The 54,409-nt window shown below is 67.4% G+C and carries 62 protein-coding genes, 3 pseudogenes and 2 riboswitches (2 of these 67 only partly in view); of the genes and pseudogenes, 39 read left to right on the top strand and 26 right to left on the bottom strand.

The genetic code is table 11. The features are described from left to right. Positions 1–264 carry the 5' portion of a glycine cleavage system protein GcvH gene (gene gcvH / locus WDU99_RS03135; RefSeq protein WP_337330976.1) on the bottom strand. 114 nt of this gene lie to the left of the window's left edge, so only the first 264 of its 378 coding nucleotides appear in the window; it begins with the start codon at positions 262–264; its stop codon lies off the left edge, out of view. Further along, complete coding sequence (gene gcvT / locus WDU99_RS03130) at positions 261–1,373, bottom strand: glycine cleavage system aminomethyltransferase GcvT (RefSeq protein WP_337330975.1); 1,113 nt, start codon at positions 1,371–1,373, stop codon at positions 261–263. The genes gcvH and gcvT overlap by 4 nt, the downstream gene beginning before the upstream one ends. Positions 1,374–1,426: 53 nt before the next feature. After that, positions 1,427–1,541, bottom strand: a riboswitch (glycine riboswitch). Position 1,542: 1 nt separating this feature from the next. After that, positions 1,543–1,636, bottom strand: a riboswitch (glycine riboswitch). Between the two features lie 75 nt (positions 1,637–1,711). On the opposite strand from gcvT, the gene WDU99_RS03125 reads away from it, so the two are divergent. The 7 genes from WDU99_RS03125 (at position 1,712) to WDU99_RS03095 (ending at position 9,050) form a co-directional block, all read left to right on the top strand. Further along, the gene (locus WDU99_RS03125; RefSeq protein WP_337330974.1) at positions 1,712–2,377 is read left to right on the top strand and encodes an NUDIX hydrolase; all 666 of its coding nucleotides are present in this window, start codon (positions 1,712–1,714) and stop codon (positions 2,375–2,377) included. Positions 2,378–2,487: 110 nt separating this feature from the next. Then, complete coding sequence (nadA, locus tag WDU99_RS03120; protein WP_337330973.1) at positions 2,488–3,792, top strand: quinolinate synthase NadA; 1,305 nt, start codon at positions 2,488–2,490, stop codon at positions 3,790–3,792. Then, positions 3,789–5,282 carry an L-aspartate oxidase gene (gene nadB / locus WDU99_RS03115; RefSeq protein ID WP_337330972.1) on the top strand — a complete coding sequence of 498 codons (1,494 nt, stop codon included), beginning with the start codon at positions 3,789–3,791 and terminating at the stop codon, positions 5,280–5,282. The genes nadA and nadB overlap by 4 nt, the downstream gene beginning before the upstream one ends. Further along, complete coding sequence (gene nadC / locus WDU99_RS03110; RefSeq protein WP_337330971.1) at positions 5,279–6,130, top strand: carboxylating nicotinate-nucleotide diphosphorylase; 852 nt, start codon at positions 5,279–5,281, stop codon at positions 6,128–6,130. Before nadB ends, nadC begins: the two co-directional genes overlap by 4 nt. 1 nt (position 6,131) lies before the next feature. After that, the gene (locus WDU99_RS03105; protein ID WP_337331112.1) at positions 6,132–7,271 is read left to right on the top strand and encodes a cysteine desulfurase family protein; all 1,140 of its coding nucleotides are present in this window, start codon (positions 6,132–6,134) and stop codon (positions 7,269–7,271) included. A 39-nt stretch (positions 7,272–7,310) separates the two neighbouring features. After that, positions 7,311–8,252: a glycosyltransferase family 2 protein gene (locus tag WDU99_RS03100; protein WP_337330970.1), complete on the top strand. Its 942-nt coding sequence runs from the start codon at positions 7,311–7,313 to the stop codon at positions 8,250–8,252. 30 nt (positions 8,253–8,282) lie between these two features. Then, on the top strand, positions 8,283–9,050 hold the full coding sequence (locus WDU99_RS03095) for an SDR family NAD(P)-dependent oxidoreductase (RefSeq protein ID WP_337330969.1): 768 nt from the start codon (positions 8,283–8,285) through the stop codon (positions 9,048–9,050). A gap of 110 nt (positions 9,051–9,160) precedes the next feature. Here the strand turns inward: WDU99_RS03095 and WDU99_RS03090 are convergent, their stop codons facing one another. Further along, a complete protein-coding gene (locus WDU99_RS03090; protein WP_337331111.1) occupies positions 9,161–11,038 on the bottom strand; it encodes an ABC transporter ATP-binding protein in 1,878 nt (625 codons plus the stop codon). A 146-nt stretch (positions 11,039–11,184) separates the two neighbouring features. On the opposite strand from WDU99_RS03090, the gene WDU99_RS03085 reads away from it, so the two are divergent. Beyond that, positions 11,185–12,657, top strand: a complete 1,473-nt coding sequence (locus tag WDU99_RS03085; protein WP_337330968.1) for a DHA2 family efflux MFS transporter permease subunit — start codon at positions 11,185–11,187, stop codon at positions 12,655–12,657. A gap of 54 nt (positions 12,658–12,711) precedes the next feature. Here the strand turns inward: WDU99_RS03085 and WDU99_RS03080 are convergent, their stop codons facing one another. Further along, the gene (locus WDU99_RS03080; RefSeq protein WP_337330967.1) at positions 12,712–12,870 is read right to left on the bottom strand and encodes a hypothetical protein; all 159 of its coding nucleotides are present in this window, start codon (positions 12,868–12,870) and stop codon (positions 12,712–12,714) included. 78 nt (positions 12,871–12,948) lie between these two features. On the opposite strand from WDU99_RS03080, the gene WDU99_RS03075 reads away from it, so the two are divergent. From WDU99_RS03075 to WDU99_RS03065, 3 genes are all read left to right on the top strand, one after another. Then, complete coding sequence (locus WDU99_RS03075; RefSeq protein ID WP_337330966.1) at positions 12,949–13,434, top strand: DUF6328 family protein; 486 nt, start codon at positions 12,949–12,951, stop codon at positions 13,432–13,434. A gap of 145 nt (positions 13,435–13,579) precedes the next feature. After that, positions 13,580–13,870 (top strand): Fe-S cluster assembly protein HesB, encoded by a 291-nt coding sequence (locus WDU99_RS03070; protein WP_337330965.1) that lies wholly within the window; start codon positions 13,580–13,582, stop codon positions 13,868–13,870. Between the two features lie 111 nt (positions 13,871–13,981). Beyond that, complete coding sequence (locus WDU99_RS03065) at positions 13,982–14,560, top strand: 1-acyl-sn-glycerol-3-phosphate acyltransferase (RefSeq protein ID WP_337330964.1); 579 nt, start codon at positions 13,982–13,984, stop codon at positions 14,558–14,560. An 8-nt stretch (positions 14,561–14,568) separates the two neighbouring features. Here the strand turns inward: WDU99_RS03065 and WDU99_RS03060 are convergent, their stop codons facing one another. The 3 genes from WDU99_RS03060 to WDU99_RS03050 all read right to left on the bottom strand — a co-directional run bounded on the left by WDU99_RS03060 (position 14,569) and on the right by WDU99_RS03050 (position 16,759). Further along, on the bottom strand, positions 14,569–15,633 hold the full coding sequence (locus WDU99_RS03060) for a tellurite resistance/C4-dicarboxylate transporter family protein (RefSeq protein ID WP_337330963.1): 1,065 nt from the start codon (positions 15,631–15,633) through the stop codon (positions 14,569–14,571). A gap of 36 nt (positions 15,634–15,669) precedes the next feature. Then, positions 15,670–16,239 carry an alpha/beta fold hydrolase gene (locus WDU99_RS03055; protein ID WP_337330962.1) on the bottom strand — a complete coding sequence of 190 codons (570 nt, stop codon included), beginning with the start codon at positions 16,237–16,239 and terminating at the stop codon, positions 15,670–15,672. A gap of 151 nt (positions 16,240–16,390) precedes the next feature. Next, positions 16,391–16,759, bottom strand: a complete 369-nt coding sequence (locus WDU99_RS03050) for a hypothetical protein (protein WP_337330961.1) — start codon at positions 16,757–16,759, stop codon at positions 16,391–16,393. Positions 16,760–16,936: 177 nt separating this feature from the next. On the opposite strand from WDU99_RS03050, the gene WDU99_RS03045 reads away from it, so the two are divergent. From WDU99_RS03045 to WDU99_RS03005, 9 genes and pseudogenes are all read left to right on the top strand, one after another. After that, on the top strand, positions 16,937–17,278 hold the full coding sequence (locus WDU99_RS03045; protein ID WP_337330960.1) for a YciI family protein: 342 nt from the start codon (positions 16,937–16,939) through the stop codon (positions 17,276–17,278). A gap of 68 nt (positions 17,279–17,346) precedes the next feature. Beyond that, the gene (locus WDU99_RS03040; RefSeq protein WP_337330959.1) at positions 17,347–17,838 is read left to right on the top strand and encodes a tetratricopeptide repeat protein; all 492 of its coding nucleotides are present in this window, start codon (positions 17,347–17,349) and stop codon (positions 17,836–17,838) included. Positions 17,839–17,882: 44 nt separating this feature from the next. Next, positions 17,883–18,326, top strand: a complete 444-nt coding sequence (arfB, locus tag WDU99_RS03035) for an alternative ribosome rescue aminoacyl-tRNA hydrolase ArfB (RefSeq protein ID WP_337330958.1) — start codon at positions 17,883–17,885, stop codon at positions 18,324–18,326. Between the two features lie 188 nt (positions 18,327–18,514). Further along, the gene (locus tag WDU99_RS03030; protein WP_337330957.1) at positions 18,515–20,038 is read left to right on the top strand and encodes a SulP family inorganic anion transporter; all 1,524 of its coding nucleotides are present in this window, start codon (positions 18,515–18,517) and stop codon (positions 20,036–20,038) included. Positions 20,039–20,120: 82 nt separating this feature from the next. Further along, positions 20,121–20,483 (top strand): hypothetical protein, encoded by a 363-nt coding sequence (locus WDU99_RS03025; protein WP_337330956.1) that lies wholly within the window; start codon positions 20,121–20,123, stop codon positions 20,481–20,483. 137 nt (positions 20,484–20,620) lie between these two features. Next, entirely contained in the window at positions 20,621–21,040 is a 420-nt protein-coding gene (locus tag WDU99_RS03020) for a hypothetical protein (RefSeq protein WP_337330955.1), read from the top strand. Then, positions 21,037–21,390, top strand: a complete 354-nt coding sequence (locus tag WDU99_RS03015) for a DMT family transporter (RefSeq protein ID WP_337330954.1) — start codon at positions 21,037–21,039, stop codon at positions 21,388–21,390. Before WDU99_RS03020 ends, WDU99_RS03015 begins: the two co-directional genes overlap by 4 nt. Continuing rightward, positions 21,387–21,449, top strand: a pseudogene (locus WDU99_RS03010) (QacE family quaternary ammonium compound efflux SMR transporter); the annotation flags it as partial. The gene WDU99_RS03015 and the pseudogene WDU99_RS03010, both read left to right, overlap by 4 nt. A gap of 82 nt (positions 21,450–21,531) precedes the next feature. Next, positions 21,532–21,699, top strand: a complete 168-nt coding sequence (locus WDU99_RS03005) for a DMT family transporter (protein WP_337330953.1) — start codon at positions 21,532–21,534, stop codon at positions 21,697–21,699. 100 nt (positions 21,700–21,799) lie between these two features. Here the strand turns inward: WDU99_RS03005 and WDU99_RS03000 are convergent, their stop codons facing one another. Then, the gene (locus tag WDU99_RS03000) at positions 21,800–22,240 is read right to left on the bottom strand and encodes a DUF4143 domain-containing protein (RefSeq protein ID WP_337330952.1); all 441 of its coding nucleotides are present in this window, start codon (positions 22,238–22,240) and stop codon (positions 21,800–21,802) included. Here WDU99_RS03000 and WDU99_RS02995 point away from each other — a divergent pair. Continuing rightward, positions 22,239–22,592, top strand: coding sequence for a VOC family protein (locus WDU99_RS02995; protein ID WP_337330951.1), 354 nt, complete (start codon positions 22,239–22,241; stop codon positions 22,590–22,592). The two genes, WDU99_RS03000 and WDU99_RS02995, sit on opposite strands and share 2 nt — an antisense overlap. Positions 22,593–22,761: 169 nt before the next feature. On the opposite strand, the gene WDU99_RS02990 is transcribed toward WDU99_RS02995, so the two are convergent. From WDU99_RS02990 to WDU99_RS02945, 10 genes and pseudogenes are all read right to left on the bottom strand, one after another. Then, positions 22,762–23,097: a HepT-like ribonuclease domain-containing protein gene (locus WDU99_RS02990; RefSeq protein ID WP_337330950.1), complete on the bottom strand. Its 336-nt coding sequence runs from the start codon at positions 23,095–23,097 to the stop codon at positions 22,762–22,764. Further along, positions 23,094–23,423 carry a nucleotidyltransferase family protein gene (locus tag WDU99_RS02985; protein ID WP_337330949.1) on the bottom strand — a complete coding sequence of 110 codons (330 nt, stop codon included), beginning with the start codon at positions 23,421–23,423 and terminating at the stop codon, positions 23,094–23,096. Before WDU99_RS02985 ends, WDU99_RS02990 begins: the two co-directional genes overlap by 4 nt. 259 nt (positions 23,424–23,682) lie before the next feature. After that, positions 23,683–24,237, bottom strand: coding sequence for a GNAT family N-acetyltransferase (locus WDU99_RS02980; RefSeq protein ID WP_337330948.1), 555 nt, complete (start codon positions 24,235–24,237; stop codon positions 23,683–23,685). Between the two features lie 3 nt (positions 24,238–24,240). Further along, positions 24,241–24,543 carry a HigA family addiction module antitoxin gene (locus WDU99_RS02975; RefSeq protein ID WP_337330947.1) on the bottom strand — a complete coding sequence of 101 codons (303 nt, stop codon included), beginning with the start codon at positions 24,541–24,543 and terminating at the stop codon, positions 24,241–24,243. Beyond that, entirely contained in the window at positions 24,530–24,811 is a 282-nt protein-coding gene (locus WDU99_RS02970; RefSeq protein ID WP_337330946.1) for a type II toxin-antitoxin system RelE/ParE family toxin, read from the bottom strand. Before WDU99_RS02970 ends, WDU99_RS02975 begins: the two co-directional genes overlap by 14 nt. A gap of 312 nt (positions 24,812–25,123) precedes the next feature. Further along, positions 25,124–25,425, bottom strand: a pseudogene (locus tag WDU99_RS02965) (HigA family addiction module antitoxin). Next, positions 25,412–25,692 (bottom strand): annotated as a pseudogene (locus tag WDU99_RS02960) (type II toxin-antitoxin system RelE/ParE family toxin). Before WDU99_RS02960 ends, WDU99_RS02965 begins: the two co-directional pseudogenes overlap by 14 nt. Before the next feature lie 149 nt (positions 25,693–25,841). After that, positions 25,842–26,306: a P-loop nucleotide/nucleoside kinase family protein gene (locus WDU99_RS02955; protein ID WP_337330945.1), complete on the bottom strand. Its 465-nt coding sequence runs from the start codon at positions 26,304–26,306 to the stop codon at positions 25,842–25,844. Between the two features lie 233 nt (positions 26,307–26,539). After that, positions 26,540–27,613: a redox-regulated ATPase YchF gene (ychF, locus tag WDU99_RS02950; RefSeq protein WP_337330944.1), complete on the bottom strand. Its 1,074-nt coding sequence runs from the start codon at positions 27,611–27,613 to the stop codon at positions 26,540–26,542. 60 nt (positions 27,614–27,673) lie between these two features. Continuing rightward, the gene (locus WDU99_RS02945; protein WP_337330943.1) at positions 27,674–28,414 is read right to left on the bottom strand and encodes a class I SAM-dependent methyltransferase; all 741 of its coding nucleotides are present in this window, start codon (positions 28,412–28,414) and stop codon (positions 27,674–27,676) included. Positions 28,415–28,472: 58 nt separating this feature from the next. Here WDU99_RS02945 and WDU99_RS02940 point away from each other — a divergent pair, with 58 nt between their 5' ends. After that, positions 28,473–29,069: a 3'-5' exonuclease gene (locus tag WDU99_RS02940; RefSeq protein ID WP_337330942.1), complete on the top strand. Its 597-nt coding sequence runs from the start codon at positions 28,473–28,475 to the stop codon at positions 29,067–29,069. 27 nt (positions 29,070–29,096) lie between these two features. Continuing rightward, complete coding sequence (locus WDU99_RS02935) at positions 29,097–29,480, top strand: ankyrin repeat domain-containing protein (RefSeq protein ID WP_337330941.1); 384 nt, start codon at positions 29,097–29,099, stop codon at positions 29,478–29,480. Between the two features lie 33 nt (positions 29,481–29,513). Here the strand turns inward: WDU99_RS02935 and WDU99_RS02930 are convergent, their stop codons facing one another. Both WDU99_RS02930 and glpX read right to left on the bottom strand, forming a co-directional pair. After that, the gene (locus tag WDU99_RS02930) at positions 29,514–29,798 is read right to left on the bottom strand and encodes a hypothetical protein (protein ID WP_337330940.1); all 285 of its coding nucleotides are present in this window, start codon (positions 29,796–29,798) and stop codon (positions 29,514–29,516) included. Between the two features lie 93 nt (positions 29,799–29,891). Further along, positions 29,892–30,878, bottom strand: a complete 987-nt coding sequence (glpX, locus tag WDU99_RS02925; protein ID WP_337330939.1) for a class II fructose-bisphosphatase — start codon at positions 30,876–30,878, stop codon at positions 29,892–29,894. Between the two features lie 182 nt (positions 30,879–31,060). Here glpX and fbaA point away from each other — a divergent pair, with 182 nt between their 5' ends. Then, the gene (gene fbaA, locus WDU99_RS02920) at positions 31,061–32,089 is read left to right on the top strand and encodes a class II fructose-bisphosphate aldolase (protein WP_337330938.1); all 1,029 of its coding nucleotides are present in this window, start codon (positions 31,061–31,063) and stop codon (positions 32,087–32,089) included. Positions 32,090–32,384: 295 nt separating this feature from the next. Here the strand turns inward: fbaA and WDU99_RS02915 are convergent, their stop codons facing one another. After that, positions 32,385–33,506, bottom strand: a complete 1,122-nt coding sequence (locus tag WDU99_RS02915; RefSeq protein WP_337330937.1) for a TM2 domain-containing protein — start codon at positions 33,504–33,506, stop codon at positions 32,385–32,387. 52 nt (positions 33,507–33,558) lie between these two features. Then, on the bottom strand, positions 33,559–33,990 hold the full coding sequence (locus WDU99_RS02910) for a hypothetical protein (RefSeq protein ID WP_337330936.1): 432 nt from the start codon (positions 33,988–33,990) through the stop codon (positions 33,559–33,561). A gap of 228 nt (positions 33,991–34,218) precedes the next feature. On the opposite strand from WDU99_RS02910, the gene WDU99_RS02905 reads away from it, so the two are divergent. The 11 genes from WDU99_RS02905 (at position 34,219) to WDU99_RS02855 (ending at position 47,605) form a co-directional block, all read left to right on the top strand. Continuing rightward, the gene (locus WDU99_RS02905; RefSeq protein WP_337330935.1) at positions 34,219–36,246 is read left to right on the top strand and encodes a hypothetical protein; all 2,028 of its coding nucleotides are present in this window, start codon (positions 34,219–34,221) and stop codon (positions 36,244–36,246) included. Next, positions 36,239–36,835, top strand: coding sequence for a hypothetical protein (locus tag WDU99_RS02900; RefSeq protein ID WP_337330934.1), 597 nt, complete (start codon positions 36,239–36,241; stop codon positions 36,833–36,835). Before WDU99_RS02905 ends, WDU99_RS02900 begins: the two co-directional genes overlap by 8 nt. A gap of 46 nt (positions 36,836–36,881) precedes the next feature. Next, entirely contained in the window at positions 36,882–38,729 is a 1,848-nt protein-coding gene (locus WDU99_RS02895) for a class I SAM-dependent DNA methyltransferase (RefSeq protein ID WP_337330933.1), read from the top strand. After that, positions 38,726–39,880 carry a restriction endonuclease subunit S gene (locus WDU99_RS02890; RefSeq protein WP_337330932.1) on the top strand — a complete coding sequence of 385 codons (1,155 nt, stop codon included), beginning with the start codon at positions 38,726–38,728 and terminating at the stop codon, positions 39,878–39,880. The genes WDU99_RS02895 and WDU99_RS02890 overlap by 4 nt, the downstream gene beginning before the upstream one ends. Before the next feature lie 3 nt (positions 39,881–39,883). Continuing rightward, on the top strand, positions 39,884–40,666 hold the full coding sequence (locus tag WDU99_RS02885; protein ID WP_337330931.1) for a hypothetical protein: 783 nt from the start codon (positions 39,884–39,886) through the stop codon (positions 40,664–40,666). A 3-nt stretch (positions 40,667–40,669) separates the two neighbouring features. Beyond that, on the top strand, positions 40,670–41,047 hold the full coding sequence (locus WDU99_RS02880; protein WP_337330930.1) for a hypothetical protein: 378 nt from the start codon (positions 40,670–40,672) through the stop codon (positions 41,045–41,047). After that, on the top strand, positions 41,044–41,415 hold the full coding sequence (locus WDU99_RS02875; protein WP_337330929.1) for a helix-turn-helix domain-containing protein: 372 nt from the start codon (positions 41,044–41,046) through the stop codon (positions 41,413–41,415). The genes WDU99_RS02880 and WDU99_RS02875 overlap by 4 nt, the downstream gene beginning before the upstream one ends. Continuing rightward, positions 41,408–41,842, top strand: a complete 435-nt coding sequence (locus WDU99_RS02870) for a hypothetical protein (RefSeq protein WP_337330928.1) — start codon at positions 41,408–41,410, stop codon at positions 41,840–41,842. The genes WDU99_RS02875 and WDU99_RS02870 overlap by 8 nt, the downstream gene beginning before the upstream one ends. Beyond that, a complete protein-coding gene (locus tag WDU99_RS02865) occupies positions 41,835–43,178 on the top strand; it encodes a hypothetical protein (RefSeq protein ID WP_337330927.1) in 1,344 nt (447 codons plus the stop codon). Before WDU99_RS02870 ends, WDU99_RS02865 begins: the two co-directional genes overlap by 8 nt. Positions 43,179–43,244: 66 nt before the next feature. Next, a complete protein-coding gene (locus tag WDU99_RS02860) occupies positions 43,245–44,426 on the top strand; it encodes an AAA family ATPase (protein ID WP_337330926.1) in 1,182 nt (393 codons plus the stop codon). After that, positions 44,423–47,605 carry a type I restriction endonuclease subunit R gene (locus WDU99_RS02855; protein WP_337330925.1) on the top strand — a complete coding sequence of 1,061 codons (3,183 nt, stop codon included), beginning with the start codon at positions 44,423–44,425 and terminating at the stop codon, positions 47,603–47,605. The genes WDU99_RS02860 and WDU99_RS02855 overlap by 4 nt, the downstream gene beginning before the upstream one ends. A 40-nt stretch (positions 47,606–47,645) precedes the next feature. Here WDU99_RS02855 and WDU99_RS02850 read toward each other — a convergent pair whose 3' ends face one another. Next, complete coding sequence (locus WDU99_RS02850) at positions 47,646–48,404, bottom strand: GntR family transcriptional regulator (protein ID WP_337330924.1); 759 nt, start codon at positions 48,402–48,404, stop codon at positions 47,646–47,648. 206 nt (positions 48,405–48,610) lie between these two features. Here WDU99_RS02850 and WDU99_RS02845 point away from each other — a divergent pair, with 206 nt between their 5' ends. Genes WDU99_RS02845 through ehuA form a run of 4 tightly spaced genes read left to right on the top strand, consistent with a single transcriptional unit; the run spans position 48,611 to position 51,711 of the window. Continuing rightward, positions 48,611–49,513, top strand: coding sequence for a transporter substrate-binding domain-containing protein (locus WDU99_RS02845; protein ID WP_337330923.1), 903 nt, complete (start codon positions 48,611–48,613; stop codon positions 49,511–49,513). 14 nt (positions 49,514–49,527) lie between these two features. Beyond that, a complete protein-coding gene (ehuC, locus tag WDU99_RS02840; protein ID WP_337330922.1) occupies positions 49,528–50,253 on the top strand; it encodes an ectoine/hydroxyectoine ABC transporter permease subunit EhuC in 726 nt (241 codons plus the stop codon). Then, complete coding sequence (ehuD, locus tag WDU99_RS02835) at positions 50,250–50,912, top strand: ectoine/hydroxyectoine ABC transporter permease subunit EhuD (protein ID WP_337330921.1); 663 nt, start codon at positions 50,250–50,252, stop codon at positions 50,910–50,912. Before ehuC ends, ehuD begins: the two co-directional genes overlap by 4 nt. Next, positions 50,896–51,711, top strand: a complete 816-nt coding sequence (gene ehuA / locus WDU99_RS02830; protein WP_420063975.1) for an ectoine/hydroxyectoine ABC transporter ATP-binding protein EhuA — start codon at positions 50,896–50,898, stop codon at positions 51,709–51,711. The genes ehuD and ehuA overlap by 17 nt, the downstream gene beginning before the upstream one ends. A 111-nt stretch (positions 51,712–51,822) precedes the next feature. Here ehuA and WDU99_RS02825 read toward each other — a convergent pair whose 3' ends face one another. The 3 genes in view from WDU99_RS02825 to WDU99_RS02815 are tightly spaced (at most 42 nt apart) and all read right to left on the bottom strand, a layout consistent with a single transcriptional unit that may run on beyond the window. Beyond that, entirely contained in the window at positions 51,823–53,085 is a 1,263-nt protein-coding gene (locus tag WDU99_RS02825) for a hypothetical protein (RefSeq protein WP_337330920.1), read from the bottom strand. A gap of 42 nt (positions 53,086–53,127) precedes the next feature. Further along, positions 53,128–53,670, bottom strand: coding sequence for a DUF6264 family protein (locus tag WDU99_RS02820; RefSeq protein WP_337330919.1), 543 nt, complete (start codon positions 53,668–53,670; stop codon positions 53,128–53,130). Continuing rightward, on the bottom strand, positions 53,667–54,409 hold the 3' portion of the coding sequence (locus WDU99_RS02815; RefSeq protein ID WP_420063979.1) for a 4-hydroxy-3-methylbut-2-enyl diphosphate reductase. The gene runs 301 nt beyond the window's last position; the window shows 743 of its 1,044 coding nt (coding positions 302–1,044); the start codon falls outside the window, past its right edge — the gene reads right to left on this strand; it ends in the stop codon at positions 53,667–53,669. Before WDU99_RS02815 ends, WDU99_RS02820 begins: the two co-directional genes overlap by 4 nt.

Genomic DNA, 54,409 nt, shown 5'->3' with positions numbered 1-54,409 from the left:
GGCCGGGTCATCGACGACGGCGTCGTTGATCTCGACGACCTTGCCGGTGACGGGCGCGTACAGCTCGGAGACCGACTTGGTCGACTCGGCTTCGCCGAACACGTCGCCGCGGCTGAGCTCGGTGCCCACCTCGGGCAGTTCGACGAAGACGATGTCACCGAGGGCGTCGGCGGCGAAATCGGTGATCCCGATCGTGACGACGGAGCCCTGCTGGGCGACCCACTCGTGCTCTTCGCTGTACTTGAGGGTGGTGAGATCGGTCATTTCTTCCTCCGGTAGAAAGGCAGTGCGATACGGGTCGCGGGGATCTGGGTTCCCCGCACATCCAGGAACAGTTCGGTGCCCTCCGAGGCCTCGGAGGGGTCGACGTAGGCCATCGCGATCGGGTGGCCGAGGGTGGGGCTGAGCGCCCCGCTGGTGATCTCGCCGACGACGGTGCCGTCCGCGAGCACGACGGGGTAGCCGGCTCGGCCGGCACGGCGACCCTCAGCGGTGAGGCCGACGAGAACCCGGGCATCCGACGCAGGTGACACGGCGTCCTTGCCGACGAAGTCCTCCTTGTCGGCGACGACGACGCGACCGAGGCCGGCCTGTGCGGGGCGGATGTCGCGCGAGAGCTCGTTGCCGTACAGCGGCATGCCGGCCTCCAGGCGCAGGCTGTCGCGGGCTGCGAGGCCCGCCGGCACCAGACCGTGCTCGGCGCCGGCCGCGACGATGTGGTCCCACAGGGCGGCGGCGTCGTCAGCATCCACCAGCAGCTCGAAGCCGTCCTCGCCCGTGTAGCCGGTGCGCGCGAGCAGCAGCGGCTTGCCGTTGTAGGTGGCGGATGCCCACGCGTAGTACTTCTGGTCGGCCCACGGCACCGTGAGGTCCTCGATGGCGGTCACCCCGGCGAGGATCGCCTCCGAGTTCGGTCCCTGCACCGCGATCAGGCCGAAGGCGTCGGAGACGTCATCGACGGCGACCTCATGGTTCTCGCCGGCAGCGCGGGCCTGGAGCGCCTCGCTCACGGCATCCCGGTTGCCGGCGTTGGAGATGATCAGGAAGCGATCGTCCGCCAGTCGGTAGACGATGACGTCGTCGATGATGCCGCCGTCCTCGGCGAGCAGCAGCGAGTACTTCGCCTTGCCCACCGTCATGGCCGACAGTCGCCCGGCGAGCGCGTAGTCGAGGTAGGCGGCCGAGCCGGCGCCATCGACGAGGAACTCGGCCATGTGCGAGATGTCGAAGATGCCGGCGGCCTCGCGCACAGCGCGGTGCTCGGCGAGGTCGGACGTGTAGCGCACCGGCATCTGCCAGCCGCCGAAGTCGGTGAAGGAAGCCCCGAGCGCCTCGTGGCGCTCGCGGAGCGGGGTATAGCGTGGTTCGGTCACGGAGTTCTCCCGGTCAGGATCGGGCAGGACGTCGTCATCGTCGTCCTCGGAACTCCCCCTCTGTCATCGGGCCTGAGAGCTTCGCCCGCACGTCGACCGGATCGCGGACCCGGGTCATGAGGAGGCTTTCACCGTCGGCGGATGCCGGAGCATCGCTTTCCAGAGCGGCCGGACGTGCGCGGTATGGCTACCTGAGAGATTGGCGGGGAGGCTTGCTCCTTCGGTGTCCGGTCGCGTTCACCGGACTCTCCCGCACACGTCGTACGGCCCATGTTCAATTTGCCTCTACAGCATAGCCGCAGACGGGGCGCGAAGCGCAGAGCGCATAGGCTCGGGATGTGACCGATGCGACAGGTGCTGGCGATGCCATCCGCGTCGCCGTGTCGACGGTGATCTTCTCGCTGCGCACGGCCGAGGACGGCGACCGGCTGATGCTCCCGCTGGTGCGGCGCACGCGAACCCCGCACCTGGGTCAGTGGGCACTGCCCGGCGGTTGGCTCGACCCTGCCGAGGACCTCGATGCGGCAGCATCCCGCACCCTCGCCGAGACCACCGCTCTCAAGCCGAGCTACCTCGAGCAGCTGTACACGTTCGGTGACGTCGACCGCGCGCCCACGCGCGCGATCTCGATCGTGTACTGGGCGCTGCTGCGCTCCGACCTCGTCGACGCGCAGCGCGCGGCGGCGGGCGCGCCCGAGAACGTCGAGTGGTTCGACGTGGACGCGATGCCCCCGCTCGCCTTCGATCACAACCGCATCGCCGACTACGCACTCTGGCGCCTGCGCAACAAGGTCGGCTACAGCCGTATCGCCGCCGGGCTGCTGCCGGACGAATTCACCCTCACCGAACTGCGCGAGGTGTACGAGACCGTGCTGGGTCAGAGGCTGGATCCGTCGAACTTCCGCCGCCTGCTGGAGGGGTCCGACGAGCTGGTGCCCACTGAGTCGTTCCGCACCGGCAATCACCGCCCGGCACGTCTGTTCCGCTACGTCGCCTCCGCCTGACGGCCTCGTTCGGCCGTGTCTCTTCCGACACCCCGGATTGCACTTATGGTCAGCACGACATAATCTGTTCTCGCCCGGTAAGTGTCGAGACGACCATAAGGCGGTCACGGATGTCCACCCTCTCCCTCACCCCGATCGACCCCTCGGTCGACCACGCGTTGCAGGCGATCGTCACCGGCGCCTCCACCGATGCGACCTGCACGACCGACCTCGCCGCCGGCCCCTGGGATTTCGACACCCGCCCTGGCTACGGTCCCGGCTCGTCGATGGGCGATGTCATCCCCACCGGAGCCCCTCGCCAGGGTGAGCTGCCCGCCGCGTACCGCGAAGCCGGCGAAGACGAGCTCGACGCCCGCATCCGCGCCGCGAAGCAGACTCTGGGTGACCGGGTCGTCGTGCTCGGCCACTTCTACCAGCGTGAAGAGGTCGTGCGGCACGCCGATTACGTGGGCGACTCCTTCCAGCTCGCGAACGCGGCACTCGAGCATCCCGATGCCGAGGCGATCGTGTTCTGCGGCGTGCACTTCATGGCCGAGACCGCCGACCTGCTCTCGCGCCCCGAGCAGTCGGTGATCCTGCCGAACCTCGCCGCGGGCTGCTCGATGGCAGACATGGCCGACATCGACCAGGTCGAGGACTGCTGGGAGCAGCTCGCCGATGTGCTCGGCCCGCTCGACGAGGCGGATGCCGACGGACGTGTTCCCGTCATCCCGGTCACCTACATGAACTCCTCCGCCGCCATCAAGGGCTTCGTCGGCCGGCACGGCGGCATCGTCTGCACGTCGTCGAACGCCGCCACCGTGCTGGAGTGGGCGTTCGCGCGCGGCCGCCGCGTGCTGTTCTTCCCCGACCAGCACCTCGGACGCAACACCGCCAAGGCGATGGGCGTGCCGCTGGATCGGATGCCGATGTGGAATCCACGACGCCCACTGGGCGGCTCGACCGCCGAGCAGCTCGAGGACTCGCAGGTGATCCTGTGGCACGGGTTCTGCTCGGTGCACCGCCGCTTCACCGTCGATCAGATCGACCAGGCGCGCGCCGAGCACCCCGGTGTGCGCGTGATCGTGCACCCCGAGTGCCCGATGGAGGTGGTCGATGCGGCGGACGAGGCCGGCTCGACCGACTACATCCGCAAGGCGATCGCCGCGGCCACCGAGCCCACGACCTTCGCGGTCGGCACCGAGATCAACCTGGTGCGACGCCTGGCCGCCCAGTATCCGCAGCACGAGATCTTCTGCCTCGACCCCGTGGTGTGCCCGTGCTCGACGATGTACCGCATCCACCCCGGCTACCTTGCCTGGGTGCTCGAAGAGCTCGTCGCCGGCCGGGTGCAGAACCGGATCCGGGTGACCTCCGACGTCGCCGATCCCGCGCGCGTGGCGCTGGAGCGGATGCTGGCGGCCAAGCCCCGATGAAGACACTCGTCGTCGGCGGCGGCATCGCCGGACTCACGGCGGCGCTGCGTGCCGACGCGCTGGGTCACGAGGTCGAGCTGATCGTCAAGGGTGCGCTCGGCGACGGCTGCACCCCGCTCGCGCAGGGCGGCATCGCCGGCGTCTACGGGCACGGCGACTCCCCTGAGCTGCACGCGCTCGACACCATGCACGCCGGCGGAGGCCACAGCGATCCGGCCGCGGTCGGCGCCCTCGTCGACGGTGCCGACGCGGCCCTCGCCGCGCTCATCGCCGCCGGGGTGGCATTCGATCGCACGCACGACGGTGAGATCGCCCTCGGACTCGAGGCCGCACATCGTCTGCCGCGCATCGCCCACGCCGGTGGGGATGCCACCGGTGCAGCGATCTCGTCGGCGCTGGTCGCCCGGGTGCGCGCGTCCGGGATCGATGTGCGCGAGGGCGTCTTCGCCGCCGACGTGCTGCTCGACGGCGGGCGTGTCACGGGCATCCGATCCCTCGACGGCACCGCGCACTCGGCGGACGCGGTCGTGCTCGCCACGGGCGGTGCCGGGCGTCTGTTCGCCCACACCACCAACCCCGCCGAGGTGACCGGCGACGGCATCGCCATGGCGCTGCGCGCCGGTGCGGCTGTGGCTGATCTGGAGTTCGTGCAGTTCCACCCGACCGTCCTCACCGACGGCGACGCTTTTCTGATCTCCGAGGCCGTGCGCGGTGCCGGCGCGGCGCTGGTGGATGCCGACGGTCGCCGGTTCATGGCCGACGAGCATCCACGCGCCGAGCTCGCGCCGCGCGACGTCGTCGCCCGGGCAGTGGCGCGCGTCGCGGATGCGCAGGGTGTCCCCGTGCGGCTGGACGCGACGGCGCTGGGCTCTTCCGCGCTCGCGCAGCGGTTCCCGACGATCGACGCCGAGCTGCGGCGCCGCGGGCTGGACTGGTCGCGTGAGCCGGTGCCGGTGACGCCTGCCGCGCACTATCTGATGGGCGGCATCGCGACCGATCTCGACGGACGCACGTCGCTGCCCGGGCTTTGGGCCGTGGGCGAGACCGCGCGCACGGGTGTGCACGGCGCGAACCGGCTGGCGTCCAACTCACTGCTCGAGGGCGCGGTCTTCGGCGCTCGCGTCGCCGAATCCCTCGATTCGGGGGTCCCGAGCGGCCTCAGGTCGCAATCGATGCCGCTTTGCAGCGCCGATAGCGGCAGTTTCTGCGACCTGGGCGAGCGTTCGACCGTCACCCGCGCCGAACTGCAGCGGTTGATGTGGGAGAAGGTCGGGCTGCTGCGCAGCCACGACGGGCTGTCGGATGCTGTCGCGCAGCTGCACCGGTGGCACCTGCCCACGGGATCGACCGTCGCCGACCACGAGGACGCGAATCTGCTGACCGTGGCGCGCGCCGTGGCATCCGCCGCTCTCGCCCGCACCGAATCGCTCGGCTCGCACCATCTCTCCCCCGCACCGCACCCGGCACCCGCCCTGATCGGAGTCCCATGATCGCCCAGGCCACCCTGCACCGCTCGGTGCGCGCAGCACTCGAGGAGGACGCCCCCTGGGGTGACATCACCAGCACCGCGCTTCTGCCGGAGGCCGCCACCGCGACCGCTGATCTCGTCGCCCGCGAGGATGGTGTGCTCAGCGGCGGAGAGGTGTTCGCCGCCGCGTTCACCCTGACCGATCCGTCGGTGCGGGTCGACCTGCACTTCGCGGACGGCGACCGGTTCACCGCAGGTGACGTGCTCGCGTCGGTCACCGGATCGGCGCGCAGTCTGCTCACCGCCGAGCGGGTCGCGCTGAACTTCACGCAGCGGATGAGCGGCATCGCGACGCTCACCGCCCAGTATGCGGATGCCGTCGCCGGCACCGGCGTACGGATCGCCGACACCCGCAAGACGACCCCGGGGCTCCGCGAGTTCGAGCGACATGCGGTGGTCTCGGGCGGCGGCAGCAACCACCGCCGTTCGCTGTCGGATGCTGTGATGGCCAAGGACAACCACCTGGCCGTGCTGCAGGCGGGCGGCCAGGACCTGGCGACCGCGCTGCGGGCGGCCCTGAGCACCCTGCCCCACACGACGCACGTCGTGGTGGAGGTCGACCGGCTCGACCAGATCCCGGCCGTGCTCGACGGCGGCGCCGACACGGTGCTGCTCGACAACTTCTCGCTCGATGATCTGCGCTCCGGCGTCGCACTGCTGGCGGGGCGTGCGACCGCCGAGGCCTCCGGCGGGGTGAATCTCGACACCGTGCGGGCGATCGCCGAGACAGGCGTACAGGTGATCTCGGTCGGCGCCCTGACGCATTCGGCGCGTGCTCTGGATCTCGGGCTCGACCTGCGAATCGGCTGACGTGCTGTATCTCGATCACGCCGCGACGACTCCGGTGCGCCCGGAGGTTATCGAGGCGATGCGCCCCTATCTGACCGGCGTGTTCGGCAACCCGTCGAGTCACCACACGGTCGGCGAGGCGGCCGCCGAGGCGCTGGAGTGGGCGCGGGGCCGGGTCGCCGCGGCGCTCGGGATGCGAGCGAACGACGTGGTCTTCACCTCGGGCGGCACCGAGGCGAACAATCTGGCGGTGAAGGGGATCGTGCTGGGCGCACTGGCGGCAGGCGCTGCGCCTCGCGGACTCGTGACGACGCCGATAGAGCACGAGTCGATCCTGGAATCCGCCGACTATCTGCACCGGCTGCACGGCACTCCGGTGACTCTGCTGCCGGTCGACGCCCACGGTCGCGTGTCGCCCGACGCGCTGGACGACGCGCTCGCCGACGACACCGCGCTGTTCAGCATCGGGCACGCCAACAACGAGGTCGGCACGGTGCAGGACGTCGCCTCGCTCATCGCCGTGGCCCGGGGGCGCGGTGTGCCGGTGCATGTGGATGCCGTGCAGTCCGCCGGCTGGCTGCCCCTCGATGACCTCGGCGCGGATGCGGTCTCGATCGCCGGACACAAGCTCGGCACCCCGAAGGGCATCGGCGCGCTCGGTGTGCGCTCACGCGTGCCGCTGGAGCCCCTGCTGCACGGCGGCGGGCAGGAGCGCGGGCGGCGCAGCGGCACCGAGAACGTCGCCGGTGCCATGGGACTCGCCACGGCGCTGGACCTCGCCGAGACCGAGCGCGTCGAACACGCCGCAGCCGTCGCGGAGATGACGGCGGAGTTCATCACGGCTGTTCTGAACACAGTGCCGCAAGCTTCCCTCACAGGTTCCCCCGAGCACCGCCTGCCCAACCTGGCGAGCTTCACGTTCGCGGGCACCAGCGGCGAGGCGGTGCTGCTCGAACTCGAGCGCCGCGGAGTGGTGTCGTCCAGCGGATCGGCGTGCGCCGCCGGCAGCGACGAGCCGTCCCCCGTACTGCTGGCACTGGGCATCCCCGCTGCCACCGCGCAGACATCCGTGCGCTTCACGTTCGGTCGCATGCCGCTGCCCGCCGGGTCGGCCACGCAGCTGGCATCCCTCGTCGCCGCCGCCGTCGCCGCCGTGCTCTGACGCGATCCGGGCCACAGCCGACGCCGTAGACTCGTGTTCGTGCCCGACCCTCTGGTGACCCTGATCGTTCCCGGGCGCGACATCGCCGCATTCGCTCTTGCCGCGATCGCCTCGCTGCGAGGGCAGAGCGAGCAGCGCTGGCGGGCCCTGCTGATCGACGACGGCTCGATCGATGGCACCGGCGCCGTGTTCGCCGCGGCGGCCGACGCGGACGACCGCTTCGAGGTGCTGCACCACCACGAGGCGCGTGGCCTCGGCGCCGCCCGCAACGTCGGCCTCGCGCACGTCGACACCCCGTTCGTGGGGTTCCTCGACGCCGACGACGAGCTCACCCCGCACGCCCTCGCCACCTGGCTGCGCACGCTCGACGAATCCGGCAGCGACTTCGTCGCCGCGGCCTACGTGCGCACCCGACTGATCGACGGCGCGTACCGTGCCGGCCGGGTGCAGCCGTGGGTGTCGGATGCCACCGGCCCGCGCCGTCTGGGAGTGACCCTCGCCGAGCATCCGGCGGCTTCGGCGAACATCGTGGCCTGGTCGAAGCTCAGCCGCACGGAGTTCTGGGGCGAGCGGCGCTTCCCCGAGAACGTCGCCTACGAGGACCAGGTCGTCGCGCAGCGGATGTACACCGAGGCGCGGTCCTTCGACGTCATCCCGCAGGTCGCCGTGCACTGGCGGGTGCGCGCCGACGGCACCTCGATCACGCAGGGCAAGGCGCAGCTGCCCGTACTGCACGACTATCTCGCCGCGCTCCTGGGCGGCATCGACGTGCTGACGGCGGCCGGGGCGTCAGAGGCCGTCCGCGCGCGCATCGAGCTGATCCTCGCGATGGACCTTCCTCCGCTGCAGCGCATCGCGGCCCAGCATCCCGATCCGGCGTACCGGGCGGCCGTGGCATCCTTCGAGGATGCTCTCGCAGCACTGCCGGAGTTCGCGACCGCCCGGCCAGACCCGACGCTCGTCGACGCCCTCAGCTGGTGAGACGCCCTCAGCTGGTGAGAGGCTGAAGCCATGAACCTCGACTCGCTCTTCTCCCTGCGCGGACTGACCGCGGTCGTCACGGGCGGATCCTCCGGGATCGGGCGGGCCATCGCCCTCGCGATGGCCGCGGCGGGGGCATCCGTCGTCATCGTCGCGCGTGACGCGACCCGCATCGAGAGGGTGGTCGCCGAGATCTCCGCGGTCGGCGGCCGTGCGGCGGGGGTCGTGGGCGACCTCAGCACGCGAGACGGCATCCGCGAGGCCGGGGATGCCGCCGCCGAGCCGTTCGGCGAGCCCGACATCCTGGTGAACTCCGCCGGCATCAACCTGCGTCCGCCGTTCGACGAGATCGACATGGACGTCTGGGACGCCACGATGTCGGTGAACCTCGAGGCGCCGTTCCTGCTGAGCCGGCGCTTCGCGCCCGCCATGCTCGAGCGCGGGTTCGGCCGTCTGATCCACATCAGCTCGCAGCAGGCGCACCGCGCTTTCGTGACCAGTGGCGTGTACGGCGTCTCGAAGGGCGGCCTGGAGTCCCTGACTCGGTCGCAGGCCGAGGCATGGTCGGCGCGCGGCGTCACCGCGAACACCCTGGTCCCCGGCTTCGTGCTGACCCCGCTGAACGCCCGGCTGCAGGAGGACACTGAGAAGGTGCGTCAGCTCGCCGAGCGCACCATGGTCGGCCGCAACGGCCTGCCGGAGGACTTCGGCGGGATCGCGGTGTTCCTCGCGGGGCGCTCTTCGGGTTACATCACCGGGCAGTCGCTGTTCGTCGACGGCGGCCTGTCGGTGCACTGACAGGCCGCACGCCGGTGCGTCTCAGTCGACAGTCGCCAGCAGCTCCGGCACAGGCTGGGAGTGGTGCGGCACCGGCGGAATACCGGTCGACAGCGTCGGAATCGCAGTCGTCAGAAGGTGCTGTCCTCGATCGCCCGTGAGGCCGCGAGCTGCTGCGCAGCCAGGGTCGCATACAGTCCGCCCTTCGCGAGCAGCTCGCTGTGGGTGCCGGACTCGACGATCCGCCCCGCTTCGACGACATGGATCATGTCGGCCGCGATCACGGTCGAGAGCCGATGCGCGACCGACAGCGTGGTGCGGCCCTGCGCCGCGGCATCCAGCGCCTCCTGCACGACGCGCTCGGACACCGTGTCGAGGGCTGAGGTCGCCTCGTCCAGCAGCAGCACCGGCGGGTCCTTCAGCAGCACTCGTGCGATCGCGATCCGCTGCTTCTCTCCGCCGGAGAGTCGGTAACCCCGCTCACCCACGATCGTGTCGTAGCCGTCGTCGAATCCGGCGATCACATGGTGGATGTTCGCCGCGCGGCAGGCGCGCTCGATCTGCTCGTCGGTCGCGTCGGGCTTCGCATAGCGCAGATTCTCACGGATGCTGGCGTGGAACAGATACGTCTCCTGCGAGACGATCCCGATCTGATCGATCACCGACGCCTGGGTGAGATCGCGCACGTCAGCGCCGGAGAAGCGCACGGTGCCGGCGGATGCCTCGTACAGTCTCGGCGCCAGGTACAGCACCGTCGTCTTGCCCGCTCCGGACGGGCCGACGAACGCGACGTGCTGGCCGGGATCGGCGACGAACGACACGCCGTCGAGCGTCGGCCGGCTCTCCGGTGCGGCATCCGGGTAGCGGAAGACGACATCCTCGAACTCGATGCGCCCGCGTGGTCCCGGCGCCTCGGCCACGTCGGTGGCGGCGGGTCGGTCACTGATCTGGGGCACCATGTCGAGGTACTCGAAGATGCGGGCGAACAGCGCCGCCGAGGTCTGGAGGTCGAGCGCGACGCGCATCAGCCCCATCAGCGGCATCAGCAGCCGCGCCTGCACGGTCGTGAACGCGACGATCGCACCCGCCGTGATATCGGGGGCACCGCCGGTGATGAAGAAGCCGGCGACGAGGTAGATGATCGCAGGCACGCTCGACATCAGCACCTGCACGACGGCGAAGAAACCCTGACCGCTCATCGCGCGCTTGACCTGCAGCCGCACCTGGTTGCGGTTCTCGTTCTGGTACCGCACGGATTCGGTGCGCTGCCGGTTGAACGACTTCGACAGCAGGATGCCCGAGACGCTCAGTGTCTCTTGCGTGATGCTGGTGAGCTCCGACAGCGACTCCTGCGTCTCTGCGGCGATCCGCGCCCGCACCTGACCGACGCGACGCTGGATCAGCACGAGCACGGGCATCATGATCACCGCGATGATCGTCAGGCGCCAGTCGATGAGGATCATCGCCACGAGCGACGCGATGACGGTGACGGTGTTGCCGAGGATGCTGGTGACCGTGTTCGTCAGCACACCCGACACGCCGCCGACATCGTTCTGCAGCCGTGACTGGATCACCCCGGTCTTGGTGCGGGTGAAGAAGCCGAGCTCCATCGCCTGCAGGTGCTCGAACAGCCGCACACGCAAATCTCCGGTGACCTGGTTGCCGACCGTCGAGGTCAGCCACGTCTGCGCCACACCGAGCACCGCCGACAGCAGGAACAGCCCGATCATCAGGCTGACCAGGATGATCAGCAGGTTCATGTGCGGGCCGCCTCCGTCGAGCGGGAACAGCGCGTCATCGAACACGCGCTGAACGAGCAGCGGAGGGATCACAGCGAGTCCGGCGCCCACGATCACCAGCAGTGCAGTCATCACCAGCCGTCCCCGGTACGGCGTGAACAGCGTGACGACACGGCGCCCGAGCCCCGAGACCTTCGGAGCACTCGCATTCAGACGTCGCTGCGCCTCCTCGTCGACTCCGCGGAATCCCCCGCCACGACCGCCACCCATGCTCACCCCCACAGAGTATCCCGCGGGGAATCACCAGATCGGGAATGCGATCGCGCGCGAGGGGGTTAGGATGGACGGCTGACTTCTCGCATCCGTCTCGCGGATTCGCGTCCTCCATCTTCCGCACACCATCTCCGAGGAGACCCATGGCCGCCCTTCACACTGGGTCATCCCCCACCGTTCAGGACCCCACAGCCATCCCCCGCAAGGACATGGCTGTCATCTGGGTGCTGCTGACCGCCGCCTTCGTCGCGATCCTCAACGAGACGACGATGGGAATGGCGATCCCGCATCTCATCACCGATCTGCACATCACGCCGATCGCCGCGCAGTGGGTGACCAGCGCGTTCATGCTCACCATGGCCGTCGTCATCCCGACCACCGGGTTCCTGCTGCGCCGCTTCACGACGCGCCAGATGTTCCTCAGCGCGCTGACGCTGTTCTCGGCCGGCACCCTGCTGGCGATCTTCGCCGTCGGGTTCCCGATGCTGCTGGGTGCGCGCATCGTGCAGGCGTCGGGCACGGCCATCATGATGCCGCTGCTGATGACCACCGTCATGAACCTCGTGCCGCCGGCATCCCGCGGCCGCATCATGGGACGCGTCAGCGTGGTCATATCGTTGGCACCGGCTCTCGGTCCTACCATGTCGGGATTCCTGCTGGACCACTTCGGCTGGCGTGCGATCTTCGTCGTCGTGCTGCCGATCGCCCTGGTCGCGATGTTCATCGGCTGGCGCTGGCTCACCGATGTCGGCGAGACCACGCACGCCCCGATCGACGTGCTCTCGGTCGTGCTCTCGGCGTTCGGATTCGGTGGACTCGTGTACGGCCTCAGCCAGATCGGCAGCCTCTCCACTGGCGCCAACCCCGTGCCACTGGTGCTCGCGCTCGTCGTGGGCGTGATCGCGCTCGGCCTGTTCCTGTGGCGCCAGGTGGTGCTGCAGCGCAAGGACGACGCGCTGCTCGATCTGCGCATCTTCCTGTCGAAGGACTTCTCGCTGGCGATGACGCAGATGTTCCTGCTGTCGCTGGCGTTCTTCGGAAGCATCACGATCATCCCGCTGTTCCTGCAGGACGCACTCGAGATGGATGCCACCGGAGCGGGCCTGGTGGTACTTCCCGGCGCGCTGGCGATGGGTCTGCTCGGCCCCGTGATCGGCCGCATCTACGACAGCCGCGGCACACGTGTGCTGCTGATCCCCGGATCGATCCTCGCGGCCTCCATGCTGTGGCTGTTCACCACGCTCGACACCGGCAGCTCGGTGTGGCTGGTGCTCATCGCACAGACGCTGCTGGCGGTGGGACTGGCCCTGTCGTTCACACCGCTGTTCACCGCCGCACTGGCATCGCTGAAGCCGAAGTTCTACTCCTACGGCAGCGCAGTCATCGGCACGATCCAGCAAGTGTCGGGGGCCGCGGGCATCGCCGTAATGATGACCGTCTTCACCGCGATCGTCGACGCGGGCGGCGGCACCGAGGTGCCCGCGGCCGTTGCGGCGGGCACGCGCACGGCGGTGACGATCGGAGCGATCATCGCCACCGTGACGATCATCGGCGCGTTCCTGATCCGCAAGCCGGCAGACGACACCGACGAGGCCCCGGCCCACGCCGGACACTGAACCGAAACCGCCGGCACCCGGCTCAATCGGCAGCCGGCTCAGTTGGCAGCCGGCTCAGTCGGCCTTCTCGGCCACTGAGTCGGCGACCGGCGCACCCGGCATGGCGCACACGCCGTCGACGCACACGCCCATGGCGGTGCCGTCGCCGAGCAGCTGCAGCCCGGGCGGCGGTCCGCTCGCCGCGTCGCCGAGGGTCTTGCGCTGATCGGTCATGCTTCGATGGTACGCGCCCTGCGCCACATCGGGGCCGGTGCTTCCACCGACCCCCGGGGCGGTGTACCGTGCGGTGACATGACCAGCATCCCCGGCGATGCGCGTGCCGACGGCCGCGACGAGACGTCCGATGAGCGCGCGGACCGCAACTGGGAGGAGCTGATGCAGGAGCTGCGGGTGATGCAGACCGGCACGCAGATCCTCACCGGCTTCCTGCTGGCGGTCGCGTTCCAGCCGCTGTTCACCGAGCTGAGCACTCCGCAGCGGGTGCTGTACATCGTGCTCGTGCTCCTGGCCGCGACGGCGACTGTGCTGGCTCTCACGCCGGTGGGCATGCACCGCCTGCTGTTCGCTCGCGGCCGCAAGCCCGAGCTGGTGCGCGCGGCGAACCGCATCGTCAAGGCGAATCTCGTCGTGATCGCGGCGCTGACGGTCGGGGTGACCGTGCTGATCATCGACTTCACCTTCAACCACGTCTTCGCGTTCATCGCTGGCGGTATCGGCGTGATCGCGATCATCGCCCTGTGGGTGCTGCTGCCGGTGCCGCTGCGCCGACGATCCTGACGGCCCGGCCTGTGAGGTCCGCAAGCGCGAGGTGGGAAACCCCTCAGAGTCGGTGAGCTGAGGTTGAACGCGCACGCCAGGTGCGGAATCGTGGCCGGGACATCGCGCCGGACGGCGTGGTGTCCGCAACCGGAAGGAGAGCGCGATGCTCACCCTGACCGAGAACGCCAACACGATCGCGGCGACCATCGTCGCCCAGCAGAGCCCCGGTCCGGATGCCGGCCTGCGCATCCATTCGTCGGGCACCGACGCCGAGCCGCGCTTCGCGGTCACCGTCGCCGCCACCCCCGAGCCCGGCGATGCCATCGTCGGCGACGAGGAGATCCACGTCTTCCTCGAGAAGGCGGCCGCCGAGGCCCTCGATGACAAGGTGCTCGACGCCGCCGTCGACGAGCAGGGCGCCGTATCCTTCACCCTGCTCCCGCAGCCGGCCTGATCACCGGACGCCACCGAGCGAATTCGGAGCCGTCGCCCGCCGGGCGGCGGCTCCTCTGCGTCGTCCGGGCGTATGCCGGGTCGCGCATGCGCACTGACCTAGCGTGGGAGCATGCTCCGACGTCTCCTCGCGCGGGTGTACTGGATGTTCAGCCGCTGGACGCTGAAGACGCAGCCGCCCCCGACCACACCCACCGTGCTGGTCGGCGCACCGCACACGTCGAACTGGGACTTCGTGCTCATGCTCGCCATCGCCTGGCGGCTCGGCGTCGAGGTGCACTGGCTCGGCAAGGCCAGCCTGTTCCGCGGATGGCGGGGAGCGATCATGCGAGCGCTCGGCGGCATCCCCGTCGACCGCGACGACCCGAGCCGCGTCGTCACCGAAGTGGTGACGCGAGCCCGATCCGGCGAGGTGTTCGCCTTGGTGGTGACGCCCGACGGCACGCGCAAGGGACACACGCATTGGAAGTCGGGCTTCTACCGCATCGCCCGCGAGACCGGGATGCCCGTCACCCTCGGGTACGTCGACCGCACGACCATGACCACCGGGCTCGGCCCGACCATCGAACTCACCGGTGACGTGGCCGCCGACATGGACAGCATCCGCGCGTTCTACGCAGACAAAGCGGGCCTGCGGCCGGAGCATCGCGTCGAGCCGCGACTGCGCGAGGAGCGCGGCAGCGCGGGCTGACGGCAGGGTCAGACGAGTGAGCGCTGGGCGCTCCCCCGGGCTCGGATGCTGTCGCGCACGACAGCGAACACGCGGTACAGCATGGCGATGAACACGACCGCCCACACCGCCACGGCGACCACCAGTGCGATCTGCCCCACGGATCCCGCCGCGGGGAGCTCGTCGGCCGTGCCGAGTGAGATGGATGCTGCCGCGAACATGCCGATCGGGAACACCATCGACCACAGCGTCGCGACGTAGCGCAGCGGCACCCTGTGCACGGCGTGCCGCCAGACGCCGGCGCCCACGAGAAGCGGGATCAGCCACACGCAGAACACCCAGAAGATCACCACCGTCGCGGCGATCAGCGGGCGCACCGCGTCCACCATCGGCGAGCGATCCATCTCGACGATGCCGGCGCCGGCCACCACGGCGATCGCCAGGGCGCCCATCGCCACCCAGTACGCCGGGTCGAACTGCTGCGGAGTGACTCCGAAGTGGACGACGCGCAGCAGCACCAGCATGGCCATGGCCGCGTACAGGATGACGCCGACCGACCAGGCGAGCACAGCCAGCATCCCGACCCAGGGCGCGGCGAGGGCGTCGACGTACGGCCGCAGTTGCGTCATGCCGATGGCGAGTGACTGACTGGCCACGGCCCAGATGAACCAGGTGCCGTTCGCCCGCGCGAGGATCGGCTTGCCGTCGCGGGTCATCAGCACCTGCCAGGGCAGCAGATATCCGAACACGAACCAGAGCGCGGCGCCGAGTAGGAACAGCGGCGTCGCGACCGCGATCATCCCCTCCTTCGCCAGGCGCACGCCGAGCACGTCGGTGGCTGCCACGACGGTGAAGAACGCGAAGGCGATCTCGGGGTCGCGCAGATCGGCGACGACCTGCTGCCGGAAGCCGACGGCACGCCAGATGTAGAGCGCCCACAGCACGATGTAGAGCACGACCGCGATCCACATCAGCACCAGCGAGAGCACCTCGACGCCGACGTCGTGCAGACCGACCGACACGATGCCCGTACCCATCACCGCGGCGAAGTAGCCGGGCGCCAGGTGGGCGATCGCGTGCCGGATCGGGCTCATGAGCAGATCATAGGACGGATGGATGCCGCTGACGGGTCAGTCCCAGTCGAGGTACTCCTCGATGACCACAGCCGTCTCGATCGGGTGCGTGGCCGGGAAGTAGTGGTCGGCACCGGCGATCGTGGTCACGCTGGCGCGCTCGGGAGCCGTGGCACGGAGCGCTTCGGCGTTCGCAGCGGGGGTGACGTCGTCGTGCTCGGCCTGGATGATGAGTACGGGGATGCCCGGGGCGAGTGCGATCTGCTCGTCTTCGACGCCGAGCATGAGCAGCCCGCCCACGCGGTCGACATGGTCGGCGGCGAACACGCGGGCGACGGTGCTGCCGTAGCCGTGTCCGCCGATCCAGGTGTCGTCGATGCCGAGGTGATCGAGCACGGCGACAGCATCCGATGCCCGCTGCTGCGGGCCCAACCCGTCGGCGGCGGCGCGTGCGCCGATGCGCACGACACGGAACCCGGCCTCTTCGGCCAGGTAGTGCGAGATCACACCCAGGCCGTCGGCCTCGAGTTCGCGGTTCGTGACGAGCACGAGCGTGACGGGGCCCTCACCCTCGTCAATGAACGGCACGGCGCGGCCTTCGGGCTCGAAGGTGCTCTTCTGTGTCACGGTCGGTGCTCTTTCCTGTGGAGGTGCGCGGTGCGTGGCCGCCCTCAACACCGTATGCAACGGCACCGTCTGTCGACAAGTTCAGGAGCCCGTGCCCGTGGAGGGACCGCTGTGCCCTCAGCCGCAGAACGACCTCAGCCGCAGAACGAGCTCAGCCGCAGAACGAGTCGAGAGTGCCCTTGACCTGCTCGACCGCCTCGATCGACTCCGGCGCGGTCGGGTCGACGGACTCGGCGAGCTTCTGCGCGTTCGAGCGGATGAGCTCGCCGGGCTTGCCTCCGATGTCGTCGGCGAGCCCCTCGAGCGTCGCGACCAGGTCGTCCCGTGTCGACGCGACCTGATCCGCCGTCGCATCGCCCTTGTCGAGCAGCCCCTCATACTGCGCGTACGCATCGTCGAAAGAGGTGCACACCTGGTCGACGTCGACGCCGACGGCATCCCCCGCGAACTGGGCGACCTGAGAGCAGCCCGCCAGCAGTCCGACGGCGAGCACAGCGGGGATGAGAGCGAGACGGCGCATGCTGCCAGGCTAGCCGTCCAGCCTGTGCATGGGTTCCACCCGGTCGAAGCTGGCGCACGCCGGTTTCGCACGGGGGGCCTTTCCTGCGGCGCTCCCCCGGGCTAGCGTGAACAGGTCGCGGACGTGACCGGGTCGCGGACGTGACCGGGCACACAGCACTGTCGGCGAGGAGCGGTCATGGCGCAGTACATCATCTACTTCAATCAGCAGTGGGTCGGCGACCACAGCGACGACTGGCTCGCCTCGCGCGGGCCCCTCGCGAACGCGGTGGTCGATGAGATCAAGTCGGCCGGCGCGTACGTGTTCGCGGCGGGTGTCGATGAGGACATCGACGGTGCCTTCAGTGCGGACGCCACCAGTGGCGAGCTGGCGGTCCGCACCGGCCGCGTCGCCCCGGGTGAGGCGTACCTCGGCGGGTTCACGATCATCGACGTGGACGACGAGGAGACGGCGAAGATGTGGGCGGGCAGGCTGGCGATCGCGTGCGGCTGGCCGCAGGAGATGCGCCGGGTCTACTGATCGGCGCGATCCGCGACGCCGCCGTCCAGTGGCGCCCGCTGGTGCCGACGTCTGCAAGACTCGTCGACGTGAACACGATCGAGCAGTGGGAAGCAGCGGTCGCCGAGCTGTGGGAGCGCCTGGACTCGATGGGCCGCGAGGACGGTGTCGCGGCGATGCGCACGCTGGCCGCGGCGTGCCCGGCGTCTGATGGCAGGGCGGCGTTCGAGCTCGCCGGGATGTACGACTCGATGGGTTTCGAGGCAGGGGCGAGCATGGAGTACGAGCGGGCACTCGATCTCGGACTCGACGAGGCCCGACACGCACAGCTCGCCGTGCAGTACGGCTCGACCCTGCGCAACCTCGGCCGGCTGGACGAGGCCATCGCCGTGCTGCGGGCCGCCCCGACCCACGAATCGACCGGCACAGCTCCCCGGATCGTGCTCGCCCTCGCGCTGCACAGCGCCGGACGCAGGGACGAGGCGCTGCGGATCGCGATCGAAGCGCAGATCGATGCGCTCCCGCGCTACCACCGCTCGATGCGGAACTATGCCGCAGCCCTCACCGAAGGGTCGGGCTGAGCCTGTCGGCGCCGCGGCGTGCACTTATCCATCACACTTGATTCATGGACGATCTGCGGGTACCGGCCGGGCCCGGGGCGCCTCACGGCCTGCGTGTGCCTGCGGCTGAACTGATCGAGCAGTTCTCGCGGGCATCCGGCCCCGGTGGACAGGGCGTGAACACGACCGATTCGCGCGTGCAGCTCAGCATCGATCTCGGCACGAGCAGCGCGCTGAACGACGCCCAGCGGACGCGCGTCATGCGCCGGCTCGACACGCGCCTGGTGGCCGGCGTCCTCACGATCGCCGCCTCCGAGCACCGATCGCAACATCAGAACCGCGCGGCGGCGCGACTGCGCCTCGCCGAGATCCTTCGCGAAGCCGTCGTCCCGGCGACGACGAGGCGACCGACCAGACCGACCACGGGATCGCGTCGACGGCGGCTCGAACAGAAGCGGCGCCGGTCGGAGACGAAGCAGGGGCGGAGACGCCCCGGCACTTCCGACTGATCGCACGGCTCCTCGGCATCCGTTCGGACGTCGCGCAGCGCCCGTTACGTTAGAGTTCTTCTCGGCGTCCAGTGAGATGAGCGCCTTCCCTCCCGCACGGCTCTGCCCGGCGGATGCGCGCAGTCGCGCCCCTGAAATCTCGCGCTCTCGAGCTGAGAGCCCCCCTGACAGACAGACAGTGGACACGCATGGCGATCGCTCCAGCGGCCAAGGACGACAACAGCAGGTACCGGCCCGATCCCTCCGTGCTGACCGCTCTGCGGACCCCGCGCATCCTCACCCGCGAGGTGCTCGCCGGACTCGTCGTGGCGCTCGCACTGATCCCGGAGGCGATCAGCTTCTCGATCATCGCCGGAGTCGATCCGAAGGTGGGCCTGTTCTCTTCGTTCATCATGGCGGTGACGATCGCGTTCGTCGGCGGACGCCCTGCGATGATCTCCGCGGCGACGGGTGCGGTCGCCCTGGTGATCGCACCGGTCGTTCGCGACCACGGCATGGACTACTTCATCGCGACCGTGCTGCTCGCCGGTGTCCTGCAGATCGTGTTGGCGGTGTGCGGGGTCGCCAGGCTCATGCGCTTCATCCCGCGCAGCGTCATGGTCGGTTTCGTCAACTCGCTGGCGATCCTGATCTTCACGGCGCAGCTCCCGCAACTCATCGGGGTGCCCTGGATGGTATATCCGCTCGTCGCAGCAGGGCTTGTGATCATGGTGCTGATGCCGAAGATCACGAAGGTGATCCCGGCACCGCTGGTGTCGATCATCGTCGTCACCGCCGCCGTGGTGGTCTTCGCGATCAGTGTGCCCACCGTCGGCGACCAGGGCGAGCTTCCGCGCAGCCTGCCCGAGCTGTTCATCCCGAACGTGCCGCTCACGTGGGAGACTCTGACGATCATCGCGCCCTACGCCCTGGCGATGGCACTGGTCGGCCTGATGGAGTCGCTGATGACAGCGAAGCTCGTGGACGACGTGACGGACACGCACTCCAACAAGACGCGAGAGTCGTGGGGGCAGGGCGTGGCGAACCTCGCGTCGGGTCTGTTCGGCGGCATGGGCGGCTGCGCCATGATCGGGCAGACCATGATCTACGTGAAGGTGTCCGGCGCGCGCACGCGCATCTCGACGTTCCTGGCGGGGGTGTTCCTGCTGATCCTCATCGTCGTGCTGGGCGATGTGGTCGCGATCATCCCCATGGCCGCGCTCGTGGCGGTCATGATCATGGTGTCCGTCGGCACGTTCGACTGGCACTCGATCCGCCCCTCGACGCTCAAGCGGATGCCCAAGAGCGAGACGTTCGTCATCGTGGCCACCGTCGCCGTGGTGGTCGCCACGCACAACCTCGCGATCGGCGTCGTCGTGGGCGTTTTCGTGGCATCGGTCATGTTCGTCCGCCGTGTCGCCCACCTGTTCGAGGTGCGCCGCGTAGTCGTCGACCAGGACGGCTCGCCACACGCGCACTACACGGTGGAGGGGCAGTTGCTGTTCGCCTCGAGCAACGACCTCACCACCATGTTCGAGTATGCCGACGACCCCGATCGTGTCGTCATCGACTTCACGAGGTCACACATCTGGGACGCGTCGACCGTGGCCGCGCTCGACGCCATCGAGACGAAGTACGAGCAGCACGGCAAGCGCGTCGAGTTCATCGGCATGAACGCGTTCACGACCGAATTCCACACGCGCCTCACAGGAGAGCTGGGAAGCGGTCACTGATGCCGTGCTGTCCGCGGAGCCCCGGAGACCCGTGGCTCTGCGGTCTCCCGACGGGCCATTCACAACGCACTAACATTGCCGCATGAACAGAGCTGCGGCTATCGCGAGGTTCATCGACTGCCAGTACGTCGCGGAAGAGGGCGACGTCCGAGAGAACGTCGAGAACCTGTTCGCTGCCGAGCTCGCGTATCACGTCGGAGGTCAGACGCTCGATCGCGAGGACCTCGTCGCGATGGGCACCGCGGTGCGCGCGACTCCGCGGCACTCCCGGCGCATCGAAGCACGAGATTTCGAGCAGGAGGGCGCCGTCGTTCGGTGGCGCCTTTCAGCACGTCTGCCCACGGCGGACTCCGACGGCGAGGATCTGCATCAGGAGAGTATCGTGACCGCGATCTTCGGCGCAGACGGGAAGATCATCGAGGTGCGGTCGGAGCCAGCCGGCTGAGGATGCGTCAGCGGCGTGGCGTCGTTCGTTGGTCGACGTTCGTCAGGCGATTCTGAGGCACCCCGCCTGGCGCAGTCTGCGCAGCGCCACCGAATGGTTCTGGACTCATGTACCGTTTCCCCTCCGGGGAAGCCCTCATGATCGGCCTCGTCGAACACGCGGCCAGGCATTGGAACGAGATGCTGCGCGCACATGCAGGTGCCGACCCGGAGTCGCTCTCACCCTTTGATCGACACCGCACCTACGTCGTTGTCGCGACGACCGCAGACGTATCGCGCGCGGACTACTGGGTCTCCTCCGACGCCCTCTACCACCCGACGCTCACTGAGCCGTGGCATCGGCATCTGGGGCCGTGGCACGACACCACGACGCTGACCGAGCCGGCACGGTCGCTCCTTACCGCAGCACGCTTCTGCGCCGACGGCGCGTGGATGTCCGAGGCCACTGGTGTATTCGCGGCCGAGTCACTCGACGGCGTGCAGCGACAGGCTCTCGCTCTCGTGGATGCCGCCGAACAGAACGCTGCGGTCATGCGCGAAGAAGAGGCACGCACATGAACCGATGGATGCTCCTGACTGGCGCGATAACCGCAGAAGTCACGGGAACGCTCGCTCTGCGGGCTGCGACGGATCACCCGCTCTGGATCTTCCTCGTCGTGGTCGCCTATGTCGCCGCATTCACAATGCTCGGTCTGACGCTACGCACAGGGATCAGGATCGGCGTGGTCTATGGGATCTGGGGAGCGACAGGTGTGGCACTCGTGGCCGTTCTCGGCCTGATCATCTTCGATGAGGCCCTGAGCAACGGCGACGTGATCGGCATCGCAGCAATCACCGCTGGCGTTGCTCTCGTCGAGCCTGGCTCCCGCCCGCGCCGCCAAGACCGGGCGCAGGTGCGGCAGACATGAGCTGGATTTGGCTTCTCCTGTCGATCGTGTTCGAGGTCACGGGTACGTTGTCGCTCCGAGCAAGCGACGGATTCCACAGGAAGCACTGGCTTGCGCCAATCGCGCTTAGCTACGGCCGCGTTCACCTGTCTCGGAGTCACATTGCGTTCCGGCAGGCATATCGGCGTCGCGTACGGGCTCTGGACGGCTATCGGCATCGTGCTGGTGGCGGTCATGGCGCGCACCATCTGGAAGGACCCGCTGACCCGACGCATGCTTGCGGGAATCGGCCTGATCATCATCGGCGTAGTCCTGATCGAAGTCGCGTAGTGCGACGGGCCACCGACGGGTCAGGTCATACCTTGAACCGGAACTCCACCGAGTTCCGGCACGGACAACCATCGGCACGGAGAACCGTCTCCACCGCTGATCAGGTGGCCACGGGGGTCCAGAACCGCTCGACGGGCATGACGTGCAACCGGTCCGAGTAGGTGTACGAGCGACTGCCCGTCGTGAGCATGAAGCCTCCAACGAACCGGTCTCCCACAAGGTCACGAAGCTGTGCCAACCCACGGAAATCCTTCCCTGGAGCTCGCTCGCTCGCCTGGACTTCGAAGGCGAGAACTCTCCCGTCGTCGTACTCGACGATGAGGTCCACCTCACTCCCGTCGCTCGTGCGCCAGTGACCCAGCCTGACCGGTTCGTCGAGCCACGAAGTCTGCTTGCGAAGTTCGTTGACAACAAACGTCTCCAACAGGTGGCCGAAATCGGTGAGCGACGTCGGGTCCACGCCAGTCAGCTTGTCCAGCGTGAGCCTCAGCAGACGAGCCGTATAGCCATCTCGGTACGGTCCGTGTTCAGCTGGACCCATGAAGATTGATCGCGTCGTACCTAACCTCACTGTCCACAGCCGCGAAGAACTCGACCAGGCAGCCAGTCAGCATGCGCAGATCCTCGGCATGACCGTCCTCATGGACCACGGCTGGATCACAACGCTCGGCGACGACCAAGGACATCAACTCAGCATCATGACCCGCGATGCCACGGCACCCGTCAATCCCGATGTGTCAGTCTTCGTCGACGACGTCCACGCCGCACTCCATCGGGCAGAGACCGCCGGGATCACCATTGTCCATCCCCTCACGCAAGAAGGCTGGGGAGTCTTGAGATTCTTCTACCGTGACAGCGGTGGGCAAGTCATCAACGTAGGCATGCACGTCTGATCCTGCCGGCATGGAGCCGTCCGCCGCCCGCGAAGCAGCCGCATTGCAATTGTGCAGGCAACGGGTGCCACGCAGGCTGAAGTGCCACCCGATCACACGTTGAACCGGAACGCCACCACGTTCCGCAGCCGAGCAACCTCTCGAGCGTCACAGCGAGCTCATACGGAGGTCACTTGCCGCGGACGTGACCCCGCAGCGCATCGGCGAGCGGTGGCAGATGGGTCTCCACGACATCGCGGACGACGTCGGCGTCGACTCCGAAATACTGGTGGACGAGGATGTTGCGGAAGCCCCGGACCTGCGGCCAGGGAACCTCCGGGTGCGCACCAGTGATGTCCCCGGGAAGATGGTTCGCGGCTTCACCGATGATCTGCAGATTGCGCTCGATCGCGTCCTCTGCCATCTCTACAACGTCTGCATCGCCACCGAGAGCGGCGACATAACGCTGGCATCGCTCGATGGCCTCCAGAATGTCAGCGATGCGCTGGTCAGGGTCACGGCTCATAGCGCGACCGCGTCCGCGAGAGCCGAGCTCGAGATCGGACGCTTGAGCAACTGGACGGGAAAGATGTCGATGTCGTCCCGGCCGAACAGGGCTCGCGTCTCCTCCATCAGGCCGGATGCCCGCATGAGCAGGTTTCCGTCCGAGGGATCCATCTCGACGAGGATGTCGATGTCGGAGCTCGAATGCGCGGTTCCGCGGGCGACAGAGCCGAAGAGCCTCGGGTTCGTCGCACAGTATCGGTCGAGGAGCTTCTGGAACTCATCACGACGCGCGACGAAGAGCTCGCGCAGGGCGAGCGTCTCAGGCGTCATGGTGTCCTCGGGCATACCTCCAGGATACCGGCCCGGACCCGAGCACGGGCCGACGCCCGGCACGCTCGGCTGGCCGTCCAGTGCGGGTCGACTCCGCGCAACCTCGGTGGACTCAACGAGGCGATCAGGGTCCAGCGAGCCGCCGCCGCGCTATCAGCGCTCGTGGCGCAACTCTGCCGCGGCACTCACGGAGTCAGCGCCTTCGGACGATCTGGCTAGACGTTGAACCGGACTCCACCGCATTCCGGCAGATACCAACCTTTCGCGTGCGCACTCACCATGCGCGACCCCGCAGGTCGACCGCACCCACCGGCCAATCGGCGGCCTCAACCTCGACCGGAAGGATAAGCAAAGGCTGCCCGGGCGGGTCCTCGCTCGGCCGACCCGACGTATCGATCGAATGCTCCGTAGCAGAGATCCGAATCCAGCCGCACGAGGTGTAGAACGAGACCACTTCCTCGCGACAGCCGAGATAGCCGAAGGCGATGCCACTGGCCGCTTTCATCGCCTCTGCGGCACTGGCCATGAGCCGGCTCCCTATGCGCTCACCCCTCACGGCATCCGAGATCAGCACACCCCCGACACCAGCGATCTCGACCTCGTCGTCGCCGACGGCTACCGTACGTCTCGACCAGCCGATATGACCGACAGTTTCGCCATTGTGCTGAGCGATGACATGAACGGCGTGCGGTGCATACCCGTACGGCATGTCGGGGTCCCACTCGCCGAAGTCGTCCAGGTACTCGGCATCGAAGAGCTGGCGCAGGCCCACGAGGTCCCTGGAGGTCAGTGCGTCGTGCGGGACGACATTGATCGCAATGTCCGGCACGCGCTACGCAACCTGCAACGGGGTGATCGCAGCGATCTGCTCTCCCGCGAGATCCTCAGCCCGGTCAAGCTCGTAGTGGCTCTGCAAGTTGATCCAGAACTCAGCTGAGGTGCCAAAGTACTTCGCCAGCCGCAGCGCGGTGTCCGCGGTGATCCCCCGCTTGCCGTGCACGATCTCATTGATCCGCCGCGGCGGCACTCCGATAGATACGGCGAGCTTGTTCTGCGTGATGCCGAAGCCCTCGATGAAGTCCTCCATGAGCACCTCACCCGGGTGGATCGGCTCGATCTTGTCAGTGGTAGTCAACGATCTGCACCTCCTCTGGTCCGGCGTCGGTCCACACGAAGCAGATCCGCCACTGGTCGTTGATCCTGATGCTGTGCTGCCCGGCACGGTCGCCCTGGAGAGCTTCGAGGCGGTTGCCGGGTGGTACACGAAGGTCCTCGATGGACTCCGCGGAGCCCACTTGACGAAGCTTGCGCAATGCGACTCGATGGATCCTCGGATCGATCGAGCGCACGCGTTCACGACGCCACAGCCGCTCGGTGTCCTTGTTGCCGAACGATCTGATCACGCGACCAGTGTATGACGGTGTCCGTCATTAACGCTAGACGTTAAACCGGAACTCCACCGCATTCCGGCACGGAGAACCATTACCGGATGGCTGGCGATGCCCCCTCGCCCGTCGTACCTCCGCTGCCGCCGAGCACGATCTCACCGAGTCGCGCGCCGAAACCCGCACATAGCACGTGAGCCTGCGCCAAGGGAATCCACCGACATGTCCAACGCTGCGGAGGCCCGCCATCAGAACCAGCAGCCGGTCTTTGCGCACGACGTAACCGACAACCTTCTGCACGAGGCGGCGATCCGGTCCGACCGGCACGCGCTACGCGACCTGCAACGGCGTGATCGCAGCGATCTGCTCCCCAGCGAGATCCTCCGCACGGTCGAGCTCGTAACGGCTCTGCAGGTTGATCCAGAACTCCGCCGAGGCGCCGAAGTACTTCGCGAGTCGCAGCGCGGTATCTGCGGTGATCCCCCGCTTGCCGTGCACGATCTCGTTGATCCGCCGCGGCGGCACCCCGATCGACACGGCGAGCTTGTTCTGCGTGATCCCAAGCCCTCGATGAAGTCCTCCATGAGGACCTCGCCCGGGTGGATCGGCTCGATCTTGTCAGTGGTAGTCAACGATCTCCACCTCCTCCGGTCCGGCGTCCGTCCACACGAAACAGATCCGCCACTGGTCTTTGATCCCGATGTGCGCTGACCGGCTCGATCACCATTCAGCGCCTCGAGCCGTTTACCGGGTGGGACGCGAAGGTCATCGAGCACCGCCGCAGATCCCACCTGGCGTAGCTTGCGCAACGCGACTCGATGGATCCTCGGATCGATCGAGCGCACGCGCTCACGACGCCACAGCCGTTCGGTCTCCTTGCTACCGAACGATCTGATCACGCGACCGGGGTATACCGCGGGCCGTTAATAGCGCTAGACGCTAAACCTGAACTCGGCCGAGCCTCGCACGGACCAACCTCTGGAATTCGGCGACTGATGCACCCGACAGGCGGGGATCTCGTGGCACCGGGCACTTCCTGGTTGACAGATCACACCACAGGCACGGTCACGGGTCCCTCATCAGGAGTCGGAGGCTCGAAGTGATCGAAGTACCTTGCGGCGGTCGCCGTATCCAGAGCGAAATCGTCGCTGTGTGAGCGTCTGCGCGAGGCCACACGCCGTAAACACGTCTCACGGTCAGTCGAAAGGTAGATCGTCTCAGGAACCACCCCGAACGGTTCCAGCACATGCCTCCATTCCTCCCTCATGGCACGCGACCAGAAGGAGAAGTCGAGCACGACCTCACGTCCATCTTCGACGAGATCCACGAGACGACGTCGGAGCTCGATCTCGATCTCGCGATGCGCATCATCTGTCAGCGGCATGTGTCGGATACCCCTGCCCCAGGCCTCTTGATCGAACGAGAGCCGAACGAATCCGTCTGCCTCCATCCGACGAGCGACGGTCGACTTGCCTGAACCCGCCGGTCCGCACATGAAGACGACCCGAACCATGGGTATCAGTCTACGGACATACCCCTGGCCGACTTGTTCGACCGCACCGATGGCGTGTCCACGGGAAGCGGCTCGCGCCCGAAGACCAATCCGCGTCAGTACGAGCGTGCCCGAACCCGTCCAGGCGCGAGCGGCATGCTCAACTCGGACGCATGGAGGCAGTAATCCATCTCCCCGACGTCGATATCCACGACGCTCGCGCAGCCGTGTTCCCCGTGCGGATGGGAGTTCCGCTACACGTTGAAGCGGAACTCCACCACGTCGCCGTCCTGCATGACGTAGTCCTTGCCCTCCAGGCGCGCCTTGCCCTTCGCGCGCGCTTCGGCGACCGACCCCGTCGCGACGAGGTCGTCGAACGAGATGACCTCGGCCTTGATGAAGCCCTTCTCGAAGTCGGTGTGGATGACCCCGGCCGCCTGCGGCGCCTTGGCGCCCTGCGGGATCGTCCAGGCGCGAGACTCCTTGGGCCCGGCCGTCAAGTAGGTCTGCAGACCGAGCGTCGCGAACCCGATGCGCGCCAGCTGGTCGAGCCCCGACTCGGTCTGTCCGGTCGCTTCGAGCAGCTCAGCAGCATCCGCGGGGTCGAGGTCGATAAGCTCGGACTCGATCTTCGCGTCGAGGAACACGGCCTTGGCCGGCGCGACCAGCGCCTCCAACTCGGCCTTGCGCGCGTCGTCGGTGAGCACCGACTCATCGACGTTGAAGACGTAGATGTACGGCTTCGCGGTCAGCAGCCCGAGCTCGCGCACCGGCGTCAGGTCGATGCCCGAGGTCGAGAGCAGCTGGCCGCGCTCGAGGGCATCCTTCGCAGCATTCGCCGCCTCGAGGACCGCACCGTCGATCGTCTTGCGCTTGACTTCTTTCTCGTAGCGGGGAAGCGCCTTCTCTATCGTCTGCAGATCGGCGAGCATCAGTTCGGCGTTGATGGTCTCGAGGTCGTTCTGCGGGTTGATCACACCGTCGACGTGCACCACGTCGTCGTCGACGAAGCCGCGGACGACCTGCGCGATGGCATCCGCCTCACGGATGTTCGCGAGGAACTGGTTGCCGAGCCCCTCCCCCTCGCTCGCTCCGCGCACGATCCCGGCGATGTCGACGAACGACACCGTCGCCGGCAGGATCCGCTCGCTGCCGAAGATGCCGGCGAGCACGCCGAGGCGCTCATCGGGCAGGTTGACGACGCCGATGTTCGGCTCGATCGTCGCGAACGGGTAGTTCGCCGCGAGCACGTCGTTCTTGGTCAGAGCGTTGAAGAGGGTGGACTTGCCGACGTTGGGCAGGCCGACGATTCCGATAGTGAGAGCCACGGGCACCAAGTCTACCGGTGGCCGCTGCCGCGTCCGCGCCGCAGCCACCGCCCGCCCGTGCTACCCGCGAACAGCGCGGAACGCCGAGGTCACGTAGGGCAGATCGATCGTGTCATCCTCACCGAGGCCGAGTTCGTCGAACAGCGCATCCATCCCCTGTCGCACGCTTTCGCGTTCGGAATCGGATGCTGTGATCAGGTAACTGCGCGACGAGGCCATCCGGTGCAGCTGTGCCCGCGTCATCGGGCGCACCCACTCCCACCGCTCACCCTCGAGCGCCCCGAACGGCGCGGCGACCGAAGGACCGCCGGAATCGATCAGCTCCTCCGCGGCGCTCGACTGCATGATCTCGGTCAACCGGCGCACCCAGTCCACGCGGTTGTCGCGAGTGTTCCAGATCAGGCCGAGCGTGCCGCCCGCGCGCACGACGCGACCGATCTCGGCCGATGCCGCGGTCACGTCCACCCAGTGCCAGGCCTGTCCCAGCACGACCGCGTCGACACTGGCATCCGGCAGCGGCAGCGTCTCGGCGGTGCCGGCGAAGGTGGGCACACCGGGCACCGTCTCGCGCAGCTTCGCGAGCATCGCAGCATCCGGATCGACGGCGACGACTTCGGCGTCCGGGGCATCCGCGAGCACCCGCGTGAGCTTGCCGGTGCCCGCACCCACATCGACGATGCGCCGCGCGCCGTGCGGCAGCCGCTCGAGCATCCAGGCCACGGCCTCGAACGGATAGTCGGGCCGCGCCGCCTCATAGTGGTCGGCCGCCGCGCCGAAGGAAGTCGCCCGCGCATCACTCATGCCCTCAGACTACGGCGCGCCTGGCCGGCATCGGCGGTCGCCCGAACAGACTGGGATCGTGCCCTTGGATTTCACCGCTATCGACTTCGAGACGGCGAATTCCAGCCCCGCCTCGGCCTGCTCCGTCGGACTCGTGCGCGTGCGCGACGGTCAGGTCGTCGCCCAGACCGGCTGGCTGATCCGCCCGCCGGCCGGCCATGACGAGTTCAACGTCTGGAACGTCAGGATCCACGGCATCCAGCCGCACGAGGTCGTCGGGGCCGCCACCTGGGCGCAGCAGCTCGACAGGCTCTGCGGCTTCGCCGGGTCGGACGTGCTCGTAGCGCACAACGCCGGCTTCGACCTGAACGTGCTGCGCCGATCATGCGAGGTGGCCGGGTTCACCGCTCCCCCGTACCGCTCGCTGTGCTCGCTGGCCGTGGCCCGCAAGACCTACGAGCTCGAGTCGTACCGCCTGCCGATGGCGGCAGCGGCGGCCGGATTCGGCGACTTCGCGCACCATGACGCGCTGGCCGACGCCCGCGCCTGTGCGCAGATCGTGATCGACGCGGCGCGACGTGCCGCGGCGGACGATGTGGATGCCCTCGGCGCCGCCCTCGGCGTGCGCCTGACCGACCCGCCGTCGGAATCCGCGTCCGAGCGTGCAGTGGCCTGAGCCGCGCGCATCCGCGACAATGGTGGGGTGACGAACGATCTGAGCCTCGAGGTCATCGAGGGCACCTTCGACCTCGCCCGCCAGGGCCGCACCGCGCAGCTGGGTGAGATGATCGACGCCGGCGTGCCGGTCGACGTGCGCAATCCGCGGCAGGACACGCTGCTGATCGTCGCCACGTACGCCGAGCAGGCCGAGGCGGTCGCCGACCTGATCGCCCGTCGTGCGGATCTCAACGCCGTCAACGCGAACGGGCAGACGGCGATCTCATGCGCGGTGTTCCGCCGCAACGAGCCGCTGCTGCGGATGCTGCTCGACGCCGGTGCCGATCAGGACGCCGGTGCGCACACGGCCAAGCAGGTCGCCGATCAATTCGGGCTCACCGACATGCGCGCGGTGCTCGACGCGCACTGATTCGCGAAAGGTCCTGCGAGCCGAGCGTGAGGCTCAGGCGCCGCCGGGCACCCACGACAGCAGGGCGATCACGACGCCGGACGTGACCAGGAACGCGCCGATCATCCACCACGAACTCAGTTCGTGGCCCTCGTCACGGCGCACGCGGAAGAGCACGTCGGTGCGGCGGGCCGGGTCGAAGGCGGGCTGAGCGGAGGCCGTTGCCTTCTGCGCCGCAGCGGCGGCCAGCTGCTCATCGGTCACTCGCAGGATGCGTCCGGTCTTGGTGGTGACGTGCTGCACACGCCCCGCGTTCTCAGACTGCTCGTTCGACGACATCCCGAGCTCTCCCGTCCTGCTTCCGCCGGTGCACCTGCGGCATCGGTCGTTCCCATTCTGCCAGGGTGCGCTGAGAATGACGGTAGCCGGGGGTCAGAGCCACTTCGAGACGAGGTGGTCCGAGGTGATGCGGCGGAGCGTCCCAGACGCGCCGCGCAGCACGATGCTCTCGGTGTAGAGGTAGCCTCCCTCGCGGCGCACCCCGCGCACCAGCTGCCCGTCGGTGACGCCGGTGGCCACGAAGATCGTGTTCTTGCCGGTCACCAGATCATCGGCCTCGTAGACCTTGTCGATGTCGAGCCCGGCGTCGATGCCGCGCTGCCGCTCCTCGTCGTCGCGCGGCCAGAGCACACCCTGGATGTGACCGCCCAGCGCCTTGATCGCACACGCGGTGACGATTCCCTCGGGGCTTCCGCCGATGCCGACGCACATGTCGGTGCGGGCGTTGTGACGGGCGGCGTTGATTCCGCCGGCGACGTCGCCGTCGCTCATCAGGCGGGTGCCGGCACCGGCTTCGCGGATCTCCTGGATGAGCTTCTCGTGACGCGGGCGGTGCAGCACCGAGACGACCATCTCGTCGATGGGCTTGTCGAGCGCCTTGGCGAGGCGGCGGATGTTCTCGCCGATCGGCAGGCGGATGTCGACCACGCCGACGCCCGCGGGACCGGTGACGAGCTTGTCCATGTAGAACACGCTGGAGGCGTCGAGCATCGAGCCGCGATCCGAGACGGCGAGCACCGAGAGTGCGTTCTGCCGGCCTGCCGCCGTGAGCGAAGTGCCATCGATCGGGTCGACGGCGATGTCGCACTCGGGCCCGCGGCCGGTGCCGACCTCTTCGCCGTTGAACAGCATGGGGGCGTTGTCCTTCTCACCCTCGCCGATCACGACGCGGCCCTGGAAGTCGACCGTGCCGAGGAAGGCGCGCATGGCGTCGACGGCGGCGCCGTCGGCCGCCTCCTTGTCACCCCGACCGATGAACGGCACCGCGCGGATCGCCGCGGCCTCGGTGGCGCGCACCAGTTCCAGCGCGAGGTTGCGGTCGGGGCGAAGGGGGCTGAGATCGGCAGTAAGGCTCACCATGCGGTCAGCATAACGATCGGATGCAACGAAACCGCCGACTTTTCCGAAGACGGCAGCGAAGGATTCGACCTTCTTAACAGCCACCCAAGAAAGACGAGCGCAAGGCTGCAACAGCCGAAGGATCTCTCCTCCGCGCGGCTACAGTTGAGGCTGACCCCCGCCCTTCAGAAGCAGGAGAATCCATGCCCATCGCCACTCCGGAACAGTACGCAGAGATGCTCGACCGCGCGAAGGCCGGCGGCTTCGCGTACCCCGCCTTCAACGTCTCCAGCTCGCAGACGATCAACTCCGTGCTGCAGGGTCTGACCGAGGCCGGCTCCGACGGCATCATCCAGGTCACCACCGGCGGCGCCGACTACTTCGCCGGCCACACCGTCAAGGCCCGCGCCACCGGCGCCCTCGCCTTCGCCCGCTACGCGACCGAGGTCGCCAAGAACTACCCCGTCACGGTCGCGCTGCACACCGACCACTGCCCCAAGGACGCGCTGGCCGGCTTCGTCGAGCCGCTCATCGCAGCATCCGAAGAAGAGGTGAAGGCGGGCCGCAACCCGATCTTCCAGTCGCACATGTGGGACGGCTCGGCCGTGCCGCTCGACGAGAACATCCAGATCGCGAAGGAGCTGCTCCCTCGCATGAAGAACATCAACGCCATCCTCGAGGTCGAGATCGGCGTCGTCGGCGGCGAGGAGGACGGCGTCGCACACGAGGGCTCCAACGACGCGCTCTACACGACCTTCGCCGACGTCGACCAGGCCATCCAGGCGCTGGGCCTCGGCGAGCAGGGCCGCTACATCGCCGCCCTCACCTTCGGCAACGTGCACGGCGTGTACAAGCCGGGTGGCGTCAAGCTGCGTCCTGAGCTGCTGGGCGCGATCCAGGCCGAGGTCGCCGCGAAGTACAACACCGGCGCCAAGCCGCTCGACCTGGTGTTCCACGGCGGGTCTGGCTCGAGCGACGAGGAGATCGCCCTCGCGGTCGCCAACGGCGTCATCAAGATGAACATCGACACCGACACGCAGTACGCGTACACGCGTGCGATCGCCGACTACATGTTCAAGAACTACGACGGCGTGCTCAAGGTCGACGGCGAGGTGGGCAACAAGAAGCAGTACGACCCGCGCGCCTGGGGCAAGATCGCCGAGACCGCCATGGCTGCGCGCGTGGTCGAGTCGACCAAGCAGCTCGGCTCGTACGGCCAGTCGAAGAGCTGACCTGCCCCCACTGGGCCTGAGCACTGTGGGTCCCTGAGCCTGCCGAAGGACCCAAACGACTGAGCGCCGCCGGATGCTGTCCGGCGGCGCTCAGTCGCGCTCAGGGCGGATCCCCCTGACCCGCCTTGTCAGTCGGATCCGGCTCATCCGTCGGTCCGATGCCAACTGCCGACTCGGGGGCCATGCCGTAGAGGGTGCCTTGGAGTCGCGCCCCAGCGCGTAGCGAGGCCAATGCTGCCACGCTGTTCGGCTCTTGCATGAGATGCCTTTCGGAATGAGACGCGGTGAGCGTTGGCTACTCCACCTCGAACGTCCACGCCCCGTCAGCCATGACGGTGATCACCGACGGTCCGGCAGAGAGCGGAACGGTGCCTCTGTACTGGCCGATCTCGTTGATCAGCAGCCCCATGTTGAACGCTTCGGAGGTTTCCTCTTGCACGACGAAGTTGCGTGAACCTGCGTGCGTCGCCGCGAGCGAGGCCGGGCCGCCGTCGTACAGGAAGACCGCGTCGCCGGTGCCGGCGGTAGCGAGACCGGGTGCGGCGCCCATCGGACGGATGTCGAAGGTCCAGGCGCCGTCGGCCATGACCTGCAGCTTGACGCCATCGCCAAGCACCGACATGCCCCATGCCGTGGTGCCGCTGTACGCGCCGATGGTGTTCACGAGAAGTTCGCCCGTTGACCCGTTGTTCGCGTCGAGCACGCTGACGGCGAAGTTGCGCTGCCCCTGGTGGGTAGCCATGACGATTCCGCCGGTCGCGCCGGCGGGCAGGTCGATCACGGTGTCACCCGACCCTGACTGCTGGATGGGTGTGAAGTCGCCGAAGGTGTCATTCGCCCAGGATGCTGCTGTTGGTTCTTCCGGAGCGGGTTCTTCCGCTGCCGCTTCCTCGACGGGTGTGTCCTCAGCCGGCGCTTCTTCTGCGGGTGCGTCGACAGGCTGTTCTTCCGTCGATCCGTCCTGCGAGATCGAGGTGTCGGGTGCGCCGGCACCACCGACAGCGCCACTGATCGCGCCGACCAGCACCAGCACGCCGGTCACGATCCACGCGACCAGCTTGGTCTTGTCGTAGCCCTCCAGCGGGCGCCCGGCCTTGTCTCGCATGGCCCCGGCGAGGATCAGGATGAGGTCGACGAGCCACCAGATGCCGAGTCCACCGAGCGTGAGCAGCTTCAGCAGTCCCGTGCCGACCTTGCCGAGATAGAAGCGGTCAACCCCGAATACGCCCAGGAGCAGTGACAGCAGCCAGGTGACGACGAACTGCTTGCCCTCACCGTTCGGCATGGCGGACGGCGCGTGCTGCACGTAGGACGGTGGCGCCGCGTACGCCGGCGGCGCCTGGGGCGTTGGGTGAGCCGGAATCGCCGGGTACGTGGGCTGCCCGCCCGGTGCGGGAGGAGGTGTAGGGATCGACATGGTGTGTTCCTTTCGAACGGGGTTTTGAGGAGGTGCTTGGCGGTGCCCGCGGTCAGTCCTGGACGAAGATGACGTTGGCGCCGCTGTCGGGGTGGTAACTCCACGACACCGTGTAGCCGTCCCACGAGCCCTGCTGGCGGCCGTCCAACGCGCGGGTCACGCTGATGCGCTCACTGATGTGACTGGGCACGTCCAGCTGCTCGCACACGCATTCCAATGCGAGACTGCTGATACCCAGCGGATCGTCATCAGTCGACTTGGTGTTGACGATCAAGGTCTTACCGCTGTCTTCGACCGTGACGACGCCGTTGAACTGTTCCTCGAATTCATTGCTGTCGACGGACTCGTCGGATTCCGGCTTCGGCGCTTCCGTCGTCTGGATCTCTTCGAGAAGGAGGTCGACGGGCTTCGTCCCTGAGCAGTTCTCGCCAGCACTGCCGATCGCAGTCGAACATCCGGTCAGCGCCAGTCCGAGGATCGCCATGGCGGTCGCATACGCCGCTCTTTTCATCTCATCGCTCCTTTGTCGATCGAACGTGGTGAGCGGGTCCCCCCGAAGACATCCCCAGTGCTCACCCGCTCACCACTGCGGGTTGATGCCCGCAGATCACAAGCTAGGGATGCATCGCGGTTGCGGACCGCTTGCAGCCTGATAAGCCCCCTTATCGCACAACGATTGCGTGAGAGTGCGGGCGGGCAATACGTTCATCTCATGAGCACACGCACGAGCGAAGAGCAGCGGCTGGGCATCCCGGCCGCGCCCGACGCGCGTGCGCTCATCTCACTGCCTCAGATCGCTGCGCTCGCGCGAGTGCAGAGGCCGGTCGTGTCGGTGTGGCGCGCGCGTTTCGCCAGCGGCACCGACGCGTTTCCCACAGCCGTCACCTCCCGCGCGGGCCAGGAGCTGTTCGACGCCCTTGAGATCGCCAATTGGCTGATCGAGACGTCTCACGGCAAGAATCCCGATGCGCTCGAGGATGCTGCCGCGTTCTCGTCAGCATCCGATGACGCACCCGTGGACGCAGAGTACGAGGAAACCGTCGAGGCGCTGCTCGCGCTGCGGGTTGCTGACGGCGTTCCCCTGACGGTTGGGGAACTTTCCAGCCGAGCCCGGCGCGCCGATCCAGATGATGCGGCGTTCAAACGCGAGATCGAGGCGCTGGTCGCCGGGTCCACGCTGCCTGCGTTCGTCGAGCGGATGATCGATGCCGCCTACTCCCCCGCCGGGGCTTACGGTGCCCTTCGTGCCCAGACCGCGTCGCGGAGTGCGGACGGATCAGCCGGTCCGATCGCCGCGGCCGGAGCCGACTTCGTCGCCCGACTCACGCAGTCGATCGTCAGCCCCGGATCGGCACCGCTCGTGGATGCACCCGGTGCGCTCAGCTCGGGTGAGTTGCTGGCGACAGCATCCGATCGATTGGGCGACGCCGTAGAGCTGCACGTGCCCGCCGAGGCACGGACCATTCGCCGTCGGCTGATCATTCACGATCGTGCGCCGATGCTGGCATCCGATCTGCCCTCGGCCGGCATGCCGGCCGTCTGGCTCGCCCGCCTGCGCGGAGACGACGCGGCTGCGGAGCTCGCCCAGCTCGAGGATCTGCTGGTTGATCTCAGCGACCGCCAGCGGCTGATCGTCGTCGGACCAGACGCGATGCTGACCGAACCGCTGGCCGGCCCGGCCGCGGTTTCGCGCGAGTTTCTGCTGCGTTCGGGTCGCGTCCGTGGGATCGTGCGGCTGCCGGCCGGCCTCGTTCCATCGGCGGTGCGGCAGTCGCTGGCGGTGTGGCTGATCGGCGAACCGCAAGGACGCGCTGCCCTTGCCGACCGGTTCACCGTTATCGGTGATCTGCGCGGCGTCACTCTCACGTCCGCTCGCACGCACGATCTGATCACCGACCTCGCAGCATCTCTCGGCACGGCCCGCGAAGCGCTGGCCCACGCATTCCGCTTCGCGCATTTCGTACGCACATCGACGCTGATCGCCGCTGCCGGCTCGCTGGTGGCTGCCAGCAGGCCGCAGCGTGCTGCCCGTTCCGACCCTGCTGAGACCACCGCGCTGATCGACCAGAAGCTCAGCGACCTGGGCAACCCCGACCTGATGCCCGCACTTCTGCCGTCCACGATTGCGCCCCCGCCAGACGTGTTGCTCGACGAAGCACTCGATGCCCGGGAGGCGCGGCTGATTGCTGGCACCCGACTCGACGCGGCGCACACGAACGCCACTGACGGATATCCCGTGATCGGACGCGATGAGGTGCGGGCGCAGGCGGCATCCAATCGACGCATCGACCGCGTCGTGCTGGCACTGGAGTATCCGCGGGCTCAACTGACGCTGCCCGGCGATGTGATCGTGCTGTCGGGCGCACGCCCGGCAGCGCTCGTCGACCCTGACGGGTCGAGCATCGTCGAGTATCCGGCGCGGATCCTGCGCTTGCTCGACGATGCGCTGGCGCCCGAGGTGGTCGCCGCCGACATCAACGCGCTCGGTTCTGCCGTACCGCTGCGGCGCTGGGTGCTGCGGCGCGTGTCCGCGGGTCAGAAGGCCGTGCTGCGCGAGGCGCTGGCGGGCATTGTCACAGCTCGGTGGGATGCTGAACGCAGGGCATCCGCCCTCGCCGAACTCGAGGCGTTGGTGACGGATGCCGTCGCCGCGGGGGCACTGGCAGATGCCGGGCCCGCGCATCAAGCGCTGACGTCGTCAACCACTGGGGAACAGAACGAAGGGGACAACCATGACTGATCAAGCGATTGTGCCGGACGCGGCGCCCGGCTCACCCGAACCCAACCGAGACAGTAGTTGGGCGACCGCTCTGATCGTCGCCGGCGTGCTCGTGGGTGGTCTCGTGATCGGCGGAACGGCCGGGTGGGGAGTCACCTTCGTGCAGATGACGCAGCAGGTTCAGGCTTTGCAGGGCGACAACGACGATCTCACGGAGGAACTCGCCAAGGCGACCGAGTCACGCGATCGGCTCGCCGGCGAGCAGGACGAGGTCATCACCGACTACACCGACAAGCTGGCCGAGCTCAGCGAGAACGAGGCGGCACTGCGCGAACGCGAAGAAGCCGTCACGGCGAAGGAAGAGAAGATCGCCGTCGTCGAGGCGTCGTCATTCAGCTCAGGCATGCTCATCGTGGGGGCCGATGTCGCACCCGGCACGTATCGCACGAGCGAGGCCAACGACTGCTACTACGCGTGGATGTCGAGTACGAGCGCCGATGCCGACATCATCGACAACAACATCATCAGCGGCACGGCGACCGTGACGCTGAAGAAGGGTGATGTCTTCGAGTCCAGCACTCGGTGCGGCACCTGGACCAAGATCGGGTGACCGCCGCGATCACCCCATGCACGAACCAACAAGAAGGAGCCCTTTGATGGCTGCACGGACGAAGGCCACGGCTGCGCCGTCGACGATGAAAGAGCTGAAGGACACGCTCTGGAGGGCCGCCGACAAGCTGCGCGGGTCGATGGATGCCTCGCAGTACAAGGATGTGATCCTGGGGCTGGTGTTCCTGAAGTACGTTTCGGATGCCTTCGACGAGCGCCGTGCGCAGATTCACGCTGAGCTCTCGAGCGAGGGGTACGACGCCGAGCAGATCGGCGAGTTGATCGATGACACCGACGAATACACCGGCCGCGGAGTGTTCTGGGTGCCGGCGAACGCTCGATGGTCGTTCCTGGCGGAGAACGCGAAGGGGCTGGCTGCTTCTGCCGAGGCGGCCGAGAAGTCGGTCGGGCTGCTGATCGATGAGGCGATGGATGCTGTCATGCAGGCCAACCCGTCCCTCAGCGGCACGCTGCCGCGCATCTTCAACCGCGATAACGTCGACCAGCGTCGGCTCGGCGAGCTGGTGGATCTGTTCAACTCGGCCCGCTTCGCGGGCCAGGGTCAGGGCGGAGCCGACGGACGACGGGCACGAGACCTGCTGGGTGAGGTGTACGAGTACTTCCTCGAGAAGTTCGCGGCGGCCGAGGGCAAGCGCGGCGGGGAGTTCTACACGCCGGCCGGTGTGGTGCGGGTGCTGGTCGAGCTGCTGCAGCCGACGCACGGGCGGGTGTACGACCCGGCGTGCGGGTCCGGCGGCATGTTCGTGCAGGCCGAGAAGTTCATCGACGCGCATCACGGCGAGGGATCGAACATCTCGGTGTACGGGCAGGAGCTCAACGAGCGCACCTGGCGCATGGCCAAGATGAACCTGGCGATCCACGGGCTCTCGGGCAACCTCGGGCCGCGCTGGGGCGACACGTTCGCACGTGACCTGCACCCGGATGTCGAGTTCGACTACGTGATGGCGAACCCGCCGTTCAACATCAAGGACTGGGCGCGCAATGAGTCCGACCCGCGGTGGCGCTACGGCGTGCCGCCGGCTGGCAACGCGAACTACGCGTGGATTCAGCACATCCTGTCGAAGCTGGCGCCAGGGGGCACGGCCGGTGTCGTGATGGCCAACGGGTCGATGTCGTCGAACTCGGGCGGCGAGGGGCAGATCCGCGCGCAGATCGTCGAGGCTGACCTGGTCTCGTGCATGGTCGCGCTGCCGACCCAACTGTTCAGGTCTACGGGGATCCCGGTGTGCGTGTGGTTCTTCGCGAAGGACAAGACGGGACCTGTCGACCGCACCGGTCAGGTGCTGTTCATCGACGCGAGAAACCTCGGCCACATGGTCGACCGCGCCGAGCGCGCCCTGTCAGATGATGACATCGCAAAGATCGCCCACACCTACCACGCCTGGCGAGGGTTTCCCGCAGCCGCCCCGGTCGACGCCTCCCGGTCGTCGAGCGAGCCGCACCCCGACGGTGACACGCCCCGGTCGTTGAGCGAGGAGCGCAGCGACGAGACGAAACGCGATCCCGACACCCTCCCCCGGTCGTTGAGCGAGGAGCGCAGCGACGAGACGAAACGGGATCCCGACACCCTCCCCCGGTCGTTGAGCGAGCCGCAGGCGAGTCGAAACGGGCTGAGCGAGCGCAGCGAGTCGAAGCATCAGACCGCCAACTACCAAGACGTCCCCGGCTTCTGCTACTCCGCCACTCTCGCCGAGATCAAGGCCGCCGACTACGCCCTGACCCCCGGCCGCTACGTCGGCGCCCCCGAGGAAGAAGACGACGGCGAGCCCATCGAGCAGAAGCTCGAGCGACTGAAGGGCGAGCTGTTCGCACAGTTCGAGGAGTCTGAGCGGCTGGCTGCCGTGGTGCGCGAGCAGCTGGGGAAGGTGTCGTGAGACTCGATGAAGCATGTGCTCACATCGTCGACTGTGAGCACAAGACCGCCCCTATTGACGAGGCCGGCGAGTACTTCGCTGTCGGCACGCCCGCCATGCGCGACCACTGCATCAATTACGCCGAGGCTCGAAGGATCTCACAAGCGACGTTCGAAGCATGGACGCGCCGTCTCAGCCCACAAGCCGGAGACTTGCTGTTGGCACGCGAGGCTCCCGTGGGCCCAATTGTCCGGCTACCCTCTTCAGCAAACGTGGCGCCTGGACAACGTACTGTGTTGCTGCGTCCTGACCCTTCGGTGACGTCGAGTGACTACTTGTACTATTTGCTTCGCTCACCCCGGATGCAATCTGAGCTCCTCGTGAAGGCTGAGGGGTCAACAGTTCATCATTTGAATGTCGCAGACATTCGTGCATTGAACGTCACTCTCCCCCCTCTGCCCGAGCAGCAGGCAATCGCCGAGGTGCTGGGCGCGCTCGACGACAAGATCGCCGCCAACACACGCCTCGCCGCCACCGCCGATGCTGTCGTGCGATCGCTAGTGGCGTTGCCGCACCGCGCAGATTCGATCCCGCTGTCCGAACTGTTCACGTCCCCCCGTGTCACAGTCGATCCGACGAGTATCGAAGCTTCGACGCCGTATGTCGGCTTGGAACATGTCCCCCGCCGCTCAATGTGGCTCAACGAGGTCGGAATCGCACAGGACGCGACGAGCACAAAGAGCGCATTCGAACGCGGTGACGTGCTGTTTGGCAAGCTTCGCCCCTACTTTCACAAGGTGGCGACTGCGCCGTTCAGCGGAGTCTGCTCGACCGACATTCTGGTCCTGCGAGCTCGCGAGACTGAGCTGTCAGGCTTTGCTTCGGCATCTGTGGCATCCGACTCTGTGGTCGCGTCGGTCACGGCGTCCAGCGAGGGCACCCGAATGCCGCGCGCGTCGTGGAAGGATCTCGCCGCCGTCGATGTTCCATGGCCAGGACGAACCGAAGCTCTCCGCATCAGCCGGGAGATCGCCTCGATCCGCGAAGCTGTCATCGCCAAGCTTGCGGAGAACCGCACGCTCGCCGCCACGCGCGACACGCTGCTCCCGAAGCTCATGTCCGGAGCCATCCGCGTCCGCGATGCAGAGGCCACCGCAGCGGAAATGCTCTGACCCGTGAAGTACTTCGAAGAACTGGTCGAGCCTCTCTTCGGCGCGTGGACGGCGGGTGTGCTCGTACTCACCCTCCTTGTGATCTGGGCCGTGAAGACCGTTCCAGGGTGGCTCTCGAACCGCCGAGATGCCCTGCGCGGCTCGCCGTCATCGCCGAAGTACTGGCGCTCACGCTTGGCAGAGGCCATCGAACAGCACCGCGACACGATAGACGACGGCGAGCGCTCACAGCTTCGCGCCCGCATCACCGAAGCTCGGATCATGGTCGAAGCGCACGAAGCAAAGCGCCGGGTCGGCATCGGCGGCGTGGTTCCACTGTGGCTCCTGGTCGGATTCTTCGGCCTCGCGGCAGCCATCACCTGGGCGAGCGCGATGGTCAACCAGTTGCCCGTCGCCGCCGTCGTCGCCGTCGTGCTCGGTCTTCTCCTGATCGGAGCCGAGATCCTCGCTCTGAACACATCTACCGCCGGCACTGAGCGACTCTACGCACTTATCGCCGCCGGCAGGTTCGGACACAGTGATCTCGTGCGCTCCGACCCGTGGCTCGTACTGCGCACATACGATTACTGGCGATCGGAGTCCGACCGCCGCGCACTCATCCGGCAGCGAGTGAAGGACGACAAGCGGCGCTCCACCCAGTGGGTGCGATTCGAACGCGGCCTGCTCGGTGTCGGCCCCCGTCAAAGTATGGCCGAGATCGACCACGACATCTGGGCACGTCTTTCGCCTGATCCCGTTTCCGTCAGCACAACACCTGATCTCACATCAACCTCAGGGACGTGTTAGGTTATGACTGAACACACGCGACGGCTCCTGCCGGACTGTGACACCGTGCTGGCGATGAACCGTCGATCTGGGGGCAGCGATGCAGTGACCTTTCTGCAACGGCTTCAGCCGAGGTTCCGTGCGCGCTACCAGCGTTATCTCGTTTACCTCCGCGACGGTATCCCGATCAAGTCCCCTGAGAACTTTCGACGCCTGAGTCCACCGGGACATGACCCCACGGTCTTTGAGATCAAGGTCGACAAGTACAGGCTCTACATCGTCCGCAACAACGTCGGCTGGTACGCGACGCACGGGTGCGAAAAGCCCAAGGACAGCCGCGTGTCGCATGAGATTGACAAAGCACTCACCATCTTCTGGGAATGGAACGGAGAAACTCCATGAATGACGCAGCGGTCTTCCCCATCGGAGACGCTGAGTACGATGCGACGTATGCCGAGGAATCAGCGATGGTCGATGCATCAGAACTCATTGCCCGGGCACTCGAAGCAAGCGGAATGAGCCAAGCAGACCTCGCACGCATCCTCGGAATCAGCCGCAGCGAAGTAACAGCACGTCTGAAAGGCGAGCGCAATATCACCGTCCGCAAATTGGCTGCCACTCTCCACGCACTCGGTGCGACGCTCACGCTGGCATCCGACACCCCCACCCACCGCCCCCGACGCCAGCCAGAATGGCAGTTCGGGCACGACCAACCAAGGCAGACACGCACCGCGGCACCTTGGATTTTTGAAGGCCACCACCATGGTTGAGGACATCCGTCTCGAGAATCCCCTCGTGCTTGCCGTTCAGGCCTCGATAGCGAACGTCTCCGAACCCCACGTCGACTGGACCATCGGCTACGCACCCGAAGTCGACCCAGACGAGAACAGACGCTTTGTTCTCGCCCGTCTGCACGCTGGTGACGAAGACGGAAGCGTCACGATCGAGATCGGAGCGGGCCAGAACACGGGCCCGATGGAGCGGATCGACGCCGACGCTGACACCGCATTCGGTGTGCAACTCGCCGCTTCCCCCTCACTCAGCATGCTGTACGGACTCGCACGGATCACTGCGCAGAGTCTGCTCGGAACGATTGACTCCGACCTGAAGCTCCCTTGGGAAGCGCCTACCCCGGAGGTCACGCGCCTGGTGCGCCCCGCAGAGAACGACGAAGAAGGTGCAAGCCTCGATGACTGACGACACCACTCTCGATACCGACGAGCTCAGCCTGCTCGGCTACGAGATCGAACTGATCAGCGATGGCGATGGGGTGGCCGTGATCGGCCCGCCTGCGGCGGTGGAAGAGTTCCTCACGTCACGTCGACTCGATTCACGCGAACTCGGGGTGCAGAAGCTCGGCTCCAAGCTGAGCGGCGCATCCGGCGCGCTGCAAGCAGGCACACAGGTCGCTGAGCACTCCGGCCGCTGGATCAAACTCACCGAGAAGTCCGCGAAGGCACTGCATGATCTGCCTCCGATGAAGGGCTCCTCCGGTGAAGTCGCCCGCGCCATCGTGATGAAGAAGGGCAAGACCAACCACATCCTCGAGTTCGTCCGGCAGCCCGGGGTGGGCGGCATGCTCACCAACCCCGCGATGCTCGCGGGAGCTGCGGGAATCATGGCGCAACTGGCCATGCAGGAGACGATGGACGAGATCATCGACTACCTCGCGAAGATCGACGCCAAGGTCGATGATGTACTGCGCGCCCAGAAGGACTCCGCGCTCGCCGACATGATCGGCGTGCAGTTCGTCATCGACGAAGCGATGACCATCCGCGACGAGGTCGGCTTCGTCTCGGACGTCACGTGGTCGAAGGTGCAGGGCACCACAGCGACGATCGCGAGCACGCAGGCCTATGCGCTGCGGCAGCTGGACGCATTGGCCGAGAAGCTCGAACGCACGACGAAAGTCGGCGATCTCGCCGAGCTCGCAAAAGACGCGGCATCGACCGTGGAGGAATGGCTCGCTGTACTCGCCCGCTGCTTCCAGCTGCAGGATGCGATCGCCGTACTCGAGATCGATCGTGTGCTCGACGCATCGCCCGACGACCCTGGCGAGGTCGAACGGCATCGTCGAGGGCTGCGCACCGCCCGCGATAACAGGAAGACCCTGATCGCCACGTCGACAGCATCCATCGTCTCGCGCATGGATGCTGCCGCCACACGCGCCAACGCAAAGGTTCTCTTCTCACCGAACGCCTCACGCGCCGTCGTGCAGGCGAGCAACCGCATCGGCGGCGACGTCACCGACTTCCACTCCCGGCTCAGTATCGAGCACGCCCGCGATGTCATCGAGGCAAAGCGCTGGATCGAAGCGGCCGACGACGTCCGCGAAGACGTGGTCGCCGCTGGTGTGGGCACGGCGAAGACGGTCGGCCGGTTCGCCGGCGACACCGCCGAAAGCGCGCGAACAGGCACCGGCAAACTGCTTTCCGGCCTCGGCGAGCGCCTGCTTCGCAAGGACGACGGAGACGACACCGACCGCGCCGATGACCAGGAGCCTTTCGAGAACGAGTCGTCGGGGCCCGGCTGATCGCCCTGGTATAAACCTGCACCGTCATATACAAAGGTTTATAAAGAAATATAAAGGAGTATAAACGTGGCTCGCACCAATGACAGCCCGTTCCGCGCTGGCTTCGGCAAGACGCCGCCGATGCTCGCCGGCCGCGACTCCATTCTTGACGACTTCTCCGCCTCACTGGCCGAAGGCACGTGGAGCACCGAGCGCACGATGCTCATCGAAGGTCTGCGAGGCGTCGGCAAGACGGTGCTGCTGAACGCGCTCGAAGACGCCGCTCGCGAACGCGGGTGGCTCGTCGTCTCCGAGACCGCAACACCCGGGTTCCTCGACCGGATCACGCACGGACACCTTCAGCGAGCGATCGATCAGCTCGATCCTCCAGCCACTCGGCGTCTCACAGGCGGAGGTACCGCCGGAGTGAGCATCACTACCGAGACAGTGTCCCCACGGCAGTACCCAACCACTCTTCGAGACCAGCTGACGACGCTCGCGAACCTGCTCACACCGCGGGGCATCCTCATCACGCTCGACGAGATCAACGGCGCCACCATCGACGAACTCGCCGACTTCGCCGCAGAGCATCAACACGCCATCCGAAATGATCAGGAGATCGCCTTTGTCGGAGCCGGTCTTCGCAACGCCATCAGAGACGCCCTCAGCCACCGGAGTCTGACTTTTCTGCGGCGCTCGTTGCGTCCGCCCATCGACTTCCTGGACTACGACGACGCAACCGACGCGCTGCGGATCCCGATCCTCGACCGCGGACGCACGATCGGTGATGCGGCACTCGACTATGCGGTCCGCGCCACCCAGGGGTACCCGTTCCTCGCACAGTTGATCGGGGATCTGGCCTGGAAGCAATCGCCTGACCAGACGGAGATCTCGCTGGACGATGTCAAGCACGCCTACCGTCGGGCTCGTCGCACGATGGGAAGCAACATCCATGAGCCGTCGCTGAGCGACCTCTCCCACACCGATCGCACCGTACTCGCTCACATGGCGGCCGACGACGGGCCGACTGCAGTCAGCGATGTCCGCGAAGCGCTCGGCGTGACCGCACAGTATCTGAATGTCTACCGTCAGCGTCTGATAGACGCGGGAATGATCGTTCCCGCTGGTCGAGGAATGGTCGACATCGCGATGCCCTATCTACGCGAATATCTTCGCGACCACATCGTCTCGGATGCGACCGTCAATCGAGCCATGTCCAGAACGAGCTTCCCGCCACCACCAGCTCTCGACGAGGAGTCGTCAGCATGACCGCCATCCCCGAGTCCATGTGGGAACAGAACGTCAAGAACACCCTCGCCGAGCCCCTCGGCTGGATGCCGCTCACCGGCGACCAGATCGCGCCGGGCACCGGCGAGCGCGACAGCTGGGACGAACTGCTCATCCGCCCGCGTCTGCTCGAAGCCATGCGCCGCCTCAACCCGGGCGTACCCGCGCAGTACCTGCAGCAGGCCGCGGTCGAGATCGCCTCGCCGTCGTCGCAGGACGCGACCACCGAGAACCACCGCATCCACCGCTGCCTCACCGACGGCTACCAGCTCAGCTACATCGACCAGGACGGCGTCGAACACAACCCCACCCTGCGGCTGCTGAGCACGAACCCCGTGGAGAACGACTGGCTCGCCGTCAACCAGGTCACGATCAGACAATCCACACCCGGCCGCGGCGAGGTGCACCGCCGCTTCGACATCGTCCTCTACGTGAACGGGATGCCCGTCAGCATCCTCGAGCTGAAGAAGGCCGGCGTCGGCGCAGCATCCGCCTACGACCAACTGCAGACCTACCTGCGCGAGCTGCCGATGGCCTTCCGATTCTGCGTCTTCGCGCTTGCCAGCGACGGACTCGAAGCGAAGTACGGCACCCCGTTCACGCCGCTCAACCACTTCTCACCGTGGAACGTCGACGACGACGGCAAGCCCCTGCAGCAACCGCGCTTCGAGAACGGCGAAGACGTGCAGCCCCTCGACGACGCGCTCAGCGGCCTGTACAACCAGGAGCGGTTCCTGCAGCTGCTGCGCAACTTCACCGCATTCGACGAGGGAGCCGCCGGCCTCATCAAGCGCATCGCGAAGCCCCACCAGTACTTCGCCGTCAACAAGGCGGTCGGCAAGACCATCCAGGCCGTCGAGACCAACGGCAAAGCCGGTGTCGTCTGGCACACGCAGGGCTCGGGCAAATCGATGGAGATGGAGCTCTACGCGAACATCGCCTCCCGGCATCCGAAGCTCAAGAACCCCACGATCATCGTCGTCACCGACCGCAACGAACTCGACGGCCAGCTGTTCCAGACCTTCGACCGCAGCCTGCTGCTGCCCGAGAAGCCGGCGCAGGTCAGCACTCGCGCGCAGCTGCGCGACGAGCTGACCGCCCGCAACACCGGCGGCATCTACTTCACGACCCTGCAGAAGTTCGGCTTGAGCAAGGCCGAGAAGGATGCCGGCATGCAGCATCCGCTGCTCAGCGCGAGGCGCAACATCATCGTCGTCGTCGACGAAGCCCACCGCAGCCACTACGACGACCTCGACGGCTACGCGCACCACCTGCGCCGGGCGCTGCCGCACGCGACCCTGATCGCGTTCACGGGCACGCCGATCTCGTTCGCCGAGCGCAACACGCAGGAGGTGTTCGGCGACTACATCGACATCTACGACCTCACCCGCGCCGTCGACGACGGCGCCACCGTGCCCGTCTACTTCGAACCGCGCCTGATCAAGGTCGCGTTCGCCGACGACGCCAACCCCGAAGACATCGACCTCGCCGCCGACGAGTACACCGTGGGCCTCGACGAGACCGAGCGCGCCCGTCTTGAGGCATCCGTCGCCGTCGTCAACGCACTCTACGGCGCCCCCGAGCGCATCGCCGAGCTGGCGGACGACCTCGTCGCACACTGGGAGAAGCGCCGCGAAGCGATGCGCACCTTCGTCGGCGGACCGGGCAAGGCGCTGATCGTGGGCGGCACCCGCGAGATCTGCGCGAAGCTGTACGACGCGATCGTCGAGCGTCGCCCGGAGTGGCATTCGGATGCCCTCGATGCCGGCCGCATCAAAGTCGTGTACTCGGGCACCGCGAGCGACCAGCCGCCGATCAGCGACCACGTGCGCCGCGAATCCGCCAACGCGGCCATCAAGGACCGACTGAAGGACCCCGACGATGAGCTGGAGCTAGTGATCGTCAAAGACATGATGCTCACCGGGTTCGACGCCCCGCCGCTGCACACCCTGTACCTCGACCGTCCACTCAAGGGCGCGCTGCTCATGCAGACTCTCGCGCGCGTCAACCGCACCTTCCGCGGCAAGCAGGACGGCCTGCTCGTCGCGTACGCGCCGCTGGCCGACAACCTCACCCAGGCGCTGCAGGAGTACACCGTCACCGACCAGCAGCGAAAGCCGGTCGGGCGCGACGTCGAAGAGTCGCGCGAGTTGGCGATGGCGTACGTCGAGCAGATTCGGATGCTGCTCAGCGGATGCGACTGGCGAAGCGACCTGGCCGCCGGCGGCCCGCGCGCACTGGTGCGTGCCGCGACCCGCGCTACCGCGTTTCTGCGCGAGGCGGCCCGCAATCCAGCATCCGACGATGACGCCCCCGGCGCTGCCGCACGATTCCGCAAACTGAGCGGCCAGCTCGCCCGGGTGTGGGCACTCGCCTCCGGCGGCAGCTCGCTCACCGAGCTGCGCGACGAAATCGCCTTCTACGAAGAAGTGCGCGTGTGGATGGCGAAGTACGACGCCATAGACCGGCAGGCGAACGACGAGCCGATCCCGGAAGACATCCAGCGCCTGCTCGGCACGCTCATCGCCGACGCCACCGCAACCGACGACGTCATCGACATCTACGAGGCAGCCGGCATGCCCCGTCTCGCCCTGGACCGGCTCACGCCCGAATACGTCAGCGAGGTGCAGCGCGCCCGCAACCCACAGCTGGCGATCGAGACGCTGCGCGCCGCGCTGATCGACGAGAGCATGGCCGTCTCGCGCGGCAACCTGGTGCGCCAGCGGGCGTTCTCGCAGCGGATCGCCGAGCTCATGATCCGCTACACCAACCAGCAGCTCACCTCGGCCGAGGTCATCGCCGAACTGGTTGCACTGGCCAAGGACGTCGCTGCGGAGGCCTCGCGGGGAGAGCATTTCACTCCCCCACTGTCAAACGACGAACTCGCCTTCTTCGACGCGGTCGCCACCAACGAGTCCGCCGTCGATGTGCAGGGGGAGGACACCCTCGCGCAGATCGCCCGCGAGCTGGTCGCGATCATGCGCCGCGACGTGCGCACCGACTGGACCGTGCGCGATGACGTGCGCGCCAAGCTGCGCTCATCGATCAAACGCCTGCTGGTGAAGTACAAGTACCCGCCCGACCGTCAGCCCGCTGCTATCGGGCTGGTCATGGAGCAGATGGAGTCAATGGCGCCCCGTTACGCGGACGAGCGCGCGTAGTCGTTCGACGACCCCCGAGACCGGGGTCCGCTGCACCAGATCAGCCGACGCTGGTCGGGTCGATCGGCTGGAACACCTGCACCTCGTCCTCGAGGTCGACCTCGACCGTATCGACGTCCGCATCTCCGCGAAGGCGCGAGACAGCATCCGCGAACTGCTGCTCGAGCGCATCGACGGCCGCACCCGCATCGGCCGCGGCGAGCGCGTCGAGCAGCGTGCGATAGGTCGGCGACACCGATCGGCGCACCGAGTACCCCTCGGCGACGCTGAAGCTCACGATGCGCGTCTGCATGATGAGCGTCGCCATCGCCCGGGTCATGCGGTCGCTGCCCGCGGCGTCGACGAGCACCTGATGGAACTCCAGGTCGGCGTCGCCGATGGCCCGTGCGTCGTCCCCCTCGCTCGCGGTCACCAGCTCGTCGAACGCGCGGGTGATGGCCTCGAGCGTCTCGGTGCTGCCGGCGCGGGTGATGCGGCGCACGGCCTGCGCCTCGACGGCCAGGCGCATCTCGTACACATCGTCGATCTGCTCGCCCTCGATCACGGCGACGCTCATGCCGCGACCGGGGACGGCGACGAGGATGCCCTCCTGCACCAGCCGCTGTGCGGCTTCGCGCAGCGGGCTGCGGCTCACACCGAGCTGAGCGGAGATCTCCACCTCGCCCAGTGACGCGCCCACCGAGAGCGCACCCGAGAAGATCGCCTTGCGCAGCTCGATCGCGATGAGATCGACGGTCGACAGCCGCGGCACGCGCAGCACGGCGGCACGGCCGACGGAGCGGGGCAGGTCACGGGGCATTCAGGTCTCCTCATCCACGGCGCATCTCGCGCCATCTCACATTCTCGCGCGTGGGAAGCCACATTCTGTGCATCCTCGTCGGCAACGGTTCTGTCTCATTGTCGACAATCTGCACGTCTGATTGTACGTGGATCGACAATCTCCCGTATCGTGTTCCAATGTCGCAGCCCACTCCGGCGCGACGGACAGTCACGAAGAGGAGCATCATGAGCAAGCGCACAGCCCGTACCGCACTCGCCACCCTGGGGGTGCTCACACTCGCTCTCACCGGCTGCGCATCCGGTGACGGAGGCGGAAGCGCCGGCGGTGACGGCGGCGACGAGGCCCAGACCACACTCGAGAAGGCACAGGACTCGGGCACGATCACGCTCGCGGTGGCCTCCGAGCGCCCCTACTCATGGGTCGAGGACGGCGAGCCGACCGGCGCCACCATCGCGATGCACAAGGAGATCTTCAGCAACCTCGGCATCGACGACATCCAGGTCGAAGAAGTCGAGTGGAATTCGCTCATTCCCGGCCTGAACGCCGGCCGCTGGGATGTCATCAGCGCGGGCATGTCGATCCTGCCCGACCGTTGCGAGCAGGCCGCCTTCAGCGACCCCGAGATCATGTACACCACGACCCTGGCCGTGCCGAAGGGCAACCCCGAGGGTCTGAGCGATCTCGACTCGATCGCCGAGAAGGGCGGCATCACGCTGGCCGTGCAGTCCGGCGCGATCGAAGAGGGCTACGCCAAAGACCTCGGCATCACCGATGTCATCAAGGTCGACAGCGCCACCGCCGGTCTCGAGACCGTCGAGGCGGGTCGAGCGGATGCCTTCGCGCTGACCGCCGTCTCGCTGAACTGGATGACGCAGGACAGCGACACGCTCGAGACCACCGAGGCGTTCGTGCAGGTGATCGACGGCGTCGAGCAGATCGGCGCCGGGGCGACCGTCTTCCGCCAGGCGGACAGCGAACTGCTCGAGGCCTACAACGAGGAGCTCGCCAAGATCACCGGCGACGAGCAGGCCTACCTCGACCTGGTCGAGCCCTTCGGGTTCACCGCCGAGAACCTGCCGCCGGCAGACCTCACCACCGAGCAGCTGTGTGCCGGTGACCTCGGCTGAGAGCCTCGCCTGACGTGACCGAGAATCTCGAAGCGCTCCAGGGGGCGCTGCCCTACCTGCTGGACGGGTTGCTGATAACCCTCCAGCTCACGGTGGGCGGCGCCCTGCTGGCGTTCGTCATCGCCATCGCGCTCGGCCTGCTGGCCCGGTTCGACAACATCATCCTGCGAGGCTTCGCCCGCACGGTCATCGAAGTGTTCCGCGGCACCTCCCTGCTGGTGCAGCTGTTCTTCCTGTTCTTCGTGCTGCCGCTGCCGCCGTTCAACGTCGAACTGCCCGCGGTGCTCGTCGGGATCCTCGGTCTCGGCCTCAACTACGGCGCGTACGGCGCCGAGGTAGTGCGCGGATCGATCAACTCGGTCTCCCGCGGCCAGTGGGAGGCCACCACGGCGCTCAGCCTGTCGCGCACCCAGCGCATGTGGCGGGTCATCTTCCCGCAGGCCTGGGCGCTCATGATCCCCTCGCTGACCAACCTGCTGATCCAGCTGCTGAAGGGCACCGCGGTCGTGTATCTGATCACGATCGTCGACCTCACCGCCGAGCTGAACAAGCTGCGCATCGACACCGACGTGGTCTTCGCCTACTCCCTGGGACTCGTCGTCTACTTCGTGATCGCCTACATCCTCACCATCGCCATGAACGCCCTCGAAGCGCGGGCCAAGCACAAGCTCGGCCAAGGCACACGGCTGCGAGAAGCCGTCGCGGCGCCCACCGTCGATGCAGAGGGGGACGTCCCGTGAACGACGATCGAGTCATCTGGAACTGGGATCACGCCCTCGCGGCGCTCCCCGACATGCTGTGGTCCTTCCTCACCGTCACCCTCTACGTGACCCTGCTCGGCAGTGCGATCGCGGCGGTGCTGGGCCTGATCATCGCCCTGGCGCGCAAGAGCACACCACGCCCCGTGGCCGCCGTGCTGACGTTCATCATGAACTTCATCCGCATGACACCGCTCGTCGTGCAGCTGCTGTTCGCCTACTACGCACTGACCGCGGTGCCGCCGCTCACCCTCGGGGTGCTGATCTTCGGCATCCACTACGCCACCTACATGGCCGAGGTCTACCGCGCCGGCATCGACGCGGTGCCGCGCGGCCAGTGGGAGGCCGCCACCGCGCTGTCGATGTCGCGCGGACGCACCTGGACCGCCGTCGTCATCCCGCAGGCACTGCGCTCCACCCTGCCGGCCCTCGGCAATTACGTCATCTCGATGTTCAAGGAGACGCCGTTCCTCGCCGTCATCACCGTGACCGACATGGTGCGCGCCGCGCAGGAGTACGGCGGATCGAACTTCCGGTTCATGGAAGCAATCACCATGGCGGGGATCCTGTTCCTCGTCGCCAGCTACCCGACCTCATTGCTCATCGGGCGATTGGAGAAGCGCCTTGCCTACACAACCTGACACCCACACCGGCGCCATCACGCTGAACGACGGCGAGGTGCCCGCCATCCGCTTCGACAAGGTCGAGAAGCGCTTCGGCGATCACGTCGTGCTGCACGACCTGGACTTCACCGTGCGCAAGGGCGACCGCGTCACGCTCATCGGTCCCAGCGGCTCGGGCAAGACGACGATCCTGCGCCTGGTGATGACGCTCGAAGAGGCCAACGGCGGGTACATCTACATCGACGGCAGCCCCCTCACCCACTACGAGAAGGACGGCAAGCGCGTCGAGCTGAAGGAGAAGCACAAGAACGAGATGCGCAAGCGCATCGGCATGGTGTTCCAGCAGTTCAACCTGTTCCCGAACATGACGGTGCTCGAGAACATCATCGAGGCCCCCGTGCATGTGCTGAAGGTGCCGAAGACCCAGGCCGTCGCCCGTGCGCACGAGCTGCTCGAGATGGTCGGCCTGCCCGACAAGGCAGACGCCCACCCGACGCAGCTCTCGGGCGGTCAGCAGCAGCGCGTGGCGATCGCCCGCGCGCTGGCCATGGAGCCCGAGATCCTGCTGCTCGACGAGGTGACCAGCGCCCTCGACCCCGAGGTGGTCGGCGAGGTGCTGAACATCCTGCGCGACATCGCCCGCGACACTGACGTGACGATGCTGATCGTCACGCATGAGATGCAGTTCGCGCGCGACGTGTCGAACCGGGTGCTGATGTTCGACGGCGGACGCATCGTCGAGGAGGGCTCCCCCGACCAGATCTTCAGCGCGCCGCACGAGCAGCGCACGAAGGACTTCCTCGCCGCCGTCCTCTGACGCCGGCGCGCGCTTCGCGCGGAAATGTACGCTCCGCGCGGATCCGATCCCGCGATTCATCCGCGGCATGCGTACATTTCCGCGGCAGGCGTACGCGCGCCGGCGCCGCGGTCAGCGGCGGTGCAGCATCCGCACGGTCCAGATCACCAGATCGGCGACGGCATCGATCACGATCAGGACGCCGAGTCCGCGCACGAGCCGCGACCGACTCCTGCCCAGCGCGACACCCGCGGCGAGCTCGGCCGTGCTGATCGAGGCTCCGAGCAGGGGCCGCTTGCGCAGGAAGCGCGCGAACCGCGGGAGCGGACGGTCACGGCGGGTGAGCGGCGTCGTCTCGACGAAGCCGCCGACCAGCAGGTCGCCGACGGTGCGCCACCATCCCCGGGGCGCGAACCGCCGCCCGGTGGACGCGTCATCGAGCCCCGCGCCGATCAGCGTCTGCGGCACGCCGAACGCCGCGATGAAGGCGCGCAGCCGCTCGCCCTCGCCGACCGTCCCACCCAGAGCCTCAGGCATGCACGCGCGCTGCGCGGCGTCGACGTCGATCGCGTCGCCCATCCGCAGTGCTTCCAGCTCGTCGCGCGTGCCGTCGGCCTCGGCCAGCATCCGCCGGTACACCTCGGCACTCTCGGCGACGGCGATCGCATCGATTTCGAGCACGGGTCTGGTGTGCTGCTCCGCGTTCGGCCACACCATCGCCGTGCGCCCGCGCGGCGAGGTGATCTCCACCCAGGCATCGCCCTCCGCGGGCAGGTTGACCTCGATGATCGGACCGTCCGCCGTGCCCCCGGAGACCGCCATGTGCGGCTGGTCGGTGCTGTAACGGTACAGCGACCATGTGCCCACCTCGAGGTGGTCGACCGGCGTACTCAGGATCTGGGCGGTCAGGCGCGCGCCCCACGGCCCGCGCCGCGAGAATTCCGCGACGCGCACCGGTTCGGGCGCGAACAGTTCGTCGTCGAACTCGGCGTCGTCGTCCAGCACCCCGAATCCGGTCATGTCATCGGGCGACGCCGCGGAGTCGTCGAGCTGCTCGAACGCGTCACCGAACTGCTCGTCGAGCTCGGCATCCACCGTCTCGAACGCGTCGTCGTCGAAGCCCAGGTGAAGCGAGAGTCCGGCATCGTCGAACAGCTCCTGCAGACGGTGCGCCGTGAGATCGAAGCGCAGACGGTCGTCGGCGTCGAGCGCGACGATCTCGCCCCCATCCGTGACCGGTATCAGCAGCACCGTCTCATCACCGTCGAAGCCGCGCACCGCCGCGAGCACTCGCTCGTCGCGCAGGATGTGCTCGGCTGCCGCGGTCGGATCAGCACCGTCACCGGAGTCGACGGAGGCGTAGGTGACCTGGAACGCGATCTGCTCTGCTGACACCCCTCGAGGCTACGCGATCTGGCCGAGAGCGCGGGCCTGCAGTCAGCCCGCAGGCGGGGTGAGCAGGCTCTGCGTGAACGCGGGATCGCCCATCATCGGCACCGAGACGCACACCGACACGAGCAGCATGGTCACGACGAAGCCGGCCAGCGGCACCCACCATGCCGACGCGCCGCGCGCGAGCCGACGGAACGCGAGCCACACCGTGGCCGCATAGCCCGCCAGCATGACCGCCACCGCGATCACACCCCAGGTGCGCGCCGATGCGAAGTTCGAGAAATCGCCCTCGACGCCCAGCATCTCCATCGACAGGCCGAGCGTGGTCGACAGGTCGAGGAATCCGGGGATCGACGAGAACACGTTGATGAGACCGATCGCGAGCAGCGCGATCGTGACCACCCGGTTGACGGGATTGGCGCGGGCGATGCCCGCGGCGGGAGGCGCGGTGGGCGCGGTCGGCGCGGGAGGGACGGATGCCGGAGAGTCGGATGCTGCCGGCTCAGCGCCCAGCGGCGGGAGACCGGCCCGCGCGCGCTGCTCCTCGGGCGTCGCGTACTCGCCGTATTGCGGCCGATCGGTGCTCATGAGCGTGCGGCTCGTCCACCGAGCGCGCGCTCGTCACGCTGGCCGCTCGGGTCCTGGCGCAGCTCCTTGGGCAGCGAGAACATCAGGTCCTCCTCCGCCGTGCGCACCTCTTCGACGTCGCCGTATCCGGCCTCGCTCAGCGCCTCGAGCACCTCTTGCACGAGCACCTCGGGCACGGAAGCACCACTGGTGACGCCGACGGTCTCGACACCGTCGAGCCACTCCTGCTTGACCTCGTCGGCGTAGTCGACGCGGTAGGCGGCCTTGGCCCCGTACTCGAGGGCCACCTCGACCAGGCGCACGCTGTTGGACGAGTTCGCCGAACCGACCACGATCACCAGGTCGGCGTCCTTCGCGACCTTCTTGATCGCCACCTGACGGTTCTGGGTGGCGTAGCAGATGTCATCCGACGGCGGGTTGTGCAGTTCGGGGAAACGCGTGCGCAGGCGGTTGACGGTCTCCATGGTCTCGTCGACCGACAGGGTGGTCTGCGAGAGCCAGACGACCTTCGAGGGGTCCTTCACCTGCACGGTGTCGGCTTCCTCGGGATTGTTGACGATCGTGACGCGCTCGGGTGCGTGACCGGCGGTGCCCTCGACCTCTTCGTGACCGTCATGGCCGATCAGCAGGATCTCGAAGTCATCGCGTGCGAAGCGCACCGCCTCGCGGTGCACCTTGGTCACCAGCGGGCAGGTGGCGTCGATCGCGTGCAGACCGCGGTCGGCCGCGCCCTGCACGA

The sequence above is a fragment of the Microbacterium bandirmense genome (assembly GCF_037204185.1).
GTDB classification, from domain to species: Bacteria; Actinomycetota; Actinomycetes; order Actinomycetales; family Microbacteriaceae; genus Microbacterium; species Microbacterium bandirmense.
The sequence above is the reverse complement of the archived record's forward strand: the minus strand, read 5'-3'. Positions and strand labels throughout refer to the sequence as shown.

Coding starts and splice junctions, on each gene's coding strand:
- WDU99_RS02985 (WP_337330949.1), bottom strand. CDS start 23,423: ATGCCCGAGGACACCATGACGCCTGAGACGCTCGCCCTGCGCGAGCTC.
- WDU99_RS02845 (WP_337330923.1), top strand. CDS start 48,611: ATGAGCAAGCGCACAGCCCGTACCGCACTCGCCACCCTGGGGGTGCTC.
- WDU99_RS02850 (WP_337330924.1), bottom strand. CDS start 48,404: ATGCCCCGTGACCTGCCCCGCTCCGTCGGCCGTGCCGCCGTGCTGCGC.
- WDU99_RS03095 (WP_337330969.1), top strand. CDS start 8,283: ATGAACCTCGACTCGCTCTTCTCCCTGCGCGGACTGACCGCGGTCGTC.
- WDU99_RS03025 (WP_337330956.1), top strand. CDS start 20,121: ATGAACAGAGCTGCGGCTATCGCGAGGTTCATCGACTGCCAGTACGTC.
- WDU99_RS02905 (WP_337330935.1), top strand. CDS start 34,219: ATGAGCACACGCACGAGCGAAGAGCAGCGGCTGGGCATCCCGGCCGCG.
- WDU99_RS02875 (WP_337330929.1), top strand. CDS start 41,044: ATGAATGACGCAGCGGTCTTCCCCATCGGAGACGCTGAGTACGATGCG.
- WDU99_RS03060 (WP_337330963.1), bottom strand. CDS start 15,633: ATGAGCCCGATCCGGCACGCGATCGCCCACCTGGCGCCCGGCTACTTC.
- arfB (WP_337330958.1), top strand. CDS start 17,883: ATGGACGATCTGCGGGTACCGGCCGGGCCCGGGGCGCCTCACGGCCTG.
- WDU99_RS02900 (WP_337330934.1), top strand. CDS start 36,239: ATGACTGATCAAGCGATTGTGCCGGACGCGGCGCCCGGCTCACCCGAA.
- WDU99_RS02855 (WP_337330925.1), top strand. CDS start 44,423: ATGACCGCCATCCCCGAGTCCATGTGGGAACAGAACGTCAAGAACACC.
- glpX (WP_337330939.1), bottom strand. CDS start 30,878: ATGGTGAGCCTTACTGCCGATCTCAGCCCCCTTCGCCCCGACCGCAAC.
- nadA (WP_337330973.1), top strand. CDS start 2,488: ATGTCCACCCTCTCCCTCACCCCGATCGACCCCTCGGTCGACCACGCG.
- WDU99_RS03065 (WP_337330964.1), top strand. CDS start 13,982: ATGCTCCGACGTCTCCTCGCGCGGGTGTACTGGATGTTCAGCCGCTGG.
- WDU99_RS03050 (WP_337330961.1), bottom strand. CDS start 16,759: ATGCGCCGTCTCGCTCTCATCCCCGCTGTGCTCGCCGTCGGACTGCTG.
- WDU99_RS03075 (WP_337330966.1), top strand. CDS start 12,949: ATGACCAGCATCCCCGGCGATGCGCGTGCCGACGGCCGCGACGAGACG.
- WDU99_RS03090 (WP_337331111.1), bottom strand. CDS start 11,038: ATGGGTGGCGGTCGTGGCGGGGGATTCCGCGGAGTCGACGAGGAGGCG.
- WDU99_RS03080 (WP_337330967.1), bottom strand. CDS start 12,870: ATGACCGATCAGCGCAAGACCCTCGGCGACGCGGCGAGCGGACCGCCG.
- WDU99_RS02870 (WP_337330928.1), top strand. CDS start 41,408: ATGGTTGAGGACATCCGTCTCGAGAATCCCCTCGTGCTTGCCGTTCAG.
- fbaA (WP_337330938.1), top strand. CDS start 31,061: ATGCCCATCGCCACTCCGGAACAGTACGCAGAGATGCTCGACCGCGCG.
- WDU99_RS02915 (WP_337330937.1), bottom strand. CDS start 33,506: ATGTCGATCCCTACACCTCCTCCCGCACCGGGCGGGCAGCCCACGTAC.
- nadB (WP_337330972.1), top strand. CDS start 3,789: ATGAAGACACTCGTCGTCGGCGGCGGCATCGCCGGACTCACGGCGGCG.
- WDU99_RS03015 (WP_337330954.1), top strand. CDS start 21,037: ATGAACCGATGGATGCTCCTGACTGGCGCGATAACCGCAGAAGTCACG.
- WDU99_RS02910 (WP_337330936.1), bottom strand. CDS start 33,990: ATGGCGATCCTCGGACTGGCGCTGACCGGATGTTCGACTGCGATCGGC.
- WDU99_RS03070 (WP_337330965.1), top strand. CDS start 13,580: ATGCTCACCCTGACCGAGAACGCCAACACGATCGCGGCGACCATCGTC.
- WDU99_RS02990 (WP_337330950.1), bottom strand. CDS start 23,097: ATGAGCCGTGACCCTGACCAGCGCATCGCTGACATTCTGGAGGCCATC.
- WDU99_RS03000 (WP_337330952.1), bottom strand. CDS start 22,240: ATGGGTCCAGCTGAACACGGACCGTACCGAGATGGCTATACGGCTCGT.
- WDU99_RS03085 (WP_337330968.1), top strand. CDS start 11,185: ATGGCCGCCCTTCACACTGGGTCATCCCCCACCGTTCAGGACCCCACA.
- WDU99_RS02930 (WP_337330940.1), bottom strand. CDS start 29,798: ATGTCGTCGAACGAGCAGTCTGAGAACGCGGGGCGTGTGCAGCACGTC.
- WDU99_RS02995 (WP_337330951.1), top strand. CDS start 22,239: ATGAAGATTGATCGCGTCGTACCTAACCTCACTGTCCACAGCCGCGAA.
- WDU99_RS02895 (WP_337330933.1), top strand. CDS start 36,882: ATGGCTGCACGGACGAAGGCCACGGCTGCGCCGTCGACGATGAAAGAG.
- WDU99_RS03030 (WP_337330957.1), top strand. CDS start 18,515: ATGGCGATCGCTCCAGCGGCCAAGGACGACAACAGCAGGTACCGGCCC.
- WDU99_RS02955 (WP_337330945.1), bottom strand. CDS start 26,306: ATGGTTCGGGTCGTCTTCATGTGCGGACCGGCGGGTTCAGGCAAGTCG.
- WDU99_RS02945 (WP_337330943.1), bottom strand. CDS start 28,414: ATGAGTGATGCGCGGGCGACTTCCTTCGGCGCGGCGGCCGACCACTAT.
- WDU99_RS03045 (WP_337330960.1), top strand. CDS start 16,937: ATGGCGCAGTACATCATCTACTTCAATCAGCAGTGGGTCGGCGACCAC.
- WDU99_RS03020 (WP_337330955.1), top strand. CDS start 20,621: ATGATCGGCCTCGTCGAACACGCGGCCAGGCATTGGAACGAGATGCTG.
- nadC (WP_337330971.1), top strand. CDS start 5,279: ATGATCGCCCAGGCCACCCTGCACCGCTCGGTGCGCGCAGCACTCGAG.
- WDU99_RS02880 (WP_337330930.1), top strand. CDS start 40,670: ATGACTGAACACACGCGACGGCTCCTGCCGGACTGTGACACCGTGCTG.
- WDU99_RS02865 (WP_337330927.1), top strand. CDS start 41,835: ATGACTGACGACACCACTCTCGATACCGACGAGCTCAGCCTGCTCGGC.
- WDU99_RS02820 (WP_337330919.1), bottom strand. CDS start 53,670: ATGAGCACCGATCGGCCGCAATACGGCGAGTACGCGACGCCCGAGGAG.